Origin of the sequence: Virgisporangium aliadipatigenens, from assembly GCF_016863615.1 — a bacterium.
Taxonomy (GTDB): Bacteria; Actinomycetota; Actinomycetes; order Mycobacteriales; family Micromonosporaceae; genus Virgisporangium; species Virgisporangium aliadipatigenens.
Window position 1 is genome coordinate 57,672 of the sequence record NZ_BOPF01000035.1, and the last position, 57,671, is coordinate 115,342.

The 57,671-nt window shown below is 71.3% G+C and carries 48 protein-coding genes and 2 pseudogenes (2 of these 50 cut by a window edge); 29 read left to right on the forward strand and 21 right to left on the reverse strand.

Annotation, left to right across the window (positions count from 1 at the left end):
- From Val02_RS36080 to Val02_RS36095, 4 genes are all read left to right on the forward strand, one after another.
- Positions 1-553 carry the 3' portion of a hypothetical protein gene (locus tag Val02_RS36080; RefSeq protein WP_203903794.1) on the forward strand. It extends 89 nt beyond the left edge of the window, so 553 of the gene's 642 nt are visible here — the last part of the coding sequence; the start codon falls outside the window, past its left edge; its stop codon occupies positions 551-553.
- A gap of 465 nt (positions 554-1,018) precedes the next feature.
- Positions 1,019-2,656: a tannase/feruloyl esterase family alpha/beta hydrolase gene (locus tag Val02_RS36085; protein WP_203903795.1), complete on the forward strand. Its 1,638-nt coding sequence runs from the start codon at positions 1,019-1,021 to the stop codon at positions 2,654-2,656.
- A 204-nt stretch (positions 2,657-2,860) separates the two neighbouring features.
- On the forward strand, positions 2,861-3,688 hold the full coding sequence (locus tag Val02_RS47785) for a LuxR C-terminal-related transcriptional regulator (RefSeq protein WP_239153601.1): 828 nt from the start codon (positions 2,861-2,863) through the stop codon (positions 3,686-3,688).
- Between the two features lie 119 nt (positions 3,689-3,807).
- On the forward strand, positions 3,808-5,508 hold the full coding sequence (locus tag Val02_RS36095) for an AMP-binding protein (RefSeq protein WP_203903796.1): 1,701 nt from the start codon (positions 3,808-3,810) through the stop codon (positions 5,506-5,508).
- A gap of 399 nt (positions 5,509-5,907) precedes the next feature.
- Here the strand turns inward: Val02_RS36095 and Val02_RS36100 are convergent, their stop codons facing one another.
- Complete coding sequence (locus tag Val02_RS36100; RefSeq protein WP_203903797.1) at positions 5,908-6,849, reverse strand: AraC family transcriptional regulator; 942 nt, start codon at positions 6,847-6,849, stop codon at positions 5,908-5,910.
- 131 nt (positions 6,850-6,980) lie between these two features.
- Here Val02_RS36100 and Val02_RS36105 point away from each other — a divergent pair, with 131 nt between their 5' ends.
- From Val02_RS36105 to Val02_RS36145, 9 genes are all read left to right on the forward strand, one after another.
- Positions 6,981-8,258 (forward strand): FAD-dependent monooxygenase, encoded by a 1,278-nt coding sequence (locus Val02_RS36105; protein WP_203903798.1) that lies wholly within the window; start codon positions 6,981-6,983, stop codon positions 8,256-8,258.
- Positions 8,259-8,310: 52 nt separating this feature from the next.
- Positions 8,311-9,789, forward strand: coding sequence for a 4-hydroxyphenylacetate 3-hydroxylase family protein (locus Val02_RS36110; protein WP_203903799.1), 1,479 nt, complete (start codon positions 8,311-8,313; stop codon positions 9,787-9,789).
- Positions 9,786-11,252 carry an MFS transporter gene (locus tag Val02_RS36115; RefSeq protein ID WP_203903800.1) on the forward strand — a complete coding sequence of 489 codons (1,467 nt, stop codon included), beginning with the start codon at positions 9,786-9,788 and terminating at the stop codon, positions 11,250-11,252. Before Val02_RS36110 ends, Val02_RS36115 begins: the two co-directional genes overlap by 4 nt.
- Positions 11,249-12,169: an SDR family oxidoreductase gene (locus Val02_RS36120; protein ID WP_203903801.1), complete on the forward strand. Its 921-nt coding sequence runs from the start codon at positions 11,249-11,251 to the stop codon at positions 12,167-12,169. The genes Val02_RS36115 and Val02_RS36120 overlap by 4 nt, the downstream gene beginning before the upstream one ends.
- Before the next feature lie 48 nt (positions 12,170-12,217).
- Complete coding sequence (locus Val02_RS36125; protein WP_203903802.1) at positions 12,218-13,885, forward strand: polyketide synthase; 1,668 nt, start codon at positions 12,218-12,220, stop codon at positions 13,883-13,885.
- A gap of 144 nt (positions 13,886-14,029) precedes the next feature.
- Entirely contained in the window at positions 14,030-15,166 is a 1,137-nt protein-coding gene (locus tag Val02_RS36130; RefSeq protein ID WP_203903803.1) for a monodechloroaminopyrrolnitrin synthase PrnB family protein, read from the forward strand.
- Positions 15,163-16,440 carry a flavin-dependent oxidoreductase gene (locus tag Val02_RS36135; protein WP_203903804.1) on the forward strand — a complete coding sequence of 426 codons (1,278 nt, stop codon included), beginning with the start codon at positions 15,163-15,165 and terminating at the stop codon, positions 16,438-16,440. Before Val02_RS36130 ends, Val02_RS36135 begins: the two co-directional genes overlap by 4 nt.
- Positions 16,437-17,072: a DsbA family oxidoreductase gene (locus Val02_RS36140; RefSeq protein ID WP_203903805.1), complete on the forward strand. Its 636-nt coding sequence runs from the start codon at positions 16,437-16,439 to the stop codon at positions 17,070-17,072. The genes Val02_RS36135 and Val02_RS36140 overlap by 4 nt, the downstream gene beginning before the upstream one ends.
- Positions 17,069-18,643 (forward strand): FAD-binding oxidoreductase, encoded by a 1,575-nt coding sequence (locus tag Val02_RS36145; protein ID WP_203903806.1) that lies wholly within the window; start codon positions 17,069-17,071, stop codon positions 18,641-18,643. Before Val02_RS36140 ends, Val02_RS36145 begins: the two co-directional genes overlap by 4 nt.
- Positions 18,644-19,065: 422 nt before the next feature.
- On the opposite strand, the gene Val02_RS36150 is transcribed toward Val02_RS36145, so the two are convergent.
- The 12 genes from Val02_RS36150 to Val02_RS36205 all read right to left on the reverse strand — a co-directional run bounded on the left by Val02_RS36150 (position 19,066) and on the right by Val02_RS36205 (position 30,900).
- Complete coding sequence (locus Val02_RS36150) at positions 19,066-19,641, reverse strand: TetR/AcrR family transcriptional regulator (RefSeq protein WP_203903807.1); 576 nt, start codon at positions 19,639-19,641, stop codon at positions 19,066-19,068.
- Positions 19,638-20,204, reverse strand: coding sequence for a TetR/AcrR family transcriptional regulator (locus Val02_RS36155; protein ID WP_275415644.1), 567 nt, complete (start codon positions 20,202-20,204; stop codon positions 19,638-19,640). The genes Val02_RS36150 and Val02_RS36155 overlap by 4 nt, the downstream gene beginning before the upstream one ends.
- Complete coding sequence (locus tag Val02_RS36160) at positions 20,204-21,880, reverse strand: purine-cytosine permease family protein (RefSeq protein ID WP_203903809.1); 1,677 nt, start codon at positions 21,878-21,880, stop codon at positions 20,204-20,206. Before Val02_RS36160 ends, Val02_RS36155 begins: the two co-directional genes overlap by 1 nt.
- An 88-nt stretch (positions 21,881-21,968) precedes the next feature.
- Positions 21,969-22,652 carry an ATP-binding cassette domain-containing protein gene (locus Val02_RS36165; protein ID WP_203903810.1) on the reverse strand — a complete coding sequence of 228 codons (684 nt, stop codon included), beginning with the start codon at positions 22,650-22,652 and terminating at the stop codon, positions 21,969-21,971.
- A 1-nt stretch (position 22,653) separates the two neighbouring features.
- The gene (urtD, locus tag Val02_RS36170) at positions 22,654-23,520 is read right to left on the reverse strand and encodes an urea ABC transporter ATP-binding protein UrtD (protein WP_239153602.1); all 867 of its coding nucleotides are present in this window, start codon (positions 23,518-23,520) and stop codon (positions 22,654-22,656) included.
- Positions 23,517-24,611: an urea ABC transporter permease subunit UrtC gene (gene urtC / locus Val02_RS47790; RefSeq protein WP_239153603.1), complete on the reverse strand. Its 1,095-nt coding sequence runs from the start codon at positions 24,609-24,611 to the stop codon at positions 23,517-23,519. Before urtC ends, urtD begins: the two co-directional genes overlap by 4 nt.
- Positions 24,608-25,492, reverse strand: coding sequence for an urea ABC transporter permease subunit UrtB (urtB, locus tag Val02_RS36175; RefSeq protein WP_203903812.1), 885 nt, complete (start codon positions 25,490-25,492; stop codon positions 24,608-24,610). The genes urtC and urtB overlap by 4 nt, the downstream gene beginning before the upstream one ends.
- Positions 25,493-25,571: 79 nt before the next feature.
- Entirely contained in the window at positions 25,572-26,867 is a 1,296-nt protein-coding gene (urtA, locus tag Val02_RS36180; protein WP_203903813.1) for an urea ABC transporter substrate-binding protein, read from the reverse strand.
- 1,094 nt (positions 26,868-27,961) lie between these two features.
- On the reverse strand, positions 27,962-28,900 hold the full coding sequence (locus Val02_RS36190; protein WP_239153604.1) for a GlxA family transcriptional regulator: 939 nt from the start codon (positions 28,898-28,900) through the stop codon (positions 27,962-27,964).
- A gap of 46 nt (positions 28,901-28,946) precedes the next feature.
- Positions 28,947-30,086 carry an epoxide hydrolase family protein gene (locus Val02_RS36195; protein ID WP_203903814.1) on the reverse strand — a complete coding sequence of 380 codons (1,140 nt, stop codon included), beginning with the start codon at positions 30,084-30,086 and terminating at the stop codon, positions 28,947-28,949.
- Between the two features lie 176 nt (positions 30,087-30,262).
- Positions 30,263-30,514 carry a hypothetical protein gene (locus tag Val02_RS48750; RefSeq protein ID WP_373318000.1) on the reverse strand — a complete coding sequence of 84 codons (252 nt, stop codon included), beginning with the start codon at positions 30,512-30,514 and terminating at the stop codon, positions 30,263-30,265.
- Between the two features lie 50 nt (positions 30,515-30,564).
- Entirely contained in the window at positions 30,565-30,900 is a 336-nt protein-coding gene (locus Val02_RS36205) for a hypothetical protein (RefSeq protein ID WP_203903815.1), read from the reverse strand.
- Between the two features lie 259 nt (positions 30,901-31,159).
- On the opposite strand from Val02_RS36205, the gene Val02_RS36210 reads away from it, so the two are divergent.
- On the forward strand, positions 31,160-32,764 hold the full coding sequence (locus Val02_RS36210) for a methyl-accepting chemotaxis protein (RefSeq protein ID WP_203903816.1): 1,605 nt from the start codon (positions 31,160-31,162) through the stop codon (positions 32,762-32,764).
- 11 nt (positions 32,765-32,775) lie between these two features.
- Entirely contained in the window at positions 32,776-33,819 is a 1,044-nt protein-coding gene (locus Val02_RS36215) for a BMP family lipoprotein (RefSeq protein WP_203903817.1), read from the forward strand.
- 389 nt (positions 33,820-34,208) lie between these two features.
- Here the strand turns inward: Val02_RS36215 and Val02_RS36220 are convergent, their stop codons facing one another.
- Positions 34,209-34,871, reverse strand: a complete 663-nt coding sequence (locus Val02_RS36220) for a response regulator (RefSeq protein ID WP_203903818.1) — start codon at positions 34,869-34,871, stop codon at positions 34,209-34,211.
- Positions 34,868-36,181: a sensor histidine kinase gene (locus tag Val02_RS36225; RefSeq protein WP_203903819.1), complete on the reverse strand. Its 1,314-nt coding sequence runs from the start codon at positions 36,179-36,181 to the stop codon at positions 34,868-34,870. The genes Val02_RS36220 and Val02_RS36225 overlap by 4 nt, the downstream gene beginning before the upstream one ends.
- A 114-nt stretch (positions 36,182-36,295) precedes the next feature.
- On the opposite strand from Val02_RS36225, the gene Val02_RS36230 reads away from it, so the two are divergent.
- The 6 genes and pseudogenes from Val02_RS36230 (at position 36,296) to Val02_RS36250 (ending at position 43,097) form a co-directional block, all read left to right on the forward strand.
- On the forward strand, positions 36,296-37,894 hold the full coding sequence (locus Val02_RS36230) for an alpha/beta fold hydrolase (RefSeq protein WP_203903820.1): 1,599 nt from the start codon (positions 36,296-36,298) through the stop codon (positions 37,892-37,894).
- A 198-nt stretch (positions 37,895-38,092) separates the two neighbouring features.
- On the forward strand, positions 38,093-38,506 hold the full coding sequence (locus Val02_RS36235; RefSeq protein WP_203903821.1) for a hypothetical protein: 414 nt from the start codon (positions 38,093-38,095) through the stop codon (positions 38,504-38,506).
- Between the two features lie 202 nt (positions 38,507-38,708).
- Positions 38,709-41,300: a tetratricopeptide repeat protein gene (locus tag Val02_RS36240; RefSeq protein ID WP_203903822.1), complete on the forward strand. Its 2,592-nt coding sequence runs from the start codon at positions 38,709-38,711 to the stop codon at positions 41,298-41,300.
- 150 nt (positions 41,301-41,450) lie between these two features.
- Positions 41,451-41,572 (forward strand): annotated as a pseudogene (locus Val02_RS47795) (transposase); the annotation flags it as partial.
- Positions 41,573-41,678: 106 nt separating this feature from the next.
- On the forward strand, positions 41,679-42,170 hold the full coding sequence (locus Val02_RS36245) for a hypothetical protein (RefSeq protein WP_203903823.1): 492 nt from the start codon (positions 41,679-41,681) through the stop codon (positions 42,168-42,170).
- Positions 42,171-42,284: 114 nt separating this feature from the next.
- Positions 42,285-43,097: a tetratricopeptide repeat protein gene (locus Val02_RS36250; RefSeq protein WP_203903824.1), complete on the forward strand. Its 813-nt coding sequence runs from the start codon at positions 42,285-42,287 to the stop codon at positions 43,095-43,097.
- Positions 43,098-43,338: 241 nt separating this feature from the next.
- On the opposite strand, the gene Val02_RS36255 is transcribed toward Val02_RS36250, so the two are convergent.
- Complete coding sequence (locus Val02_RS36255) at positions 43,339-43,908, reverse strand: RNA polymerase sigma factor (protein WP_239153605.1); 570 nt, start codon at positions 43,906-43,908, stop codon at positions 43,339-43,341.
- 54 nt (positions 43,909-43,962) lie between these two features.
- On the opposite strand from Val02_RS36255, the gene Val02_RS36260 reads away from it, so the two are divergent.
- A complete protein-coding gene (locus Val02_RS36260) occupies positions 43,963-45,381 on the forward strand; it encodes a serine/threonine-protein kinase (RefSeq protein WP_203903826.1) in 1,419 nt (472 codons plus the stop codon).
- Between the two features lie 11 nt (positions 45,382-45,392).
- Here the strand turns inward: Val02_RS36260 and Val02_RS36265 are convergent, their stop codons facing one another.
- Positions 45,393-45,947 carry a hypothetical protein gene (locus Val02_RS36265; RefSeq protein ID WP_203903827.1) on the reverse strand — a complete coding sequence of 185 codons (555 nt, stop codon included), beginning with the start codon at positions 45,945-45,947 and terminating at the stop codon, positions 45,393-45,395.
- A gap of 180 nt (positions 45,948-46,127) precedes the next feature.
- Here Val02_RS36265 and Val02_RS36270 point away from each other — a divergent pair, with 180 nt between their 5' ends.
- The 3 genes from Val02_RS36270 (at position 46,128) to Val02_RS36280 (ending at position 47,356) form a co-directional block, all read left to right on the forward strand.
- Positions 46,128-46,616 (forward strand): hypothetical protein, encoded by a 489-nt coding sequence (locus Val02_RS36270; RefSeq protein WP_203903828.1) that lies wholly within the window; start codon positions 46,128-46,130, stop codon positions 46,614-46,616.
- A gap of 143 nt (positions 46,617-46,759) precedes the next feature.
- Positions 46,760-46,885, forward strand: coding sequence for a hypothetical protein (locus tag Val02_RS48355; protein WP_275415643.1), 126 nt, complete (start codon positions 46,760-46,762; stop codon positions 46,883-46,885).
- A gap of 198 nt (positions 46,886-47,083) precedes the next feature.
- Positions 47,084-47,356, forward strand: coding sequence for a DUF2795 domain-containing protein (locus Val02_RS36280; RefSeq protein ID WP_203903829.1), 273 nt, complete (start codon positions 47,084-47,086; stop codon positions 47,354-47,356).
- A gap of 172 nt (positions 47,357-47,528) precedes the next feature.
- On the opposite strand, the gene Val02_RS36285 is transcribed toward Val02_RS36280, so the two are convergent.
- The gene (locus tag Val02_RS36285) at positions 47,529-47,993 is read right to left on the reverse strand and encodes a MarR family winged helix-turn-helix transcriptional regulator (protein ID WP_239153606.1); all 465 of its coding nucleotides are present in this window, start codon (positions 47,991-47,993) and stop codon (positions 47,529-47,531) included.
- A gap of 79 nt (positions 47,994-48,072) precedes the next feature.
- Here Val02_RS36285 and Val02_RS36290 point away from each other — a divergent pair, with 79 nt between their 5' ends.
- From Val02_RS36290 to Val02_RS36305, 4 genes are all read left to right on the forward strand, one after another.
- Positions 48,073-49,104, forward strand: a complete 1,032-nt coding sequence (locus Val02_RS36290; RefSeq protein WP_203903830.1) for an LLM class flavin-dependent oxidoreductase — start codon at positions 48,073-48,075, stop codon at positions 49,102-49,104.
- A 3-nt stretch (positions 49,105-49,107) separates the two neighbouring features.
- Positions 49,108-49,785, forward strand: coding sequence for an NADPH-dependent F420 reductase (locus tag Val02_RS36295; protein WP_203903831.1), 678 nt, complete (start codon positions 49,108-49,110; stop codon positions 49,783-49,785).
- A gap of 180 nt (positions 49,786-49,965) precedes the next feature.
- Positions 49,966-50,298, forward strand: a complete 333-nt coding sequence (locus Val02_RS36300) for a PadR family transcriptional regulator (RefSeq protein ID WP_203903832.1) — start codon at positions 49,966-49,968, stop codon at positions 50,296-50,298.
- A complete protein-coding gene (locus tag Val02_RS36305) occupies positions 50,295-52,289 on the forward strand; it encodes a hypothetical protein (RefSeq protein WP_203903833.1) in 1,995 nt (664 codons plus the stop codon). Before Val02_RS36300 ends, Val02_RS36305 begins: the two co-directional genes overlap by 4 nt.
- Positions 52,290-52,499: 210 nt before the next feature.
- Here Val02_RS36305 and Val02_RS36310 read toward each other — a convergent pair whose 3' ends face one another.
- The 3 genes and pseudogenes from Val02_RS36310 to Val02_RS48360 all read right to left on the reverse strand — a co-directional run.
- Positions 52,500-53,975 (reverse strand): FAD-dependent monooxygenase, encoded by a 1,476-nt coding sequence (locus tag Val02_RS36310; protein WP_203903834.1) that lies wholly within the window; start codon positions 53,973-53,975, stop codon positions 52,500-52,502.
- A 138-nt stretch (positions 53,976-54,113) separates the two neighbouring features.
- Positions 54,114-57,329, reverse strand: coding sequence for an ATP-binding protein (locus Val02_RS36315; RefSeq protein ID WP_203903835.1), 3,216 nt, complete (start codon positions 57,327-57,329; stop codon positions 54,114-54,116).
- Positions 57,330-57,643: 314 nt separating this feature from the next.
- Positions 57,644-57,671 (reverse strand): annotated as a pseudogene (locus Val02_RS48360) (ROK family protein); its annotated part runs 215 nt beyond the window's last position; the annotation flags it as partial.

The following is a 57,671-nucleotide window of genomic DNA, read 5'->3' on the forward strand; positions in this document are numbered from 1 at the left end:
ACGCGGCCGGGAGGTCGACCCGTTCGTGGTCGAGGCGTTGGTGGAGCATCGCTGGGCTGACGGCGACGGGCTGCTGTGCCGGTGGTCCCCGGCCGATCTCGCAGAGGCGTTGCTCGACTGGTTCCCCCGGGCGGTGTCCGTGACGGCGTCGGAGCGGACCTTGGTGCTGCCGACGGTGGCGGTGTTCGTGGACTACCTGTTCACCGAGGACCTGGCCGACGCGCTTTGCGCCGGCCGCGAGGAGCTGCATGCGGCGCTCAGCGCGATGACCGGTGAGTTCGACGCGGCGATGGCCGACGAGTACGGCGCGCAGCGCCTGCGCGACAAGGCACTGACCCTCATGGTGGTCAACAAGACCGGCACCGACCTGACCTCGCCCCTGTCGATCGCCGGGTTCCACGCCAACCGCAAGGCCCAGCGGTTCACCTACGGCCCGGCCGATCTGGCCGCCATCGCGCGCGGCGCCGACCTCCCGGTGACCGGCGGCACGATCAGTGCCACGTACCCGGCCAACTCCATCACCCTGCTCGTGCTGCCGGCGCGCCGGCATTGAGCGGCTTGCCGAGCAGCCCGGTGAACTGTCGCTTGAAGACGGTTCGGGACATGCCCGCGACCTCGGTGAGTTGCCGCACCCGTCAGCGGGAGGCGGGGCCGGCCGCGTAGCCGGCGGGGCAGGTGGATCATGCGGTCAGCGCGTGGGCCCGCCCGGCCGCGCGGAGTTCGCGTAGGTCGGGGTCGGGTTGTAGGGGGAGGCTTCTGGGTTGGGGAGCAGGTCGCGGGCGGAGCGGATGAGGTCGGCGTTTATGAGGGTGGGTCGGCGGCCGGCACGACCTGGTCCAGCCACGCCCGCGGCGGCCACGAAAAGTTGTGGCTGACCCAGCCTGGTGCGGCCCTCATAGGCGACGGTTGATTGAGGGATCTCACCAGACCCGGACGCCAATGTCCTTGTTTGCCTTGCCGCGGGAGCGTTCGCGCTTGATCGTTTCTTGGGACGTTGCCGAAGCTGGGGGTATGAGTCGTGCCGGCTGTGTTCGCCGTGGCGGTTGCCGCACTGGCCACCATCGTCGGATTGGGAGTGCCACCGGTCGCGGCGCCCACCACGTCGTCGCCGCGACCGGTGCGTCCCTGCGCGGAACTGGCCGGTGATCTCCGGGCGCCGGGTGCGGCCGCGCACGTCACTTCGGCCACGGTAACGGCCGCGACCGGGGACGCGCCCGAGTACTGCGACGTGCGGGGATATGTCGAGGGCACCATCCAGTTCCGGCTGCAACTGCCGACGAAGACCTACGGAGGAAGGTACCTGCAGTACGGGTGTTCCGGATTCTGCGGTGAACTGACCGCACCGGTGTTCCCGGAGTGTGGCGGCATTCCCGGCCGGGACGTCGCGGTGGCCACGACCGACGACGGCCATGTCGGGCACACGACGTTCCGGTGGGTGGACGGCCGCTGGGCCGCTGACGATCAGGCCGCCAGGGACAACTGGTCGTTCCGGGCCCCGCACGCGGTCTCGGTCGTGGCCAAGCGGGTCATCGCGCGGTACTACGGTGCACCGCCACGCACGTCCTACTTCAGCGGCTGCTCGAACGGCGGCCGGGAGGCGATGCTGCTGGCGCAGCGCTACCCACACGATTTCGACGGCTTGATCGCCCGCGGGCCGGCGCACGCGGTGGGAGCCCTGCTCGGGGTGTACGAAACCTGGGTCGCCCGCTCCAACACCGGTCCCGACGGCGCCCCGATCATCACCGCGCAGAAGCTCCCCGCCCTGCACGACGCGGCGCTGGCCGCCTGCGACAGTGGCGATGGACTGGTCGACGGCCAGATCGACGACCCCCGGGCATGCCGGTTCGATCCGAGCACCATCGCCTGCCAGGGCGCCGAACTGCCCGGCTGCCTCACACCGACCCAGGTCGAGGCGGCCCGCCGGCTCTACACGGGACCGACCGACGCGGCCGGCCGCCGGCTGTACCCGGGCGGTCAACCGGTCGGCTCGGAGTTGGCATGGGACGGCTGGATCATCCCCAAGCCGAGCTACGGCGGCGCGTTCAACATCATGCTCGCCGACAACTACCTGCGCTACGCCGGCTACCCGATAGGCACCCCGCACTCCTCGATCGAGGACTTCGACTTCAGCGTCGAGGAGTTTGACCGGCTAACCGCCGAGGCCGTCAAGGGCAACGCGATGAACACCGACCTGAGCGAGTTCCGTCGTGCCGGCGGCAAGCTGATCATGTGGCACGGCTGGAGCGACCAGGTCATTCCACCGGTCGGGACACTCGACTACTACCAGCGGCTGTGGCAGCGGGACGGCGGGTTGCACGCGACCCAGCAGTACGCACGAGTGTTCATGGTGCCGGGCGCATACCACTGCCTCGGCGGCGACCGCCTCAACGAGTTCGACCCGTTCCCGGCCCTCATCCGGTGGGTCGAGAAGGGTGCCGCCCCGCAGTCGATCACCGCTCAGTTCCGCGACCAGGCGGGCGCAGTGCAGCGCACCCGGCCGGTCTTCGCCTACCCCACGAGGGCCCGGTACGACGGCACCGGGAGCATCGACGACGCTCGCAACTTCGTGCCCGCACCACCCGCTCGCCCGCTGGCCGACGTCATCTCCTGGGCCGGCGACAACCAACACCATGTGCCCGGGCCCGTAGCGCCTTAGATCACTTCTCATTCGGGCGACTACTCCTGGGGTCCTCGCGATCGCCCCGGCCGGCGTACCCCGACGTGCTTGACGCTGTGGCGACGCCGAAACATACTGCCCCCGGATCGAGGTCACTGGTCACATTCTTCGCGACGAATGACAGGTGACCCCCGTCGGCGCGTCTCGCGAGCGTGAGATCGGCGGGCCGGTACACCCGAAGCGGTGGGGGTCTCATTGGACGGCAGCGTGGGCGCGGTGGTCGAGCGGGCCCTGCCCGAGGCCCTGCACAGCGTCCATCGGCTCACCGGTCTTCCGGTGGTCTTCGCAGGGCCCACCCACGCGGCGGCGACCGGCCGCCAGCTGGAGATCACCCGGCTGAGCGGAACACTCGGCACCTCCCTGAAAGGGCTGCGCGTCCCGTCCGGCCTGGGCCTGGGCGGCACCGTTATCCGAGACGCCCGGCCGTACCGGGTGGACGACTACGCCCGCGCCGACAGGATCACCCACGACTACGACGACGTGGTGGTCGGCGACGAGCGGCTCACCTCCATCTGCGCCGTCCCGGTCCTGGTCGGGGGCGTCGTGCGGGCAGTGCTCTACGGGGCGGTCCGCGACGGACAGCCGATCGGCGATCGGGCCATGCGGGCCACCGGCGTCGTCGCCGCCCGCATCGAGCGGGAGGCCGAGCGCTCCGGGCACCACGAAGGGGCGCGGCCGCTGACCCCGGCCGCGATCGACGAGCTGGCCGGCATCATCCGCCGGACCCGGGACGAGGCGCTTCGCCACCGGCTGGAACACCTCCGTCGCGAACTCAGTGCCACGTGCCCGCAGGTGCGGGCACCCGCCGTCCGCGACGGGCGCCGGCTCTCCGCCCGTGAAGGCGAAGTGCTGCGGCTGGTGGCCGTCGGGGCCAGCAACCTCGAGATCGCCGCGGAACTGCGACTGAGCCCGGAGACGGTCAAGGCGTACCTGCGCAGCGCCATGCGCAAGCTCGACGCACCCAACCGGACGGCGGCCGTCCACGCGGCGCGACTCTTCGGCGTGCTCTGACCTCCGAATCCGGATACCCCCGTACGTGGGTGTTCGGGCACGCGGGGTCCGGCGATGCTCGGCCGGTGAAACGGCGGCGTCCGGCCGACCGTGATCGTGGATCCGAGTGAGGAGACCCGATGGACGTGACAGGTGCCTACCGGACCAGCCGGGACCAACTGCTGTCATTGCGGGGCGACTATGCGCGCGCGGTCGCGGAGTTCCGGTGGCCGCAGCTCGGTGACGAGTTCAACTGGGCGGTCGACTGGTTCGACGCGATCGCCCGGGACAACGGGCGTCCGGCGCTCGTGATCGTCGAAGCGGACGACTCCGTCACCACGCGCACATACGACGAGATGTCGCGTGCCTCCGACCGGCTCGCCACCTGGCTGGCGGCCCGGGGCGTCGCCAAGGGCGACCCGGTCGTACTGATGCTCGGCAACCAGGTCGAGCTGTGGGAGTCGATGCTGGCGGTGATGAAACTCGGCGCGGTGATCCTGCCGACCACCACCGCCGTCACCGCGGCCGACCTCGCCGACCGGATCGCGCGCAGCGGCGCACGGCACGTCATCTGCAACGCCGCCGACACGGAGCGGCTGCGGACCGTGCCCGGCGCCGTCACCCGGATCAGCGTGGGACCGGCAGGCGGCTGGGCCGACCTACGCGAAGCGGCCGCACAGGACTGGGCACCGGTGGCGCACCCGCGCACGGCGGTGGACGACACCCTGCTGCTGTACTTCACCTCCGGCACGACCTCGCGGCCGAAGCTGGTCGAGCACACCCAGGTGTCGTACCCGGTCGGGCATCTGCCGACCATGTACTTCCTCGGCGTGCGGCCCGGCGACATACACCTCAACATCTCGTCGCCCGGTTGGGCCAAGCATGCCTGGTCCTGCTTCTTCGCCCCGTGGATCGCCGAGGCGACGATCTTCGTCTACAACTACGCCCGCTTCGACGCCGCCGCCCTGCTGCGCCGGCTGCGCGAACACGGCGTCAACACCTTCTGCGCGCCGCCGACCGTCTGGCGGATGCTCATCACGGCCGACCTTGGCGAACGACCGCACGGACTGCGGGAGGCAATCGGCGCCGGCGAACCGCTCAACCCGGAGGTCATCGACCGCGTCCACCGGGCCTGGGGCCTGACCATCCGCGACGGGTTCGGGCAGACCGAGACCACCGCGCAGATCGCCAACGTACCCGGAACCGCGGTCAAACCGGGGTCGATGGGCCGGCCGCTGCCCGGGGTTCCGGTGGTGCTGGTCGATCCGGTCGACGGGCAGCGGCTCACCGGACCCGGCGAAGGCGAGATCTGCCTCGACCTGGCCCGCCGACCGCTGTCGTTGATGAAGGGCTACCAGGGCGATCCCGACCGCGCCGCCGGGGTGATGGCCGGCGGCTATTACCACACCGGGGACATAGCCACCGTCGACGAGGACGGCTACATCTTCTACGTCGGGCGCACCGACGATGTCTTCAAGGCCAGCGACTACAAGATCAGCCCGTTCGAGCTGGAGTCCGTCCTGATCGAGCACCCGGCCGTCGCGGAGGCGGCCGTCGTTCCGGCGCCGGATCCGATCCGCCTGGCCGTGCCCAAGGCGTACATCGTGCTGGGACCCGGCTACGAGCCGTCGAAGGAGACCGCGCTGTCGATCCTGCGGCACGCCCGCGAACAGCTGAACCCGTACCAGCGGGTGCGCCGTATCGAGTTCGCCGCGTTGCCCAAGACCCTGTCGGGCAAGATCCGCCGCGTCGAGTTGCGGGCCCGCGAAAGCGATCGGGGAGACGCCGCGGACCGGCCCGGCGAATGGCGCGACGACCACTTCCCCGAACTGCGCGCCTGAACACACCGGCACGCGCCGCTCCGGTCGACGTCAGCTCCTGCCCACGCGACCGCGGCGGCGTCGCCGGTGTCCGGTCAGCGCGATGGCCGGTCGGTTCGCTCAGAGCCGACACGAGGTCCAGCCCACGCGCGTGCAGGAACCGCAGCAGCATCAACGCCGTATGCGCGTACGCGCGCATCGTCCCGGCACTGCGCCGCTTCAAAATCAGCTCCCGGAATCAGCTGCACAACGGCTCCACCGGCCGCATGGACCCCGACAGCAGAACCGGCATACCCGCGGCCGGCGCCGACCGCCGAGAGCTACTGACCGAGATGCCGGAAGCACCGATCTTGGTACGGCCCCCGTCGTGGACGCCTGGGCGGCACTGGGCAGCCGCGCCGTGCCTCCCGGGATCGGCCGTCACGAGGAGACGGCGGCCCGGCGGCGTTGCCGGTAGCTGCCGGGTGGCTCCCCGACCGACTTGCGGAACGCCAGGTGGAACCCGACCGTGCTCTGGTAGCCGATCAGCTCCGGGATCTCGTTCAGCGGCGTGCTGGTGTCGGTGAGGAGCCGTTCGGCCTCCCGGATCCGCCGCCGCGTCAGATGCTGTGCCGGCCCCTCGCCGATCAGCTTGCGGAACGTCTTCGCGAACGCCGAGCGTGACATGCCCGAGGTGCGGGCCAGCGAATTGAGCGTCCACGGCTCCTGGAATTCGCCGTAGATGGCGGCGAGCGCGCGGCTGATTCCCGGGTGGTGCAACGCCTGTAGGGCGGACGAGTCGTCGCTGAGGCTCTCCAGCGCGACCCGCAGCGCGAGCACGAACACCATCTCGAACGCCCGCAGTGTGACCAACTGCGTGCCGGGTCCGGCGCGTTCCGTCTCGGGCGCCAGCGACTGCAACGTCGACAGCAGCAGCGGCTCCTGCGAGAGCAGCGTCTGGTTGAGCACGATCACCGACGGCAGCGCGCGGTACAGGGGCGGCTCGCCGGCGACCCCGTACCGCAGGCTGGCGCAGATCAGCTCGGTGGCCGGCCCCTCGTCGCCGATGCGCACGGACGTGGCGGTGCCGGCCCGCCGGTGCGGCAGCAGCTCCTGCAGCGGCGTCGCCGGACAGTCGGTGCCGTCGCCGAGGGTGTGGGCGGTGCCGTAGGGGAAGACGGCGAGCGTGCCCTCCGGTACGGGCACCGGCGGCCGGCCGTCGATGGTGACGTAGCAGCCGTTGCGGAGGCTGTAGTGCATCACCGCGCACTCGTCGTCATCACCCTGCACGTTCCACGGGCCGCGGACCGTCCACCGGCTGTAGAACACGCTGCTCAGTCGCATGGGCTTAAGGAGTTCGCTCAAGGTGTCATGGCTCTGCATGGACGATCCTTAAGTGAGACGGGCGAAAGCTTTATTGATTATACCGATCTCGCGAGACAGGCTTCCAAGGCAACGTGATGGGCCGCTTACCGACGGTCCATCGTGAGGAAGAACCGACGTGCGGGGGCGCGGTGCAATACCTGATCATCGGCGGTGGCATTGCCGGTCTCACCGCCGCATTGAGCCTGCACGCGGCCGGCGTGCGCGACGTGACCGTGTTCGAGGCCGTCGACCGGATGGCGCCCGCCGGTGCCGGGGTCAACCTGCTGCCCAACGCCACGCGCGAACTGGCCGCCCTGGACCTGCATCCGGCACTCGCGCGGATCTCGGTCGCCACGTCCGAACTGCGCTACTACAACCGGCACGGCCACGTTCTGTGGCGCGAGTCGCGCGGCCGGGCGGCCGGCCACCGCTGGCCGCAGTTCTCCGTGCACCGGGGCCGGCTGCAGATGCTGCTGCTGTCCGCCGTGCGGGCCCGGCTCGGCAGCGCCGCCGTGCGCACCGGCACGCGGCTGACCGGCTTCACCACCACCGCCGCCGGGCGGGTGCGCGCCACCGTGCGCACCGTCGACGGCTCCACCGCCACCGTCGAGGCCGACGCGCTGATCGGCGCCGACGGCATCCGTTCGGCGGTGCGCGCAGTGCTCTACCCCGACGAGGGCCCACCGGTGTGGCAGCGGCAGTCCGTGTGGCGCGGCACGGTGTGGGCGCCCCCGTTCGGCGGCGGCCGTTCGATGGTCATCGGCGGGGACGACACCTGGAAGGTGATCGCCTACCCGATGCGGCCGGAGCCCGACGAGCACGGCCGGCTGTGCACCAACTGGGCCGTCGCCCGGCTGGGTGACGACCCGCGCCGAGCCGAACCGGACGGCCCTGTGCCGCCGGAGTCGCTGCTGCCGGCGGTCGGCGGCTGGGAGTTCGGGTCGCTGGACGTCGGTGCGCTGATCTCCGCCACGCCGTCGGTGTACCGCCAGCGGATGGTGGACCGTGATCCGCTGTCGCGCTGGTCGTTCGGGCCGGTGACGCTGATCGGCGACGCCGCGCACGCCATGTGCCCGATGGGCTCCAACGGCACCACCCAGTCCGTCCTCGACGCCCGTGCCCTGGCCCATGCGGTCGTCTCGCACCGGGAGCCGGTGACGGCGTTCGCCGCGTACGAGGCCGACCGGCGGGCGACCGCCACCCGGCTGCAACGCGCCGGCCGTGAACTCGGCCCCGAAATCGTCATCGCGCTGGCGCACCGCCACGCACCGGACGGCGGTGCGGCGCTGCCCCGGCAGGAGTTCGCCGAGGCGGTCCACCGCTACGCCCTGCTCGGCGGCAGCGACGTGACGGCCGCCAACGCGCCGTCGCCCTACCAGCCGCCGCGGCAACGCCGATCCTGGGCCGACGCCCTCGACGGCCGTTGAGATCCCTCCGGCACACCCCGTTCCACCAGCCTGCGAAGGAGTGCGTCACACCATGACCCGTACCGGTGAGCAGTACCTGGAGTCCCTGCGTGACGGTCGCGAGATCTGGCTCGACGGTGAGCCGGTGCACGACATCACGAGACACCGGGCCTTTCGCAACACGGCCCGCTCCATAGCCGCCCTGTACGACCTGACCCACGAGGCCGCGTCGGCGCCCGTGCTGACCGTTCCGGATACCGACAGCGGCACCGACGTCCACCGCGCCTTCGTCATCCCCACCGACCACGCCGCCCTGGTGGCGCGGCGGCGGGCCTACAAGACGTGGTCCGAGGCGAGCTTCGGCTTCCTCGGCCGTTCCCCCGACTACATGGCGTCCGGCATCGCCGGGTTCGCCGCGCTGCCCGAGGTGTTCAACGGGGAGACCTTCGACGGTCGGGAGAACGTCGCCGCCTACCACCGGCGGATGGCGCTCGGCGACCTGTACCAGGCGTTCACCATCACCAACCCGCAGATCGACCGCACCCGTTCGGCCGCCGAGCAGGAGGAGGACGACCTGGTGCTGCGGGTCGTCAAGGAGCACGACGGCGGGATCACCGTGCGCGGCGCCAAGATGATCGGCACCGCGGCCGTCTTCGGCGACGAGGTCATCGTCGGCACCATCGAACCGCTGGCGCCGCAGGACATCGCGCACGCGGTGAGCTTCTCGATCCCGCTGGACACCTCGGGCCTCAAGTTCGTGTCGCGCACCTCGTACGAGGCCGGTGCGCGCAGCGTCTTCGACAACCCGCTGTCGTCGCGCTTCGACGAGAACGACGCGTTGCTGGTCTGCGACGACGTCTTCGTGCCGTGGGAACGGGTCCTCGTCTACCGCGACGTGGAGGCGAGCCTGCGCCAGTGGTGGGCCACGCCGGCCTACAACAACTTCGTGCACCAGGCGGCGACCCGGTTCTGGACGAAACTGGAGTTCCTGGCCGGGCTGGCGATCCTCATCGCCAAGGCCAACAACACCTACCAGCTGCCGCCGGTGCAGACGCAGATCGGCCGGATCCTCGGCTGGGTCAACATCGCCCGTTCGATGCTGATCGCCGCCGAGACCGAATGCGAACCGGTCGAGGGCGGCACCGGGGTGATGATCAACAGGGAGATCGCCTCCGCGCACCGGGCGATGGCCGGTGACCTCTACCCGAAGGTGCTGGCCGAGGTGAAACTGCTGGCCGGCGGTGGACTGATCCAGTTGCCGGCCTCCGGTTACGACCTTCAGCACCCGACCCTCGGGCCGCTGCTGCGCAAGTACGTGCGCTCGCCCGAGCACCCCGCCGAACGGCGGATCAAGCTGCTGAAGCTGGCGTGGGACGCGCTCGGCTCGGAGTTCGCCTCGAGGCACGAACAGTACGAACGCTTCTACCACGGCGCGCCGCACGTCTACCTGCCCGCCATCGTCCGCGATGGCCGGCCCGACCTGTGCGAACGGCTCGCGCAGACCTGCCTCGACGGCTACCGGCTCGACGACGTCCCCTACGGCGTGGCATGACCGCGCCGGTGCCCGACCGCTGGCGGACCCTCGCCGTGCTCGCCAGCACGCAGTTCGTCCTCATCCTCGACACGGCGATCGTCAACGTTGCCGCGCCCTCCGTCGGCGAGGACCTGAGCATGTCACCGGCCGAGGTGTCCTGGGTGGCCAACGCGTACCTCATCGCGTTCGGCGGGCTGCTGCTGTTCGGCGGCAAGCTCGCCGACCATCTGGGGCGCCGCCGGGTCTTCCTGGCCGGGCTGGTGCTGCTCGCCGGCAGTTCGGCGCTCGGGTCGGTGGCGGGCGCGGCGGGCTGGCTGATCGCCGCGCGGGCGTTGCAGGGCGCCGCCGCCGCGCTGGCCGCCGCGGCGGCGCTCGCCCTGGTGCTGTCGATCTTCCCGGACGGTCCGGAACGGCATCGTGCGCTCGGCGTCTTCGCGGCCATGGCCGGCGCCGGCGGCGCTGTGGGGACCGTGCTCGGCGGCGTGCTCACGGACTGGTTCGGCTGGCGCTCCATCTTCGTCCTCAACGTGCTCGCCGGCCTGGCACTGATCGCCGCCACGGTGCGGGTGGTGCCGGCGGCGGGTGCGCGCCGCACCGGGCGCGGCTTCGACGTCGCCGGCGCCGCGACGATCACCGCCGCCCTGGCCCTCTCCGCGTACGCGCTGGTCACCGCCGGGCAGAGCGGATGGCGTTCGTCGCGGGCACTGGTCGCCGGCCTGGTCGCGGCCGTCCTGCTGCTGGTCTTCATCGCGGTCGAACGTCGTAGCGCGCAGCCCCTGGTCAGCCCGAGCGTGCTGCGCCGGCCCGCGGTACGGCTGGCCAACCTGCTCTCCGCGGCCGGGCAGGCCGTACTGTTCCCGATGTTCTTCTTCGTCAGCGTGCACCTCCAGGCGGTCGGCGGGCACGACCCGCTCGGCGGTGGGCTCGGGCTGCTGCCGCTGTCGTTGCTGGTGATCGCCGTTGCCGCAACGGCTGACCGGCTGCTGTCCAACTTCGGGCTGCGGACCGTCGCGGTGGCCGGGTTCGCGCTCGTCGCGATCGGGATGGCCTGGCTGTCGCGGCTGAGCGTCGACGGTGGCTACGTGCGTGACGTGCTCGGGCCGACCCTGGTGATCGCCGTCGGCCTGCCGCTGGTGTCGATCACCACGAACATCGCCGCCACGGCCGAGGTGCCGCCCGAGGAGACCGGGTTCGCCTCCGGGCTGATCAACACCAGTCAGCAGTTCGGCGCGGTGCTGGGGCTGGCCGTCATGGCGGCGGTGGTCGCCGCGCACGAGGCACCGGCGGTCGGCTCGGCCCGGGCTCTGTCACCGGCCGAGGCCGTGGCGCTGACCGACGGCGTCCGGGCGGCGTTCCTGCTCGGGGCCGTGGTCGCGGTGGGCGCCGCCGCGCTGTCCTGGGCGCTCCGCGTCCCCCCGACCGATCGCGCATTCGCAACCGCCGCCGTCCCGGACGGCCCTCAGGAAGGACTGAAACCATGACCGATGACAAACCAGGTGACCGGTACCTCGTACTGGGTGTGACGGGTGCCCAGGGCGGTGCCATCGCACGGGCGCTGACCCGCCGCGGTGCTCCGGTGCGCGGGTTCGCCCGCCGGAAGCCGTCGGAGCCGATCCCCGGCGTCGACCTCGTCACCGGCGACCTCGCCGACGAGGCGGCTGTGCGCGAGGCGTTCGACGGGATCACGCACGCCGCGGTCACGCTGCCGCTCGTGTACGACGAGGACCTCGTGACCGGCTACGCCCGCAACATCGCCGACGCCGCCCGCGCCGCCGGGGTGCGGATGCTGGTCTTCAACACCAACACCACCGTGCCGGCCGGCGTGACGCCCTACCCGGCGTTCGAGACCCGCCGGGCGGCCGAGGCGATCCTGCGGGCGGCCGGCGTCGACGTGGTCGTCCTGCGCCCGCCGGTCTACCTGGACAACCTGTTCACGCCCGGCCCCGGTCCGGCGGTCGTCGACCACGGCGTGCTGGCGTACCCGCTGCCGGCGGACCGGCGCGTGGCGTGGCTGTCGCACGACGACCTCGCCGCCGCCGTGGACGCGGCGCTGCACCGTCCCGACCTCGCCGGCCGGGTGCTCGACATCGGCGGCGCCGACGTGGTCACCGGTCCGGAACTCGCGGCGGCGTTCGCCCGTGCGCTCGGCCGCGACGTGCGCTACCTGCCGCTGGACGTCGAGGACTTCCAGAACGGGTTGGCGCACGCGATCGGCGCGGACGCGGCGGCCGGGGTCGCCGGGCTGTACCGCTGGGCCGGCACCGAGGACGGCCGGCACCTGTACGACCTCGACCGGACGGTGCTGCACGACGAGGTCGGGGTCGTGGCCACGCCGCTGGCCGACTGGGTCGCCGGGCGGCCGTGGCACGTGTGGTCGCAGGCCGTCGGCCAACGCTGACCGGCCACCGGCGCGGACGCTCCGCGCCGCGGCAGACGGGGGAGAGTCATGGGGGAGGACGAGCGCATGGGCGGATCGGGCCGATCGGCCGGTGAGCCGATCGCGGTCATCGGGATGGGCGTTCGCCTGCCGGGCGCGCACGGTGGGCAGCAGTTGTGGCAGCTGCTGCTCGCCGGGCGCGACGCGGTGGGCGAGGTGCCGGCGTCCCGCTTCGTCGCCGACACGGTCCACGCCGGCGGTCGGGGCGGGTTCCTCGACGACGTCGCGGGCTTCGACGCGGACTTCTTCGGCATCGCCGCCGACGAGGCCGACGCGATGGACCCGCAGCAGCGCCTGCTGCTGATGACGGCCTGGGAGGCGGTGGAGGACGCCGGGCTGCTGCCGGAACGGTTGGCCGGCAGCCGGACCGGGGTGTTCGTCGCCCTCGGGCACAGCGACTACTGGGACCTGTACGGCCCCGATCCGTCCACAGTGGACCTCGCGGTGCTCGCCGGCAGCGCCCAGCGCGGGATGGCCGCCGGACGACTGTCGTACGCGCTGGACCTGCACGGCCCCAGCCTCCTCGTCGACGGCGCCCAGGCCTCGTCGGGCGTGGCCGTACACCTTGCCGTGCGCAGCTTGCGCTGCGGCGACAGCAGCACCGCGATCGTCGGCGCGGCCAACCTGGTGCTCGCCCCGGCCGGCGCGATCGCGTTCGGCCGGGCCGGGGTGCTGGCCGCGGACGGCAGGTGCAAGTTCGCCGACGCGTCCGCCGACGGCTTCGTACGCAGCGACGGGGTGGTGTGCGTCGTGCTCAAACCACTCGCGGCGGCGCTCGCCGACGGGGACCCGGTCCGCGCGGTGTTGTGCGGCACCGCTGTCGCGCAAGACGGGCGCGACAAGCCCGGGATGTTCGCGCCGTCGGTGCGCGGGCAGGTGCGCGCGATGCGGTGGGCCTATGCGGACGCCGGCCTCGAACCGTCCACTGTGGACTATGTCGAGGCGCACGGCACCGGCACCGGCATCGACGCCGTGGAACTGGCGGCGCTGCGGGAGGTGCTCGCGCCGGGACGCGCCGGGCGGCCGTGCCTCGTCGGTTCCCTCAAGAGCAACATCGGCCACCCGGAGGCCGCGGCGGGCCTGGCGGGGCTGGCCAAGGCGGTCCTCTGCCTGGAGAACGGGCTCGTCCCGGTCAGCCTGCACCACACCCGCCCCCGGACCGACGTCGACTGGACGGCGGTGCCCCTGGTGGTGCCGACCACGCCGACGCCGCTGCCCGACACCGGCCGGCCGGCCGTCGTCGCCGTCAACGGCCAGGGCATGACCGGCACCGACGTCCACCTCGTCCTGACCGCCGCGCCGCCGACCGCATCGCCGCGGGACGACGGCGCGCGACGCACCCTGCTGCTGTCGGCCCGTTCACCGCACGGCCTGCGCGCCCTCGCCCGGTCCTGGGCCGACTTCCTCGCCTCCGACGCCGCGCGCAGTCTGACGCCGCGCGACATCTGCCACACCGCCAACCACCACCGGATCCCGCACGCCCACCGGGCGCACGTCGTCGCGCGCACCCACGACGAATTCGCCGTGCGGCTGCGCGACATCGCCGCCGGGCACACCACCGCACCGACCGTCCCCCCGCCACCGACCCCCGAACCGGGTGCCCGCCCGGTGTCCCTGCCACCCCGCCCGTGGCACACGAGCCGGCACTGGCTCGACGCGGCACCGGTCTCCCGGTAGCCGCACCCCGCAGCGTCCCGGCGTGGTCGCCGGTCGCTACCGAACACACCCCAGTCGCTCGCCAGCCGTGGCGCGCGTCGCTCTGCCCGCATGTCCGCCGGAGCCTCCACAGAGGACACCCGGCGAACGAACACGAGGAGAGAGATGCACACGACACACCTGACCGACCTGTCGACCCTGAGCCGCATCGCCAATGTGCGCGGCCTTGACCCGCTGTCGGCCGACCAGGCCTGCCAGCACCTGCGCGCGATGAACCACAATGCCGACGTGCCGGCGCTCGCCAACGCCCTGCGCGTCCTGACTCCCGGCCTCGACGAGGTGGAGACCTACTCCGTCGACGAGTGCCTGGCCGCGATGCGGGACCTCGGCATGTTCCTCGGCTCCATCAAGCGGCACGGCACCGAACCGGCCTCGGCTGTGCCGGAGGTCGTCCCGGTGTTACGCGAACTCGGGCGGCGCACGGAGATGGTGCCCCGCGACACCGTGCACCACTACACCACCTGGAACCCGGTCGGGCACCGGCAGCGCATGTACACCGGCGACCCGCAGGAGTCCGTGCTCCAGGAGTCCGTCCGGATGGTCTTCCCGGCCCTGCGCCACGGCCTGGACCTGTGCGACGAACTGTCCGACACCGCGCCGGGCGAGGACCGGTTCGCGCCACTGCTGGACGCACTGACCACCCGCCTCGGCGCGATGGTCGACTCGATCGACCTCGTGCTGCGCGAGGTGAGCCCGGTCTTCTTCGCCCGGGTCCTGCGCGCCTACTTCGAGGAGGTGACCCTCGACGGCAAGGTGCTGCTCGGCCCCGCCGCCGCGCAGGTGCCACTGTGGCTGGTCGACCAGGTCATCTGGGCCTCCGACCTGGGCAGCCCGGACTACGAGGAGTTCATCCGCGACTCGGTGCCCTACAGCCTGCCGCGCTGGCGGCACTACTACGCCCGGTGGGAGGGCCGACCCTCGGCCGTGAGCCGGCTGCTGGCCGCCTACGGGCCGTCCGGGGTCAACGAGACGCCGGTGCTGCGCCGCGGGGCCGAGTCGCTGTTCCGGCTGCTGCGTACCGTCGTGGTGTTCCGCGGCCGGCACCTCGGGATCGCCCGCCAGGCGTACCAGGCGGACCTGCGGCTGTATCCGGTCGGCAGCGGCGGCGCGAGCGTCGAACTGCTGCGCCAGATCATCGACCTGACCCGGCAGAACTCCGGACTGGTCGGCGGCGGGCGGGCGGGGCGGCCGACCGGGACGCCGGCGGTCCCGCGGCAGCGCGACGGCGGGGTGCGGGTATGAGGGTCGTCATCGCCGGGGCCGGCATCGGCGGGCTGACTCTCGCGTTGAGCCTGCACGCGGCCGGGCTGCGCGACGTGCGGCTCCTGGAGGCGGCGCCGCGGATCGACCCCCTCGGCGTCGGTCTCAACATCCTGCCCAGTGCCGTGCGCGAACTGTTCGAACTCGGCCTCGGCGACCGGCTCGTCGAGGTCTCGGTGCGCACCGGCGCGCTGTCGTACTACGACCGGCACGGCAACCTCATCTGGACCGAGCCGAGGGGCCTCGCCGCGGGCTACCGGTGGCCGCAGTTGTCCGTCCATCGTGGACTGTTGCAGTCGGTGCTGCACGACGCCGTGCGGGAACGTCTCGGCGCCGACGCCGTGCGCACCGACTGCCGGGTCCGCGACCTCACCGTCGGGACGGGTGTGCGGGTGGAGGTCGAGCATTCGTCCGCCGGCGACACCTCCACCGTCGACGCGGACGTGCTGGTCGGTGCCGACGGGATCCACTCCGCCGTGCGTGGCGTGCTGTATCCGCGGGAGAGCGAGCCGCCCTGGAACGGCCTGCTCGTGTGGCGCGGCGCGGTGCGGCGCCGGCCGTTCCTCGACGGCAACACGATGATCATCGCGGGTGACGAGCGGCGCCGGGCCGTGGTCTACCCGATGACCGGCCTCGACCCCGCCGGCACGGTACTGATGAACTGGGCGCTGGCCCGCCCGGCCGGCGAGGAGGAACGCCCGCGCCGCGCCGACTGGAACCGCCCGGTACCGCCGGAGGCGTTCCTCGACGCCTTCGCCGACCTGAGCTTCGACTGGCTCGACGTGCCGGCGCTGGTCCGCGCGTGCGGCACCGGCCTGGAGTACCCGATGGTGGACCGCGAACCGCTGCCGCGGTGGTCGTTCGGGCCGGTGACCCTGCTCGGCGACGCCGCCCACGCGATGTACCCGATGGGCTCCAACGGTGCCACCCAGTCCGTGCTCGACGCCCGGGTGCTCGCCGCCCACCTGGCCGGCGACCCGGACGTCACCCGGGCGCTGCGCGGCTACGAGCGGGAACGCCGTCCGATCACCACCGCGCTGCAGGAGGCCGGCCGGCGGATGGGTCCCGAACAGGTGATCACCCTCGCCGCACAGCGCGCACCCGACGGCTTCACGCACGTGCACGACGTCATCCCGGCCGCGGAACTGGCCGCGATCTCGCACCGGTACGCACACACCGGGGCGTTCGACGTCGAGACCGTGAACACGCGCCCGTCCTACGATGTGCGGACCGGCCGTGCGGGAGCGCGACCATGAGAATCGACGTGTTTCTCGACGTCTCCTGTCCCTGGTGCTATATCGCCAAACGGCGCATCGAGGAGGCGCTGCGCCGGATCGCCCCGTTGACGGTGGAGGTGGTGCGCCACCCGTACCAGATCGACGGCGAACAGCCGCAGCGACCGATGCCGATGCTGCGATGGCTGGCCGGAAAGTACGGCCCCGAGCGGGCCGCCCGCATGGACACCGCGGTGACCGCCTACGCCGCACGGATGGGGCTGGTGCTGCGCAACCGCGCCGGCCTCGCCGCGAATACCCTCGCCGCGCACCGGCTGCTGTGGCTGGCCGGCCGGGAGTACGGCGAGGTGGCGCAGCGGACGCTGGAGGAGTTGCTGTTCGCCGCGTACTTCACCGACGCCGCTGACGTGTCGCACGCCGGCGTGCTGACGGACCGCGCGACGCGTGCCGGCCTGGCCCCCGGGCGGGTGACGCGGTTCCTCGCCACCGGTGAGGGAACCGAGGACGTGCGGGCGTTGGTGCGGCGTTCGCGTGCCGCGGTGGCGAAGGTGCCGACCGTTGTCGTGGGCGACTCCGTGCTGGTCGAGGAGTACGACACCGAGCGGATCGCCGCAGTGGTGCGGGCGTTCGCGGAAAAGGAGACCGTCGCATGAACCCGACCCGTCGCACGCTGCTCGGCGGCCTGGCCGCCGGCGGAGCGTTGACCGTCACCGGCGCCGTGCCCGCGCAGGCGTCGCCGCCGCTGGTCGAGTCCCCGGTGGTGCGCCCCGGCGACCCGCAGTACCCGGATCTGGCCCGCGGGATCAACCAGCGCTTCGTCGGCCGCCCCGCCGAGGTCCACGTCGCCGGTGGCACCGGTGACGTGGCGGCGGCCGTCCGGCGGGCGGTACGCACCGGGCGCCGCCCCGCCGTGCGCTCCGGCGGGCACTGCTTCGAGGACTTCGTCGCCGGTCCCGACGTGGACCTCGTCGTCGACCTGTCGGGGATGGACCGGGTCACGTGGGACGCCGCGCGCGGCGCGTTCGCCGTCGAGGCCGGCGCCCGGTTGGAGAACGTCTACGAGCGGCTCTTCAAGAGCTGGGGAGTCACGATCCCGGGCGGCTCCTGCCCGACCGTGGGCGTCGGCGGTCACTTCGCCGGTGGCGGCTACGGACCGCTGAACCGGATGTTCGGGCTGACCGTCGACCACCTCGATGCCGTGGAGGTGGTGGTGGCCGGCCCGGACGGCGACGTGCGGACGGTGCGCGCCACCCGGGCCGCCGGCGACCCCGCGAACGACCTGTGGTGGGCGCACACCGGTGGTGGCGGCGGAAACTTCGGGGTGGTCACGAGGTACTGGCTGCGCACCCCGGGCACACCGGCCGTGCCACGGCACGCGCTGCCGACCCCGCCGAGCGAGGTGCTGGTCGCCACCGTCATCTGGCCATGGCCGGCGCTGGACCGGGACGCGTTCGTCCGGCTGTTGCGCAACTACGGCGGCTGGTACGCCGCGCACAACGCTCCCGGCGGGCCGGGGACCGAGGTGTACAGCCACTTGGCGACGTTCCACGCCTCGGGCGGGGCGGTCGCGCTCAACGTGCAGGTCGCCGCCGGGGCCGGTGCGGACGCGACGCTCGACGGATTCCTGCGCGCGGTCGGCGAAGGCGTCCCCGCGTTCACCGTCACCGAACGCCGCCGGCTGCCGTGGCTGCTCGCCACCCGGTGGAGCGGTTTCGCGGACCGGCCGTCCGGGCGGCGGATCAAGGGTAAGTCGGCGGTGCACCGCGCCGCGTTGACCGACGGGCAGGCACAGGCCCTGCACCGCGCGCTGACCCGTCCCGACTATCAGCATCCCGGCAGCGGCGTGCTGATCGCGCCCCACGGCGGCCGGGTGAACGCCGTCGCGTCCGACGCCACGGCCGATCCGCACCGTGACGGTGTGCTGATGCTGCTGTACGTCAGCGAATGGACCGACGCGGCGCAGGACGCCACGCACATCGCGTTCCTGCGGAACCTGTATCGCGACGTCTACGCCGAGTCCGGCGGGGTGCCTGTCTCCGGCGGCGCCCTCATCAACTACGCCGACGTCGACCTGCGCGACCCCGCGTGGAACACCTCCGGCGTGGCCTGGCACGAGCTGTACTACCGCGCCAACTATCCACGGTTGCAGCGGGCGAAACGGCGGTGGGATCCGACCGGGACGTTCCGCCACGCGCTCGGCGTCGACAGCGGCGGGCCGCGGTGACCGTTCTCGGGGAAGTCCTCGACGGAGTACGGGCGGACCTGGCCCGGCGGCAGGAGACCGTGCCGCACGCGACGCTGGAGGAACGGGCGGCACGGCAGCCGGCGGCGCACGACGATGGCCGAGGCGCTCAACGGCACGTTCAAGGCCGAACCGATCCACCGCGGTGGGCCGTGGAAAACGAGGGCCCAGACCAGATCGCGATCTACGAGTGGATCTCCTGGTACAACAACGCTTGGACTCACACCTCGATCGGTGCCATGCCACCGATCGAGTACGAGCACAGGTACTACGCTCACACCATCACCCCGGCGTCGATCGGCGCCACATACCCGGGGAACATCAAAATCGGCAGGGTCGAGTTCGTGGAGGAGTCGCGGCCGGCTCGGTGGTTGCGCCGTAACGCGCTGAGGCCGGCGTGGTGCCTACGGGGCGACTCGGTCGCGGATGCTGTCGAGCACCGCCTCCGCCGCCCACGCGGCTGCGTCGGCGATGTCACGCCGGTCCATGCCGAACTCGCGGTGAAACGTCACCCAGGTCGCGGCGGAGTCGAGGTGCGAAAGCGCCACGATGACCGCTCTGCGCTGCGCCGCGTCGAGGGATGGCACCTCGGCATCCAGCAGCCGTTCGAGGTGCACCCGGCCGAGCGACGGCGCCGCGCCGCTCACGCCGCGCATTGCCGCCTCGGCGACGACGTGCGCGAGCTCCGGTCGCGCGTCGTACCGCTGCATCGCGTCACGGATCGCGAGGGGAATGTCGAAGATCGAGTGCGACTCCTCGCGGACGAACACCGTCGCCTCGATCCACCTTGCAGTCGCCAGCAGCAGATCGACCCGCGTGGGGTAGTTGCGGAAGACCGTGCGCTCGGCGATTCCGGCCCGGCGCGCGATGAGCCGGAACGACACGTCGTCGCTGCCTACTTCCTCGATCAGTTCGGCGTAGGCGGCGAGGATCGCCGCTTGCGTGCCGCCCAACGCCGGGACGGCCGTCGACCCGGTCACGGCTGCGCCGTCGTCGCGTCGGGCAGCCTCGCGAGCACGGTGTCGGTGGCGCGGTCGAACGCGTCGCAGATTTCGCCGGCGTCGAGGTCGAACCCCGTACGCAGCCGCGCCCAGAACATCGCCGACGAGAAGTAGCGCAGGGATGCGGCGACCCGCCGCCGATCCCGTCGGTTGAGAGTCGGCGCCGTCACGTCGAGCATCGCTTCGATCGCCCGCGTGATGTAGGCCGGCTCGGCGTCGAGCGTCGGCGATATCGCGGACGCCCGTGCACCGACGTACGCATAGGCGGGCGACGCGTCGTAGGCGCGGAAGCGCTCGTGCACGGCGGCGCGGAAATCGGACACGGTCACGAATGGCGGGAGCGGGAAGCAGGTCTGCTCGATCCAGTCCGAGAGTGCGGCGAGCAGGTGCGCGCGTGTGGGGTACTGGCGGTAGATCGTGCGCTCCGAGATACCGACCTCGTCGGCGAGGGCACGATAGGAGATGTCGTCGAACGTCTGCTCGCGCAGCAGCACCGCGGCGCTCGCGAGAATAGCGGTCGCGGTGTCGACCGACTCCGCCATCACGTCCCCCTCCCTCGAGAGGCCGCCCGGTGCGGCGGCCTGGTGGCTTCCGGCGGGAGCACGTAGCGATCGGAATCGTCGAGTGTGAGCGCCAGTGACGAGACGTACTGCACCTCGCCGTGCGGCCCCCGCTCGGCCGAGGCCAGCATATCCGGCCGCTCGAACGTATACCCGGTGACATGGCAGCGGAGCCGCTCGCCGGAGGGGTTGCCGTCGTCGTCGAACAGCGGGGAGTCGATGCCGTCAGAGCGGCGGCGAAGGTAGTAACGCCCCCGCGTGGCGAGGGCCGTGACCGGCGTGGCGACGAACGCGACGCCGATCGCGATGAGCACCGAGAACGGCTTGACGGCGGCGCCGAGCAGCCCGGCGAACGCGAGCAGCGACAGCACCGATGCGAGCCCCACCGACACGAGCCCCACCGGGTTCCAGTCGTGCAACATGCCGCGACGGAACTCGGGGAAGCGCGGCGAGATGTGCAGCACCCACTTGTTGATCGCGATATCGGTGGCGATCGTCACGAGCCACGCCATGACGACGTTCGCGTAGAGGCTCAGCACGAAGGAGAGGAGGGTGAAGACGTCCAGCATCATGAGCGCGTATGCGATCACGAGGTTGAACAGTACGAAGATCGTGCGACCCGGGTAGTGCTTGGCCAGTCGGGTGAAGACGTTCGACCACGCGAGCGAGCCCGAGTACGCGTTCGTCACGTTGATCTTCACCTGTGCGACCACGATGAGCCCGAGGGCGAGGATGATCGCGAGCCAGTTGGGGACAAGGGCCTGGTACATCCCGACGAACTGCTTGACCGGTTCGGTCGCCTGGTGCCCGAGAGCGGGTTCGACCTTCACGAGGAGGTAGACGGCGAGAAACACCCCGATCACCTGTTTGGTGCCGCTGAAAATGACCCAACCCGGGCCGGAGAACGCGAACGATGTCCACCACGAGCGGGCGTTCGACGGCGTGCGCGGCGGCATGGCGCGGATGTAGTCGATCTGCTCCGCCAGCTGCGGGGTGAGGGCGAAGCACACGGCCGCGCTCGAGACGACGGCGCCGAAGCTGACCGAGCCGTCGGATTTCCCGGTGAACGACGTGAAGGCGCGCACCGCCTCGTGGTCGGAGACGAGGACCCACAGCAGCGGCAGTAGGGCGAGGGCGAGCCACAGGGGCGTGGTCCAGAAGTGCAGGCGCTCCAGCGCGCGCATGCCGTAGATGACGATCGGGATCACGACGACGGTCGAGATGAGATAGCCGAGCCACAGCGGCATCTTTGTCGCCACCTGCAAACCCTGCGCCATGATGGCGCCCTCCAGGGCGAAGAAGATGCACGTGAAGCCCGCGAAGACCACGGTCGTGATCATCGAGCCGTAGTAGCCGAATCCGGAGCCACGGGCGATGAGGTCGAGGTCGAGGTTGTAGCGGGCGGCGTAGTAGGCGACGGGCACGCCGACGATGACGATGACGACCGACGCGAACAGGATGCCGAGCACCGCGTTGGCGGTGCCGTGGTCGATGCCGACGCTCGCGCCGATCGAGAAATCGGCGAGGAACGCGATGGACCCGAGGGCGGTCGCTCCCACGGAGGCCGCGCTCCAGCGGCGGAAAGTACGCGGCACATAGCGGAAGGCGTAGTCCTCGAGGCTGTCCTCCGCGGCAGCGCGCGCGTTGTCCGTCGACACAGTGGCATCCCCTAAGGCACCTGGGGTGGGCATCCTCCCGGTCCGGTGTTACGACCCTGTTGCGGGCGGGGAAGCCGGTTGTATCGGCTCAGATCGCCATGGCGGCTCGCACGGTGGAGACGGCTGCCGAGCCCCCCTGGTCGGTGTGTGTGACGAAGCCCGAGGCGAGCACGACGTAATGCTCGGCAGCATCGAGGGCGAAGCCGATGTGCTGCTCGACGAGCAACACGTTGATGCCCTCGCCGGCCAGTTGCACGATGGTGTGCTCGATCTCGGCGACGATCGTGGGCTGGATGCCCTCGGTCGGCTCGTCGAGGATGAGCAACTTCGGCTCGGTGATGAGGGCGCGGGCGATGGCGAGCTGCTGGCGCTGCCCGCCCGAGAGCAGGCCCGCCTTCCGGGCCGCGAACTGCTCCAGTGCGGGGAAGCGAGCCAGCTGCGCGTCGATAAGGGCCTTTCCACGCCGGCGACCGTCGGCGACGAGCTGCAGATTCTCCAGCGTGGTGAGCTGGCTGAACGCCTGTTGACCCTGCGGCACGTACGCCATGCCGCGAGCGACCCGCTTGTTGGGGGCGAGCGAGGCGATGTCCTCGCCGTCGAAGAACACGCGGCCCTTCGTCGGCTTGATGAGCCCGATCGCGACACGCAGCAGCGTCGTCTTGCCGGCGCCGTTGTGGCCGAGCACGGCCACGACCTTTCCTGCCGGCACCGTTACCCCGTGCAGCACCCGCGTGCGCCCGTAGCCGGCCTCGATGTCGTTGAGTTCGAGCATGTCAGTCCTCCTGCTGCTGCGTCCCGGCCGCAGTCTGCGGCGAGCCTGCGAGTCCGACCGCTGACACTGCGGGCGAGCTTGCGAGTCCGACCGCTGACACATCGGGCACGACCGACATGGCGGCCGTGGTCGCGGCTCCCGCGGTGCCCAGGTAGACCTCCTGCACCCTGGGGTCGGCCTGCACCTCGGCCACCGTGCCGTGCGAGAGCACCTTGCCCTGGTGCAGCACCGTCACGCGCGTGGCGAAGCGGCGCATGAAGTCCATGTCGTGCTCGACCACCAGCACGATGCGCTTCGCCGCGACCCGCTGCAGGAGTTCGCCGGTCGCGGTGCGCTCGTCCTGGCTCATGCCGGCGACGGGCTCGTCGAGCAGCAGCACCTTCGCGTCCTGCACGAGCAGCATCGCGATCTCCAGCCACTGCTTCTGGCCGTGCGACAGGATGCCGGCCGGCGTGGCCAGTTCGTCGGCGAGTCCGGTCTCCTCGAGCGCCTGCACGATCGAGGGGTCGACGTCCCGCCGGGTCCGTAGCAGCGCGGCCCAGTGGCGGTGGCGTCCCGCGGCGATGTCGAGGTTCTGCAGTACCGAGAGTTCGTTGAAGACGCTCGCGGTCTGGAAGGTGCGGCCGACCCCGAGCCGGACGATCTTGTGCACCGGCCTGCCGAGCAGCTCCTGCTCGCCGAGCCTCGCCGAACCGGTGGCCGCAGCGAGCCCCGTGATGGCGTCGATGCAGGTCGTCTTGCCGGCGCCGTTCGGGCCGATGAGGAACCGGACCTCGCCGGGGTGCGCGTCGAAGGAGACGCCGCCGACCGCGACGAAGCCCGAGAACTCGACGTGGAGATCGGTGACGACGAGCGATGCATCGGTCACGACTTCGCCTCCTCGAGCTGCAGGGTGGCGGTTGCGGCTGCCGGCTGTTCGCCGGGGCTCCGGCGCGCTGCCGTGAACCTGGCGAGCACCGACGACAATCCGTTCGGCAGGAAGAGGATGACGACGATGAACAACGCGCCGATGATGTAGGTCCAGCCGTCGGGCCAGGTGGAGCCGAGGCTCGACTGCCCCCATCCGACCGCCATCGCGCCGAGCGCGGGGCCGAAGAGCGAGGCGCGGCCACCGAAGGCAACGCCCGCGATCATGAGGATCGAGGCGGCAGCGCCGATTTCGGCCGGGGTGATGATGCCGACGATGGGTACGAACATCGCGCCGCCGATGCTTGCCATCAGCGCCGCGCCGACGAAGGCGACGAGCTTGACGTTGGCCGGGTCGTAGCCGAGGAAGCGCACGCGCTCCTCGGCGTCCCGGGTGGCGACGAGGAGTTCACCGAAGCGGCTGCGGTAGAGCTGCCGAACCACGAGCAGGCACACGACCAGCAGCGCGGCCGTGATGAGGTACACCAGCTTCCGGTTCGCCGGGTCGTCGAGCACGAAACCGAAGAAGTACTTGAAGTCGCTGAGCCCCGTGTCGCCGCCGGTCTCGCGGATCGTGGAGCTGATCAGGGTGGCGAGCGCGACAGCCAGCGCCTGCGTCAGGATCGCGAAGTACGCGCCCTTCACGCGGCGCTTGAACAGCGCGTAGCCGAGGAGGCCCGCCACGATCACCGGGAGCAGCACGATCGCCAGCAGGGTGAACGCCGCGCTGCGGAACGGCTCCCAGAACGCCGGGAGCGGCGCGAGCGGGTCGTAGAGCACCATGAACCCCGGGACCCCGTCACCGGCGGTTTCCAGCGTGAGGTGCATGGCCATCGAGTAGGCACCGAGGGCGAAGAACACCCCCTGCCCCATCACGAGCATCCCGCCTCGGCCCCACGCCAGGCCGATGCCGACGGCGGCCATCGCCCAGCAGCAGTACTTGCCGAGGTTGCCGAGCCAGTGATCGGTGAGCAACAGGGGAGCGACCCCGAGGAGCAGGAGGGCGAACGCCCCGATGCCGAAGAGGGAGAGCCGTGGCCTCAACTTGGTCATACCAGACTCCTGGTTCGCACCGTGAACAGGCCCTGCGGGCGCAGTTGCAGGAAGACGATCACGAGGATGAAGGCAAGCACCTGCGCGAGGCTGCCGGTCGTCCAGTAGGCGAAGTACGACAGGACGACGCCCACTGCCCACGCGGCGACGACGGTGCCCTTGAGCTGGCCGATGCCGCCGGCGGCGACGACGAGAAAGGCCGGGATGATGTACTGCGTGCCCATCTGGGAGTTCGTTCCGCCGATGAGCGAGGCGGCCACTCCGGCGATCCCGGCCAGCCCCGACCCCACGAAGAAGGTCAGGCGGTCGACGGTTCGGGTGGAGATCCCCGTGACCTCGGCGAGGTCCCGGTTCTGCACGGTCGCCCGGATGCGGCGGCCGAACGCGGTGGACTTGAGCCAGACCGAAAGCGCCGCGACGCAGACGGTCGCGAGCAGGATGGTGAACACCTGCCGCAGCGGCCAGTCGTAGCCGAAGACGGTCACCTGCCCGTTGAGCCACCCCGGCTTCTCCACCGGGACACCCTGGGACGGAAAGATCTGTAGTGCCGCCTGCTGCAGGATCAGGCCGACACCGACCGTGACGAGCAGGGTGTCGAGCGGCCTGTGGTACATCCATCGGATGATGCTGACCTCCAGCAGGAGGCCGAACAGTCCCGCGACGACGAACGCAACCGGCAGTGCGACGGGGATCGACAGGTCGCTGGAGCCGATGACCTGCTGGACCAGGTAGGCGGTGAAGGCGCCGATCATGAGGAACTCGCCGTGGGCCATGTTGATCACGCCCATCTGACCGAAGGTGAGCGAGAGGCCGAGCGCGGCGAGCAGGAGCAGCGCGCCCTGTGCGCTGCCGTTCAGCAGGGGTGAGATCAGAGCGTCCACGTGCTCTCGCTCTCTGTGCGGGGGCGGGGTTGCCTGCCGCGTGCGACACGCAACCCCGCGTCCGGGTAGGGATGGGCGGTCAGCCCGCGGCTTTCACGAGCTGGTCGCGGATGTTCGCCGGGAACCAGTCGTAGCCCTTGAGGAACGGGTCGGGCTTGATGAACGTGCCGGAGGACCAGACGATGTCGAACTGGTTGCTGGCGTTGATCCGGCCGATGTTGCCCGGCTTGGAGATGTGGTGGTTTTCGCCGTCGAGCGTGACGGTGCCCTCCGGTGCGGCGAACGTGATGGTGTTCTTCTTCGCCGCGGCGTTCACCGCGTCGACGTCGAACGAGCCGGCCGCCTCGACCAGAGCCTTGTACAGGTACAGCGAGATGTAGGCGGCCTCCATCGGATCGGAGGTGACGCCGCTGCTCTTCGGGTAGGCCTTCCAGCTGTCGATGAACTTCTGGTTGGTGTCGGTCTTGAGCGACTGGAAGTAGTTCCACGATGCGTAGTGGCCGGTCACCTCGTGGCCCATGGCCGGCGCCTCCTCCTCGGCGATGGACACCGAGATGATCGGCGTCGTCGCCGCGGTGAGGCCGGCGTCGTAGTAGGCCTTGATGAAGCCGACGTTCGACGAGCCGTTGATGGTGTTGAAGATGAAGTCGGGCTTGGCCGCCTTGATCTTCGCCACCTGGGTGGTCCAGTCGTCCTTGTCCAGCGGCACGTACTCCTCACCGACGATCTCGATGCCGAGCTTCGCGGCGTAGAGCTTGATGATCGCGTTCGCGGTGCGCGGGAAGACGTAGTCGCTGCCGGCGAGGAAGAGCTTCTTCACCCCCTTGGAGGCGAGGAAGTCCATCGCCGGGATGATCTGCTGGTTGGTGGTCGCACCGGTGTAGTAGATGTTCGGCGACGCCTCGAGGCCCTCGTACTGCACCGGGTAGAAGAAGAGGCCGTTGTGCTTCTCGACGACCGGCTTGACGGCCTTACGGGAGGACGAGGTCCAGCCGCCGAAGATCGCGCCGACGCAGTCCTGGGTGAGTAGCTTCTCGGTCTTCTCCGCGAAGGTGGGCCAGTCGGTGGCGCCGTCTTCCTGAACGTACTGGATCTTCTTTCCGAGGATGCCGCCGGCGGCGTTGATCTCATCGGCGGCCATGTGCAGCACGTTGGAGACGGTCTTCTCAGAGATCGCCATGCCGCCGGTGAGTGAGTTGAGGAAGCCGAGCTTGACGGTGCTGCCGGAGGTGTCGACACAGCTGCGTGCGCTCGACTTGCCGCCGCCCGTGTCGTCGCCTACGCGGGCGCCGCAGCCGGCGAGCACGAGGGCGACGGTCGTCGCGAAGGCGCCCGTGGCCACAAGCGTGCGCAGCCGCTTGCTGGTGGTGGACATATTGGAACTCCGTTCCTGGGAAGGAAGCGTGCCGCCGGGGTCGCGGCACAACGGATGGTGTGGATGTCATGTCCCGGGCCGACCCGCCGACGTTGCGAGCGCCCCAGCCCGGCGTCGCCAGCGATGGGTAACCGGTTGCTGCAGGTGAGAGCAGATTGATAGCGGGTCATTACTCTGACATTTCTCGACTATTCCAACTCTGTAACCGCCGCTTCAAAATGAGGGGCAAAAGGCCTTGGAAAACGCATAAAATGGTTGAAAGGCTATGTCACAACGCTGTCATGCCTAAGGGTGGCCCGACGAACGTGGCACAGTTCTGACATCTGGGGAGGCCGGTGCGCTCCGCTCCTCCGAGGTCGAGAGGATGTTGCGCACCGGTCGCGCGTGCCGGGGCGGAGCGGTTCGTGGCGGTGCCGTTGTCGACGGCGCCGACGTTGCGCCGGTGCGACCGGAATTCGCTGACGTGGCGATGCGGGCTGCCGCGGCGCACGCGGCCGGGTGTGCGGTGTATTTCCCCGTGGTGCCGCACCGGCAGGGCCGGGCACGGTAGAGGCCGTTACGGCGTCGAGCGATCGGTCGGGTCGTCGTGGGCGACGGTGCGCCGGTGCCGGCGGGCGGTCCGGTCGGGCCGCTGCACGCCGCCCGACCGGTGTGGCGGGGCGGCGTGCTGACGCTGTCGGTGGCGAGGTGTTCGGTGCGTTGCCGGATCAGCGTGCGGAGCTGTTCGACATCGGCGGCACCCTTCCGGGCGTCGTGTCCGTCCACAGTGGACAGTACTGCCCCTTGAGCCGGATGCCGACACCTGGCGCTGGTGACCAGCGGCGCCACCCGGACGGTGCTGAACACCACGGCGCAGACGCCCAGGAACAGCGCGCAGGTGGCCAGCAGCTTCCAGTAGTGGCGCACCCGCACCGGTATCCGGTGAACCAGTCGACTGCGAGGCTCGGCCATCACAGGTCTGTCTGGTCGTAGCCGGTCAGGACGGTCACCCGTTGGCCGCCGGTGCGCTCGCCCAGAGCCGAGATGAGCTGACCCGGTTCATGGCCCTTCTTGAGCTTGACGGTGTACATCAGCTCGCTCAGCGCACCGGCGCTTCACGTACGCGCGAAGCGACGCCGGTAGTCCAGTGGGCTCACCCCCATGTGGCGCTTGAACAGCGCGCGCATGTTGGCGCCCGTGCCCAGCCCGGAGCTCTGCGCGACGGTGTCCATGCCCTCGAGCCCCTGCTCGATCAGGCGGCACGCCAGGCTCACGCGTTCGACGGTGAGCCAGGCCAGCGGGGTGGTGCCGACATCGGCGCGGAACCGCCGGTGCAGGCTGCCGACGCTCATCCGGCCCTGCCGGGCCAGATCGGCCACCGTGATCGCCTCGTCCAGGCGTTGCTGGGCCCACGCCATCACCGTGGTCAGGGACCGGTCCTCGACCGAGGGGATCGGGCGCTCCACGAACTGACGCTGGCCGCCATCGCGGTAGGCCGCGAAGACGAGCCGGCGGCTGATGTGGTTCGCGACCTCGGCACCGTGGTCGCGCCGGACGATGTGCAGCCCGAGATCCAGCGCTGCGGCGCTGCCGGCCGAGGTCAGCACCTCACCGTCGTCGACGAACAGAACATCCGGCTCCAACTTCACGGCCGGGAAGCGCTCCTGGAACTCCGGCGCCAAGGCCCAGTGGGTCGTGGCCCGGCGGCCGTCGAGCAGACCGGCCTCGGCCAGCGTGAACGCACCTGTACACAGACCCACCAGGCGAGCGCCGCGGGCGTGCGCGCGGCGCAGGGCCCCGAGCATCGCCGGCCGGGCCGGCGTCTCGACGTCCGGCCGGTTGGGCACGATCACCGTGTCAGCCTCGTCGATGTCGTCGAGGTTGCCGACCGCGGCGATGCTGAACAACGCGTCGCGCATCGGGGTCGAGGCGCGCGGGGCGACCACGCGCAGGTCGTACAGGTGGAAACCGACCTCGGGCCGGAGCGGGCCGCCGAAGATCTCACACGCACAGCCGACCTCGAAGGGGTTGGACTGCTCGTCGACGACGAGCACGACCCGATGTAAGGATCCTTGCGGCAGCCGCCGCGTCGCAGGAGGTTCATAGCGGGCCGGTGAATGTGCGTATCCTCGCTGCGATGAGCTGTGGTGCTTCTGCGGTGACGAAGTGGCCGCACCGGCCGAGTTCGGCCCAGGTTCGGATGTTCGTGAACAGCCGCTCGGCCAGGGCGCGGGGTGCGTGTTCGATGAGCTGGGTGGTCAGGGTGACGCCGACCGGACACGTGACCCGGTCAGTCGTCCGGAAGGGCACACCGTTGCGGTCCCGGCCGTGGAAGTCGCGATTGGCACCGGCGACACATCCGGTGACCCAGTACAGGGTCAGGGTGTCGAGGAGCGTCCTGGTCAACGGTCCGTCCCAGTCCCACTCCGCACCGGGGGCAAGCGTCCAGTTGTGCCACTTCTCGAACAGCCAGGCGGCCAGCCCGGCCGGGCTGTCGGTCAGGCCGTAGGCGAGGGTGTGCGGACGCGTGCCCAGGATCGCCAGGTAGCCGCCTTCGTCAGCCTCCCACTCATCGCCGTAGGCCAGGTACGCCCGCTCCGGCTCGGTCAGTTCCTCTGCCAGCCGGGCCACCGACGGAATCCCTGGCTCAGTGGTGTGGTAGCCGAGGATCCGTTCCGGCGCGAGTAGCACCATCCTCGCTGCCGAGCCGGCCGCGACATCGTAGCCGTGCACCCAGACCTGTTCCAGGTTCAGCCCGTCGAGCAGTCGCAACAGCAGCACGGCAGTGTCGTAGCTCGACGGCCCGGGGATGCCCGGCGGATCCGACAGCCCATAACCCGGCAGAGACACGGCCACCGCGTCATAGGCGGCTCCGCCGTCACGCGGGAAGGCCAGCAATTCGGCCAGGTCGATCATCTCCAGGAACGAGCTCGGCCAGCCATGCAGGAGCAGGATCGTACCCGCGGGATTCTCGGCACCGACCCGCATGGCGTGCAGGACGTGAGATCCGCAGTCGACCCGAATGTGCTCATGTCGCGCCAGCCGGGCCTCCGTGGCGCGCCAGTCATGCGTGTGCCACAGTGCGGTCAGCCGTTGCAGGTCGGCCAGGCCGGTGCCGTACCGCCACCCGGCGTCGGCGGCATCCGTCGGCCATCGGGTGGCGGCCAGCCGCGCCCGCAGCTCAGCGAGATCCTCGTCCGGCACCCGGATCTGGAATCGTCCCGGTGGCGGCAGGTCCATCAGTCACACTCCAAGCACCACTCGCTGTCTGTCGGAGCAGTTTCGCACTTGCCTCCGAAATCATGTGAGTCGATCCGGTCGCGGGCCGGGTCGGGCGCGATCTTGCCGCGCGGCGGCCGCCGAATGATCCGCCGGGCTAGGTCCTGTCTCGTGGATCACGCCGGCCTGCGGCGGACTCAGACGCCGCCCGGCCGCACGCCGGTCACACCCGGATACGACACCGGTATCCGGGCGCGCCCGGCGCACACCCAGCCGACCCCTGAGCCTCGCCTCGGCTCGACGTGATCCACGAGACAGGCCCTAGTCGTCAGCCCCGCCGCGACCAGACGCGCCAGCCGGCGAAACTGAGCCGGCCGCAGCCCGCTGAACGGGTAGATCCACTCCGGATGCGACGCCGAGGGCACCTGCACCACATCATCGTTGAGCATCGTTGCAGCGCGAAGATCACCGGACCATGAGACAGAGCCCGGCCACGCCGCTACCTGTCGTAGCCGCACACGTCGTGCAGCCAGTAGTCGAGATACCCCTCCACGGCCGCCCGGTCGGCGAGATCGAGTGCCAGCCACTCACGTGCCGCCCGTCGCATTTCGGCCCTCGCCTGCTGCCCTTCCTCCGGCTTCAACTCCACCCGGTCGGTGAGGAAGCCCCAGATCAGTTGCATGCCTACAGCCAGTTCACCCGCAGTGCGTCCCGCGTGACCCCACAGCTCCAACCCCGCCTCGTACGGGTCCTCGGCAGTCACAAGCCGCTCCGCCAATGCGGTCACCTGCGTGAGATGCTCCGCCTCCGCGTCATCCCACGCGCGTCCGGTCATGAACGGACCATCGCATCTCACACCCACTCGCGTGCCGATTACGAGCCCTCGTTCAGGTGAAGCCGGTACAACCTCGCCGCCGACTGCACACCCGTCGCGCTGAACGCGCGCGGCATCGGCACGATGAGCGTCGACCGCGGTCGAGCGTTCCGGCGCCACTTCATCGGTATGTGTCCCCGCTCATAGTCGTCCGGTCTTATCTCGCGTGGAACCGGTCCGATGTGCATATCGGCGGGACACACGACGGGGGCGGGCGGTTATGCGGCGGGTCAGAATCGGGGCACGGCTGGCGGGTGCCTTCGTCACCGTCCTCGGGCTACTGGTGCTCGTGGCCGGCGTCGCCTTCACGGCGATCCGCGACCAGCGCCAGACGGCCGCGCAGGTGCGCGGGCTGCAGATCCTCACCACCCAGACGGCGGAGGCCAGGTTCTACGCCACCAGCCTGAACGGCTGGCAGAGCGCGTACATCTACGACATCCACCGGCTGGGCGCCGCGCGTGCCCTCGGCGGCGGCTCGGTCAACCTCAAGGGCTGGCAACAGGAGCGCGAACGGTTCGAGGCATTCCTGCCGACCGTGCGCACCGGCGACATGACCGGGCCGGAGCGGCGCCTGTTCGAGCAGGTGCGCGCCGAGTTCAACGCCTACTTCGCGCTGAACGACAAGGTGAACCAGGCGTTCGCGCCGGGCACCTCCCAGGCGCTGTGGGCCGGTGACCAGCTCGCCATGTACGACAGCTGGAACAGCTACTACCGGATCATGCGGACGATCCAGCAGTTGAGCGGCTCGATCGACCATCGTGGCCGGGCGGCCGTCATCGCCTCCGCACGCAACGGGGAGCTGTCCGAACGCGCCGTCCTCGCCGGCACGCTGCTGGCGCTGCTGCTCGGCGTCGCACTGGCCGCCATCGTCACGCGCAGCATCGTCCGGCCCGTCGCGGCGGCCCGGGACGCCCTGCGCCGCGTCGCGCAACGCGACCTCGACGTGCAGCTGCCCACCGCGGGCAACGACGAGCCGGCGCAGATGGCGCTCGCGCTGGAGGACGCCCTGGGCGCGATCCGCGCGGTCGTGGTCGACGTCGCCGCGCAGGCCGACGTGCTCGCCCGCACCTCGGGTGAACTGGACGAGGTCGCCGGCACCTTCGCGGCGAGCGCGGTCGAGACCTCCGCGCAGGCCGGCACGGTCGCCGAGGCATCCCAGGAGGTCAGCCGCAACGTGCGGACCGTCGCGGCCGGCACCGAGGAGATGGGACAGGCGCTGCGCCAGGTCGCCCGCAACGCCTCGGACGCCTCACGGGTGGCCGCCGAGGCGGTCGGCGCCGTGGAGGCGGCCGGCGCCACCGTGAACAGCCTGGGCGTCTCCTCGGCGAAGATCGGCGACGTCGTGCAGCTCATCACGTCGATCGCGGCGCAGACCAACCTGCTCGCGCTCAACGCCACCATCGAGGCCGCCCGCGCCGGTGAGCAGGGCAAGGGCTTCGCGGTCGTTGCCGGCGAGGTCAAGGAGCTGGCCCAGGAGACCGCCCGCGCCACCGAGGACATCGGCCGCCTGGTGCAGGCCATCCAGGACGACGGCGGGCAGGCGGTGGACGCCATCGGCCGGTTCCGGGATCTCATCACCCGGATGAACGACTACCAGGCCATCGTCGTCGAGGCGGTCGAGGCGCAGACGGCGACCTCCGACGAGGTGAACCTGAACGTGGCCGGGGCCGCGGCCGGAGCCGGGCAGATCGCCGACAACATCGGCGCGGTCGCCGCCTCGGCGTCGCGGGCGAGCGCGGACGTCACCCGCTCCCGGCAGGCCGCCGCCGAGCTCGCCCGGATGTCGCGACAACTGCGCGAAGCCGTCGGTCAGTTCCGGTACTGAGAGGGAACGTCATGCGCTTGAGAAGGACGGCCGCCGCCGTCGCCACCGCGCTGGTGCTGGCCGGCTGCGGCACCGCCACGAACGACTCCCTCGCCGGCCCGGTCAGCGCCGGCCTCGGTACCGAGGAGATACGCGTCGGGCTCGCCTTCGACTCGGGCGGCCGCGGCGACAAGAGCTTCAACGACGCCGCCGCGGCGGGGCTCGACCTCGCCGTGAACGAACTGGGCGTCGCCGCCACCGAGGCCGCCCCGAAGGCGGACACCGACCCCGAACGCACCGAGGTGCTGCGCGCGCTGGCCAAGGCGGGCAACAACCCGGTGATCGCGGTCGGCTTCCTGTACGGCTCCGCGCTGAGGACGGTGGCCGCGGAGTTCCCGAAGACCACTTTCGCGATCGTTGACGACGACTCGTTCGCGGCGCCGAACGTCGTCTCCCTGGTCTTCGCCGAGGAGCAGGGCTCCTACCTGGTCGGGGTCGCCGCGGCGCTGCGTTCGCGCACCGATCGGATCGGGTTCATCGGCGGTGTGCGCAATCCGCTGCTGCAGAAGTTCGAGGCGGGGTTCGCGGCCGGGGCGCGGCGGGTCAAGCCGGGCATCGTGGTCGACGTCAACTACCTGAGCGTGCCGCCGGACTTCAGCGGGTTCGGCGTGCCGGACCGGGCCCGCGGCGTGGCCGCCGGCATGCTGGCCGCCGGGGTGGACATCGTCTACGCGGCGGCCGGGGGCTCCGGTGCCGGTGCGCTGCAGGCGGTGGCCGCGGTCGACGGGGCCGCGTTCGTCGGCGTCGACTCCGACCAGTACCTGAGCGTGGACGCCGCCGTGCGGCCGGTGGTGCTGACCTCGATGATCAAGCGCGTGGACAACGCGGTGTTCCAGGAGATCCAGGGCTTCATCAAGGGCGATCGCGCCGGCGGGGTGAAGCGGTTCGACCTCAAGATAGACGGGGTGGGGTACGCCGGGTCCAACGAGACGGCCATCGTGCCGCTGCGGGCCCAGCTGGAGGCGGCGCGCCAGCAGTTGATCGACGGCACGGTCGTCGCGCCGGCGACGCCTTGATAGGACTGTCGGTAGCGGGCGTTCAACGACTCGATCGCGTTCGTACCCGGTATGAAAGGCGGAAGGTCGCCCGGGTGGTGGTGTCGAACCCGGTGAAGACGTGTGGTTGCCGACGAGCGCACCCACGGGCTGAGGCGGCAGGTGAGCCGGCGGGCGCATCTGGTGCGGCAGCGGACGCGGATCAAAAACCCGGTCCATGCGGTCCTGGCCCGCAACCTCGCAAACAACGACGCGCCTGTCGGGATCGGTGGGATACGGGACGCCGCCGGCGATCCCGCACGTGATCGCGCACTCCATGTCCGGACAGCTGTGGAACAGGTCGACGCAGACCGCGTTCACGAAACCGTCCACGCCAACTGGATGGCGGCCAGCCCACACCCGCTACCTGCTCAGCCGGAGCCGGCCCGCACCAACCCGCACTCGTATGCGAACACCACCGCCTGCACCCGGTCCCGCACGCCGAGCTTGGCCAGCACCCGGCTGACGTACGTCTTGACCGTGCCCTCCGACAGGTACAGCCGGCCGGCGATCTCACTGTTGGACAGGCCCCTGGCGACGAGGCCGAGCACCTCGCGTTCGCGCCCGGTCAGAGTGTCCAGCACGGCGGTGTCGGCGACCGCCGAACCGGTGTCGGCGTAGCGTTCCAGCAGCCGGCGCGTGACGCTCGGCGCCACCACGGCGTCCCCGCGCGCGACGACCCGGATGGCTGAGAGCAGGTCCGCGGCGAGCGTGTCCTTGAGCAGAAAGCCGCTGGCACCGGCCTGCACGGCGGCGAAGACGTACTCGTCGAGGTCGAACGTCGTCAGGATCAGGACCCGGGTCTGGCGTACCGCGTTCTCGGCGCAGATGCGTCGGGTCGCGTCGACCCCGTCGAGCCCGGGCATCCGCACGTCCATCAGCACCACGTCGGGACGTAGGTCGAGCGCGAGCCGCACCGCCTGGGCGCCGTCGCCTGCCTCCCCGACGACCCGCATGTCGTCCGCGTTCTCCAGGATCATGCGGAACCCGGTGCGGACCAGGACCTGGTCGTCGGCCAGGAGCAGGTCGATCATCGGGGGCCGCCGCGCAGCGGAAGCACCGCCCGGATCCCGAAACCGCTCGCGCGCCGCCCGGCCTCGAACGAGCCGCCGAGGAGCCGGATCCGCTCCCGCATGCCGCGCAACCCGTTACCGCCGCCCGGATCGGCGCCGAGCCGGATCACTTCCGTCCCGTCGTCGGTCACCGCTATCTCCACGCTCTCGTCCGTATAGGAGAGAACGACCTCCGCCCGCGCGTCGGCGCCGCCGTGCTTCATCGTGTTGGTCAACGCCTCCTGAACGATGCGGTACACCGAAAGGTCCACAGTGGACGGTAACGGCACCGGATCACCGGTTACGTGCAGCCGCACCGGCGTGCCCGCCTCGCGCACTTGGTCGAGCAGCGCGGGCAACGCGGCCAGCCCCGGCTGCGGGCGCCAGGCGTCGTCGACCTGGTCCACCGTGGCGAGCACGCGACGCATGTCGGTCAGCGAGTCGCGTCCCGTCTTGACGATCGCCTCGAGCGCGGTGCGGGTCGCTTCGGGCCGCTTCTCCAGCGCGGCGGCGGCGCCCTGGGCCTGGATCACCATCACCGACAGGCCGTGCGCCACCACGTCGTGCAGCTCGCGGCTGAGCCGGCTGCGTTCGGCCGCCACGGCCAGGGCCGCCTGCTGGTCCGCCTGGCGTTCGAGGTCGGCGGCATGGGCGTGCAGTTCGTCCAGGTGCGCCCGCCGGCTGCGCGCACCGGACCCGATGGCCCACGAGGCGATGAGGGTGATGATGAGCGCCGGCAGGTCGTTCCACTCGATGCCCGAGATGTTGCGGACCGCTTTGTCGACCATCGGCTTCGGCAGGTCCGGGCGCGGCGCTTCCGGGGACGGGCGATACAGGTCGGGGCGATCCACGTCGTACCGTTCCGCCTTCGTGGACCCGTCGATCCGGCTCGCGGCGAACCCGCTGGAGGCGGTGGCAAGGGTCAGCAGCACGGCGAGCGCCGCGCCGGATACCCGCCACGAGTACCGCACGGCGACGGTAGCGAGCAGGATCGGCGCGCTCAGGTCGATGGCGGTCAGCTCCACGCGCAGCGCCAGATGGATCACGACGGTCAAGGTGCACAGCACGAGCATCGGCAGCGGCCACCGGCGACGCGCCGCGATGCCGACCGTGGCCACCGTTGTCGCGATCCACCACAGCGACGGCCCGCCGGCCTGCGCGACGTCCTTCGGCTGGCCGGTCCAAGCGATCACCATTAGACACAGCAACAGCACCCCCGCCGCCAGCCCCACGTCCTGGACGGCGGGCCGAGCGGCGACGGCGCGCACGCCGCGGGTCAGTTCTCCGGTCATATCGACCGCAGCATACGGACGCGGCGGCGTACGGAGGATCCGTCGCAGGTCAATTGTTCTGTTACCTCCGGGGACGGACGCGGCCGACGCCGGCCCACCCGCACGGTGAAATCCATGGATACCTTCGATACCCGCACGATCGGCCGCCGGGCCGGTGCCGTGCTGGCCGCGACCCTCCTCGCGGGCGCCGCGCTGGCCGTCGCCGCGCCACCGGCCTCCGCCGGGCAACAGGTGCCCCCGGTCGCCTGGCAGAGCTGTCCGGCGTACTCCGAGGAGACGCTGCGGATGATGGCACCGCAGGAGAGGCAGGCCCAGCTCCGGGAACTGTTGGGCCGGCTGCAATGCGGCACCGTCAGTGTTCCGCTGGACTACCGCATACCCCACGGGCAGCAGATCACCGTGGCGCTGACCCGGCTCAAGGCGCGCGACCAGGCACACCGGCTGGGCAGCATGGCGCTGAACCCGGGTGGCCCCGGCGGCAGCGGCTACCTGATGCCGGTCGACGTGCTGATGCGCGGCGACTCGACCGCCGGGCTCAACGAGCACTACGACCTGATCGGCTTCGATCCGCGAGGCGTCGGCTACAGCACCAAGGTGAACTGCGCACCGGGCGAGCGCGTCGAGGCGCCCGCGCCCGGGCCGTTGACCGAGGCGGCCGCACGCCGCATCTACGACGCACAGGTCGCCGAGCTGCGCGCCTGCGGGCGTTCCGATCCGGCGTTCCTCGGCCGGCTTACGACCGCCAACGTGGCGCGGGACCTGGACCGGATCAGGGCCGGGCTCGGCGAGTCCCGGCTGCACTTCCTGGGGATCTCGTGGGGCACCTGGCTCGGCGTCGTCTACCGCACGCTCTTCCCGCAGCAGGTCGGCCGCATGTTCCTGGACAGCGTCGCCATTCCGCGCTTCGACATCCCGGCCTTCGAGAAGGGTCGCCTCGAAGCGGGTGAACGCAATGCCGCCGTGCGGCTGACCGCATGGCTGGCCGCCAACAACGACACCTACGGGCTGGGCGCCACCGCCGATGAGGTACGGGCGACGATCATCGCGCTGCGCGCCTCGTACGACGCGAACCCGCGCCGGTTCACCGATCTGGAGGAGCCGATCGACGGCCGGTTCATCGCGACGGCCGCCGCCCAGAGCGCGCCGGTGTGGCCGCTCGTGGGCCAGATCCTCAAGGAGCTGCGCGAGGCGACCGGGCCGACCGCACCGCCGACCGTCAAGGAGGTGCTCGGCGACGACGGGCCGGGTCAGGCACCGCCGGCCGACGCCCCGGAACGCCAGAACCGGACCATGAACAAGGCCGCGTTCTGCAACGAGGATCCGAGCCGCGCCGACTTCGACACCGCATGGGCCACGTACCAGCGCAACCTCGCGCAGAACCCGTTGACCGGACGGACCCTGCGGTTCTCGGCCGGCTGCGCCGGCTGGCCGCTGCCGGTGCAGGCGTTCCGGATCAAGCCGGGCGGCGGCTCGCTCGTACTGTCCGGGCACCGCTGGGAGACGCCGTCGCCGTACGAGTGGACGCTGCAGACGCGAACCATCGTCGGGGGCCGGGTGTACACAGTGGACGATGATGTGCACGGCTCCGCGCTGCGGGAGTGCACGGGAGACATCATCGGCTTCTTCGACACCGGCCGCATCGACGGTGGCTGTACGGGTGTACCGGTTCCGTCAGGGCCGGTGGCCGTGGCGAGGACGTTCGACGCCGTCTGATGTCCGGGCGACCGCCGGGGTGGGTGCATCCCGCTCCGGCGGTCCCGCGCAGGGACACTGTCCCGATGAAGCTCGCCGATGCCACCTGGCGGTCACTATCCTTCACCGGTTGTCGCGCATCCTAAATCGTTCGGAATTCGCCGCGGCTCCCCACGTTGCCCACACGATCGTCGTAGGACATCGAGAGGGGAGAGTGTCTTGAGCAAGCTCATGCGGGTCATGGTGGCCGTGACCGCGCTCGCCGGCATCATGCTGGTAGGGCAACCGGCCGGCGCCGCCGCGGCGGCCCAGCGGTCGTGCTCGGTGGCGCCGAGCAACAAATGGGGATGTAGCACCGGGTCCATGTGGCTCGCCGCCGGCGCCAATCCGCACGCCGCCACGCTGAACATCTACTCGCCGGGCACGCCCAACCCGCCCGGGGACGAGGCGGATCCGCCCAGCTCATTCCTCATCATCCGCAATGTGGACACCGGCGCTGAGGTTCTCCGCGACTACCGGTACCGCAGCGCCGAGCACGTCGTCTGGCTGATCATCGGTCAGTCCGGGAACTACCGGGCCGAACTCCACTGCCCATATGGCTGCGCGGGAGCCACGCTCTACTTCGACAGCTGACCTGTATCGACGAGTGAGCGCCCGGCCTCGCCCGAGAGGGTCGGCCGGGCGACGTCGTGCACGGCGTTGCCCGCGTGTCGGGCCACGCTGATGGTGCTGGGTCTGAACCGGCAGGGCCGCGCACGAAGCTTTGAGATCCATACCGGCAACTGTCTGATGGGCGACCTCCGGCCGCGGTGATGGCCCGCTAGTGTCCGACCCGATGTTGAACGTCGGGGGATCCGGTGAGCACGACGGGCACAGCGTTCATGGGCTGCCGGATCCGGCTCAGGCAGGAGATCTGGACCAGCTCACTGAGCTGCTGCGCTTCCTGAAGATCTGGGCCGGTGACCCGTCCTACGAGACGATCAAGGATCGGGTCAACGAGTCGTGGACGGCGGCCGGGCGGCCGGCCGGCGAACTGGTGAGCAAATCCACCGTCGCCTACTGCTTCCAGCCGAACCGGCGTCGCCTCAACACCGACCTGGTGATCGCGGTGGTTCACGCGCTGCACCCCGACGTCGGGTACGTGACGGCGTGGCGTCAGGCGTTGCGGGTAATCGGCGGGGAGATCGCGGCAGTGTCCCGGGTCCGGGTCCAGGACAGCCTGCCGCAGGATTTGGCCGGTTTCACCGGACGCGCCCGCGAACTCGACCGGCTCCGCCACGCGGCACACGGCGGAGAGGCGGTGGTGATCTCGGCGATCGAGGGGATGGCCGGGGTCGGCAAGACCCAACTCGCCGTGCACGCCGGACACCTGCTCCACCGGGAGCAACCGTTCGAGCGGGTGTTGTTCGTCAACCTGCGCGGCTTCGATCCCGACCCGACCCAACCGCCGGCCGACCCGGCTGCGGTTCTGGAAGGGTTCCTGCGCCTGCTCGGGATGCCCGGCCAGCAGATACCGCACACCCTCGACGCGCGTGCCGCCGCCTACCGCGACCGTCTCGCTGGCATCCGCGCCTTGGTGGTGCTGGACAACGCCGCCACTGTCGAGCAGGTCCGCCCGCTGCTGCCGGCCACACCGGGCTGTCTGACCCTGGTCACCAGCCGGCGCAGCCTGGCCGACCTGCACCCGGCCACTCACCTGTCCGTAGACGTGTTCACCCCCGCCGAGGCCCTGGCCTTCCTGGCTCAGGCCGTAAGCGACGTTCCCGTCGGTCAAGATCCGCACGCCGCGGCCCGGATCGCCCAGCGCTGCGGCTACCTGCCCCTGGCCCTGAGCCTGATCGCCGGGCACATCCGCAACACACCCGGCTGGACGCTGACCGACCACGCCGACCGGCTCGACGAACGCCATCACGACCGACGCCTGGACACCGGCGTCGAACTCGCGGTGAATCTGTCCTACCGGCATCTGCCCACGCAGCGGCGACGACTGCTCCGACTGGCGGCACTGCATCCCGGGCAGGACTTCGACGCCTATGCCGCCGCGGCCCTCGCCGACACCGACCTGCCCACCGCCCAGGAGCATCTGCGCCACTTGAACCGCGACCACCTCCTGCAGCAGAGCACACCCGGCCGGTACACCTTCCACGACCTGGTCCACGCCTACGCCGCCATCCGGGCCACCGACGAGGATCGCCCACCCGAGCGCCGCGCCGCACTGACCCGCCTGTTCGACCACTACCTCGCCACCGCCGGCACCGCCATGAACGCTCTGCACCCCGGCGAAGCCCACCGCCGGCCCGCGATCCCGCCGGCCCGCACCGCCGCCCCGGATCTCACCGCCCCGGACACAGCCCGGAAATGGTTGGACACCGAACGGCCCACCCTGATTGCGGTCGCCGTCCACACCGCTGTCAACGGATGGCCCACCCACACCACCCGACTCGCCCGCACGCTGCACCGATACCTCGAAGGCGGCCACCACGCGGACGCCGTGACCGTGCACAGTCACGCCCACCACGCCGCACGCCACAACGGCGATCCGACCGGACAAGCCCACGCCCTGACCGATCTCGGCGCCGCCCACTATCGGCAGGGCCGATACAGGCCGGCCGTCGAGCACTATCAGCAGGCCCTGGACCTGTTCCGGCAGGCCGGCGACGCAGCCGGCCAGGCCCGCATCATGAACAACCTCGGCCTCGCCACGGTGCAGCTGGGTCACTACGGTACGGCCACCGGCCAATACACGCAGGCCGTGGCCCTGTTCCGGCAGATCGGCGACCGGACCGGCGAAGCCAGTGCGCTGAACAACCTCGGCTACGTCGAGGGGCGGCTGGGCCGCCACCGGTCGGCCGTCGAGTACTACGAGCAGGCCCTGGCCCTGTTCCGGCAGGCCGATGACCGGGCCGGCGAAGCCGGCATGCTGATCAGCCTCGGCGAGGTCGAAGTACGGTCGGGCCGGTACGAGCCGGCCGGCAAACACCTGCGGCAGGCCCTGACCCTGCAGCGCCAACTCGGCAACCACACGGGCGAAGCCTGGGCGCTGGACAGCCTCGGCATTCTCTTCACCCGCCTCGGCCAGCCCGACCGGGCCACCGAACACCACCAGCAGGCCCTGACCCGCTTCCGCGACACCGGGAATCGGTACGGCGAAGCCTGGGCGCTCAACGGCCTCGGCGAAGCCGCCTACACCGCCGGCCGCCACACCGCCGCCATCACTCACCACACCGCCGCCCACACCATCGCCGTCGACACCAGCGACCGCGAGCAGCAGGCCCGTGCCCACACCGGACTCGGCCACGCCCACCACACCCTCGGCAACCGCGCCCCCGCCCGCGAGCACTACCAGCACGCCCTCGCCCTTTACACCGACCTCGGACTGCCCGAGGCTGACCAGGTTCGGGTCCACCTCTCCGCCCTTCGTAGCTGAGCCGCAACGGCCTGGCAGTACCGCGGTAGCCGTGACCGTCGGCGAGCAGCCGCAGCACCTCCAACTCGCGGGCGCCGAGCACGTTCACCGCAACATCGATCACCCGATAGCTCCGTCCCGTCATCGCCGGTCCAGCACCGGAGGTCCGTCCTGACCGACGCGCAATGGGCGACCCTCGCCCCGCTACTGCCTGCGCAGTCGGGCAGAGGCCGGCCGCCGAAATGGACAGGCGGCACCTCATCGACGGGGCCCGATGGCGGATCCGGATCGGTGAGTTCCGTGTGCACGACCAGGACGGCGAGATAACCGATCACGTGTAGCTCTCGAAGACCTGCATCTGTCGCTGCCGACCGTCTCCGTGTGCCGTGCAGGGAGTGGGTGTCGACGCTGGCCCGCATCAATAACCGGCTGCGGGAACGGGTCCGCCAGCTCGTCGAAGGCCGCGGCCCCGCAACCGAGCGCCGCGCTGCCGCCCCGCCATGCGGGCTTCTCCGGCTCGCCGGCGGATGCCGGCACGTCGACTCGGATTTGCGGCTCGGGCACGAAACACTGGCGAAAAGTGCAGTGATCGGTGGCTCGGCCGCGGCGCCCCCGCGCACCTGCGGAAGGATCTGGCCGGTGGACGACGCTCTCCTGGCAAAGTTCCGTTCGTATCGGCGTGGTTTCCATCGACTCAGCGATGACGCCCACGGCATCACGTACCACCACAGTGGCGCTCCGCTCATGATGTACAACGGCGTGCTGCGGAACGCGGGCGGCACGACGATCGACGCCGCATTCTCCGCCGCCCGGACAGCCCGCCGAGGACCGGCGACGAGCTCTTGGCGGACGGTGCCACAGCGGGCCAACACTCTCGGTCATGATGCCTGAGCTGGGCAGTAATGCTGTCCCGGCCCGGCCAGAAACCCCCCAACCACTTCGCCCGGGGCCGCACGCGCACATATCGGCGTCCTCGTCGCGTGGCCGCGAGTTCAGGGAGGATCAATGAGTTTCGCGAACGACGTGCGTGCGGCGTTTCGACGCGGCGACAACGAAGGCGTGTCCCGGTCGGCGAACGCGGAGGTGCGACGGGCCCGCGCCGCCGGTGATCCGGCCGGTGAGGTCGAGGCGCTCTATGCACTGGCCCGCGTCGCCATCCGCGGCGGTGAGCTGCTTCGCGCGCAGGAACTGGCGACGGCGGCGCTGGCGGTCGCGACGCGTGCCGGGGACCGGCGGCTGGAAGAGCGACCGCGTCACGTGCTCGCGGCCGTGGCCCGGCTTAGTGGTGATTACGCCCGCGCTCGCGATCTGTATCTCGCCAGCATCGCGCTGAACGAGACGCTGGGACAGCGGGAGACGGTCAACGCCGAGTACCACAACCTCGCGTTCATGGAACTACATCTGGGAAATATTGACCGGGCACGGGAACTGTTCGCGGACAGTCGGGCGCGAGTGTTCCGGGAGGGATACCGGTCGTTCGTTCCGTATCTGGGTGTGGCCGCCGCCGCGTTGGCCTCGGCCGAGCACGACCATCCGCGGGCCGCTCGAATGGTGGGTTTCACGGCGCGCGCTTTCAACGCCATGGGACAGGTTCCGGACCCCGACGACGCGCTCGAACTGTCCCACGTGCGCAACGCCGCCGTCGCGGCGCTGGGCGAGACCCGCTTCGACTCCGAGTACGCCCGGGGCGCGGCGATGTCGGCGGAGCAGGCCGTCGGACCACGTGAATCGCATCTCGCGGACACCCGAAGGGCGGTCGCGGAGCGTTCACGCGAAGATCGGGAAGGCGACGGGGGCGCGGGTCGGGAAGGCCTGTGACGGTGTTGTCGCCGGGTCCGTAGACCGCTGGGCGACCTTGCCGAAGAGGCCGAACACGTTTGGTATGCCGAGACTGGACGCCCGACGATCCCGGTGCTGCGCCCCGAAGGACGGGTCACCGTCGTCGACGACGGCGCGATCATCCAGGAAAGCTGCGACGGGCAAGGTTCAACTCTGCTCGGAAGTCGGTCACCAGTGCTTCCGCGAGGGCGTTCCAGGCGGCCGGTCGGCTATGGCACCGTCAGGTCGAGTGGAGCGATGCCCGCACGCGCTGGCGGGCGGCGTGGATACGCGATTTCAGCGTGCCGTTCGGGATGCCGAGGTGGTGCGCGATTTCCTCGTAGTCGAGCTGGCACACATCGCGCAGGAGGAGCGGGGTGACCAGTTCAGGTCGTTCGGCGCTCAACTCTTCCAGTGCCTCCATGAAGTCCAACCGTGAGCCCACGATCACGCTGGTGGTGCGCGGGTCGGCGATATCGATCTGCGGGGGATGGCCGGGTTGCTCCATCGATCGCCGCTTCAACGACCGGTACGTCTGTCGGGCGCAGTTGGCGACGACCACGTACAGCCACGTCGTGAACTTCGACCGGCCGCCGAAGGTGTGGATCTGGGTCGCGACCTGTAGCAGGGTGTCCTGGCACGCTTCCTCTGCGTCCTGCAGGCAGGGCAGCAGGCGCAGGCAGCGATGCAACACCTGGGGACGGATTCGGCGAAGCAGGACGTCCAGGGCGGCTCGGTCGCCCGCCGCGGCGTGCCGCGCCACGTCGTCGATGCTGGCTTCGTCGCCCGCGAAGGTCGGATCGTATGGCACCAGGTCACCGCACCCTCCGGTCCGGGGACCTTTCGAACGTTGATAATGGCGACCGTGCCACATCCCGAGCAGATCGGCCGGTACCGCATCGTACAGCGGGTCGGCACCGGCGCGTTCGCGACCGTCTGGCTCGGCGCTGATGACACCTTGGACGCGCAGGTGGCGATCAAGGTGCTCGCCGACAACTGGGCGCACCATCCGGACGTCCGTGCGCGGTTCATGCAGGAGGCCCGCATCATGCGCCGGGCCGATTCGCCGCGGATAGCCAGGATCCTCGATATCGACGAGCTACCGGACGGGCGTCCGTACCTGGTCATGCCGTACGCCCCCGGCGGCACTCTTGCCGACCGGCTGGCCGACGGGCCGCTGCCGGTGCAGCAGGCGTTGGCGGTCGGCGCCGAGATCGCCGAGGCGGTCGCCGACCTGCACCGGATCGGCGTGCTGCACCGCGACCTCAAGCCGTCCAACGTCCTGTTCGACCGGGTCGCGGGCGAGGACCGCGTCGTGGTTACCGATCTGGGGCTCGCGAAGTCGCTTGCACACGCGTCGGGCTTCACCGTGGTGGCCGGCACACCGGCCTACATGTCGCCCGAGCAGGCCCAGTTGGGTGGCGCCCTGGATGAGCGCTCAGACGTGTACGCGATCGGCGCGATCCTGTTCCACATGCTGACCGGAGAGGTTCCGCCGGCACGGACCGGCAACGGCCGGCCGCAGCGGCCCTCCCGCTTCCGGCCCGGCATCCCGGCCGCCGTCGACAACGTCGTCGTACGGGCCGGGCAGGCCGATCCGGACAGCCGCTGGCCGTCGGCGGCGGCGCTCGCCGAAGCGCTGCGTGCGCTGAAGGAATCCGATTCGCCGTCTCCGCGCCGCCGGTCGCGCCGTGCCTGGGTGATGGCCGTGGCGGCCGGCTTGGTGCTGGCGGGGACCGCCGGGGGTGGAGTCGTGTTCTGGCAGAACCACGGCACGACGGTGCGGGTCAGTGATGCGACGGGTGGCCTGTCCGTCGCGGTACCGGCCGCTTGGGCCGGCCAGCTACGAGACGCCGGGTGGGATCCCGCGGTGATCGGTCTGCCTGCCGGCCATGCGCCGGGACTTGTTGTGTCGTCCCGCCTGTCGGCCTGGTCCGACCCGCGTAGTGCGGTGCCGGGCGTGTTCGTCGGGGCGAGTCGCTCGCTGGCCGGTGGCACAGTGGCCCCCACCCTGCCCGAGCATCCGGAGTGCGCCAGGGAGCCGGACCGCACCGTGACGGTGGCCGGAGTGCCGGCGCGGGTCCGTCGTTGGGTCCGCTGCGGCGGCACGGCAACCGCGTTCGACGAGGTGACGTTCGAGCCGGCGCAGCGCGGGTTCGGCGTATACGTGCAGCTACGCCAGGTCGATGCTAAGGACCGCACCGATGCGGTCCTGGGCAGCCTGCGCATCGCCGATTCGTTGGCGCCGCAGGCCGCCGCGCCGGCCGTGCATATACAGCCCTAGTCGTTCGTGGACTACGTCGCAGACGTGATACCGGCATTCGAGATGCGAAAGCCCTTACCCCCGGCGACGACGCAGGTGACGCCCGTGCTGGCCGAGTCGCAGCGGAACGGGCCGACGGCGACCGCCTTGCCGTATTCGAGGGTGACCGTGCTCTCGCCCGAGTTTCCGAGGCACTGATCACCGTTGCAAACCTGGTACGCGCCGGTGGCATCCATGGACACCGAACCGGCGGGCTTCTCCGTCTGGCAGTGTGCGTGGGTCAAGCCTTGGAACTGGTAGTACACCTCGCAGACGATATTTTTCGACGGCGACTGGAAATGGCCGCCGGAAGCCGGCATCGGCACGATTTCCGCGCCGTTCCCCGCATTCCCGCCGCCGATGGATGCGTTGGAACCGGGCTGGGAACTGCCGCTCGTAGTGGGAGCGCCGGGTGAGGCGCTGACCGGGGTGCTGGCCGCCGGCGAGGCACCGGCCGGGGCCGCCCGGCCCGACTCGTGCGCCACCGACGAGCAGGCGGTGAGCAGCAGAAGGCAGCTCGCCGCACCGGTCAACCAGGTCCTGCGCATGGGTTTCTCCTCAGCGTTGCTTCTTTGTTGGTCGACATGTGTGATGCTCCGCCACCGGGGTCAGTTCGTGAATTCAGGTAACGAAATGGTAACGGTCGGCGCGGGCGCTCCCGACGTGAATCGGCCTCGGCCGCTGAAGGGAATCGCACCCCGATACTGAGCAGATACGTGGAGTGCGCGATGGAGTTTCCCGAACTGGTCGCGTTCCTGCGCGCCGAGCTCGACCGGCGCGCGGACGGGTTCCTTTTCGCGGACTTCCCGCCGGGACTGCCGCCGCAGCAGATTCCCGCCGACCTGCCAGCGGGGCTCCGCGCCGCGTTCGAGGTGACGAACGGCGCCACCGCTGGTGTCCTCACCATGATCAAGGTATCCGGGCTGGAGAAGGCGCAGTCGGTGTACCGGGACGTCGCCGAGTTTGTCGATGAACCGTCCCGGTGGCTGACGGTGGGCGCGCAACTACGAACCCGTGGTGCAGAACCGCGACACCGGCGCGCTGTGGTGGTTCCCGACACCGGCGTCGCGTGGTACGAAAGCGACCGCTTCGAAGAGCTGGCTCCCGACGTGGCCACCTTGTTCACCGACATTGTGTTTACCGAGCGCTACCTGGAGCTGGCCCCCGAGCCCGGCGAGTGGTACGACCTCCTCGGTGACTTGGGCCTGCGTACCTGAGGGAACGCGACCATCACGGTCACCCACGATGAACTCCTTGCCCGCTGGGGCACCGATGGGCTCGTCCACTTTCCGCTGGACCGCTTCGACGACGTGCTGGGCACTCTGGGCGCGCCGCGTTCCCGCCCGAGGGCGCCATAGCGGTGGACGTGCCGCTGCCGGGTGCGCGGGCCCGCGCCGAACGGGCGGCGGAACTGCGGCGGCAACTGACTACTGCGGACGCCGCCGCCGAGCCCGAGCCGTGGTGGTCGCTGGCGTTCCGGCAGTAGACATTGCTCACGCCACGGCGTCGGCAGCACGTTCGACCTCGACGCCGCGATGCCGCGGTCGAGGACCGAGCTGTTCGGGCTCGCAGGCGCACCGGCGTGGCATGGTGGACGCGCTGCGCACCGTGTCCGAGGAAGCCCGTCGTCGACCGTGGCGGGTGCCGCATGTTCGGGGCCACCGTCGCTGGGTAGCTGCGCGTCATGACCACTGTTGACGAAGTACTGCGGTACCTCGACGGGCTGGACTATCCGGCGACCAGGGACGAGATCGTCCAGGAGGCCGAGCGCGAGGGCGCGCCGAACGAGGTGCTCAAGGCGTTGCGCGGCATGCCGCCTGTCGACTACCGCAACAAGGACGAGGTGGTCCGCTCGGCGAAGACGGACATCGCCCAGGAGACTCCGGCCGAGAAGGCCGCCAAGGCACGGGACAAGAAGCACCAGCGGGTGGCGGAATACCTGCGCGATACGACCTGACGCAGCAGATCGGATGCGCACTGAGTCCAAGGCGTCAGGGGTGATCGCCGCGTTCCCTTGACCGGATCCGTCTGCAGCATTCGCGACGGGTACATCGGCAGCCGTGGTCCGGCTCGCGCCGAGGCCGCACCGCGACCGTGTCCATGCGGTGTGGTGGTCGGGTCGCGGGTCGTCAGTCGGTCCGCGTGAGCCGGTTGCGTAGGGCGGCGGCGATTTCGGCGGCCGCGGCGATTTGATGCGGCGTGAGGGCGTCGACGAAGACCTCTTTCACGGCGCTCAGGTGTGGGACGGTCGCAGCCTGGAAGGCGTCGCGGCCGGCCGGTTCCAGGACGATCTCGGCGCCCCGGCTGTCGGTCGCGCACTCGTCGCGGCGGACCAGGTGGCGTCGTTGCATGCGTCCGAGATGGTGCGACAGGCGGCTGCGTTCCCAGCCGATCTGTTCGGCGAGTTCAGTGGGGCGGAGCCTGGTGTCCTCGGCCTCGCTCAGTGCGAGCAGTACGGCGTAGTCGCCGAAGGACAGACCGGCGTCGTGGTGCAGGCGGCTGGCGAGCACGGCGCGCAGCAGTTCGGTGGTCTCGATGAACTCACGCCAGGCCCGTAGCTCGTCGCGGGTCGGCAGCTTTCGGGATCTCGGCATAACCGCCCACCCTCCAGTGTTTGACATGTCAATCATATGGTTCATAGTTGACCCGTCAACGTTCACGGAAGGCAGCACGATGACCGACCTGCTTCTGGGCCTCGACACCTTCGGCGACGTGCCGGTCGACGACGGCGGTACGCCCCTGTCGCACGCCGGGGCGATCCGCCAGGTTCTCGACGAGGCGGTCCTCGCCGACGAACTGGGCGTTGACGTGATCGCGCTCGGTGAGCACCACCGCCCGGAGTATTCGATCTCCACCCCGGAGACCGTGCTGGCCGGGATCGCCACCCGCACCAGCCGCATCAAACTCGCCTCCGGCGTCACCGTGCTCAGCTCCGACGATCCGGTGCGCGTCTTCCAGCGCTTCGCGACCGTCGACGCGCTGTCCAACGGCCGTGCCGAAGTGATCCTGGGCCGCGGATCGTTCACCGAATCGTTCCCGCTGTTCGGCTACGACCTGAGCGACTACGACACCCTCTTCGAGGAGAAACTCGAGCTGTTCGTCCAACTGCTCGACGAAGGGCCGGTCACCTGGGAGGGCACCACCCGGGCCGCGCTGCACGGGGCCGACGTGTTCCCGAAGACCGAGTCCGGGCGGCTGCCCGCCTGGGTCGGCGTTGGCGGCTCCCCGCAGTCGGTCGTGCGAACCGCCCGCCACGGACTGCCGCTCATGCTGGCCATCATCGGCGGCGACCCCGCGCGGTTCGCCCCGTACGTGGACCTCTACCGGCGCGCCGCCGACCAACTCGGGACCACCGCGCTGCCGGTCGGCATGCACTCGCCCGGTTTCATCGCCGACACCGACGAAGAGGCGAAGGAACTGCACTACCCGGCGTACAAGATCCAGATGGACCGGATCGGTGCTCTGCGCGGATGGCCCCCGATGCGCCGGGCGAGCTACGAGGCAGAGGTCGCCGAAGGCTCCCTGTACGTCGGTTCACCGACGACCGTGGCACGCAAGATCGCCGCTGCGGCGAAGACGCTCGACGTCGGCCGCTTCGACCTCATCTACACCGCCGGACCGCAGCGGGCCGACGCCCGCACCCGCGCCGTAGAACTGTTCGGCTCCAAGGTGGCACCCATGGTGCGCGACATGATGGCGAGCTGAGCGATGCGAACCGTCGGCATCCTCGGCGGCGGCAAGGTCGGCACCGTCCTGGCACGACTAGGCGTCGCCGCCGGCTATGACGTCCTGGTGGCCGGCTCGGGCGACCCGTCGAAGATCGCCCTCATCGTCGGCGTCCTTGCCCCTGGCGCCACCGCGGTGACGGCGGTCGAGGCCGTCGAACGGGCCGACATCGTGATCCTGGCCCTCCCGCTGGGCAAGTACCGCACCGTGCCCGCCGAGGCGCTGCGCGGCAAACTCGTCATCGACGCGATGAACTACTGGTGGGAGGTCGACGGGATCCGTGCGGACCTGACCGACCCGAGTACCTCCTCCAGCGAGATCGTGCAGGCGTTCCTGCCCGGGGCGCGGGTCGTCAAAGCGTTCAACCACATGGGTTACCACGACCTTGAGGCCGAAGCCCGAGGCCCGGGAACGGCCGGACGTAAGGCGATCGCCATCGCCGGAGACGACGCCGAGGACGTCGAAGCGGTTGCTGCATTCGTCGACGCGCTCGGCTTCGACCCTGTCGTCGCCGGGCCGCTCGCCGCGGGTGTGCGCATGCAACCCGGAACGGAAATGTTCGGCGCGAACACCGACGCCGCGCAAGTCCGCGCAATGCTCGACCGCTTCTCCACCGCCGAGCCCGGCCCGGGCGGGCCGCATGTGGCTCCTGGGCGATGACCTACGTCGAGGTCGAGTACAGACGGCTGCCCCGTCGTGGGATCCAACGCGCGGGCGCGGGCAGGGACCGGCGCACGGCGAGGTGATCGGCCCACGGGGGCGACTGTCGGCGCGCCGTGCTGAAATCAGCTCAATGAGCAGCGCTTTCAGCCGATTGGGGACCCTATGTAGAATGGCTACATGCCATCCGACATCAGGGTCACGGTTCCCGTGGCGAAGGTGCTCGCCGCGTTCCTCACCGAGCCCGTCGAGCCCCGCTACGGGCTCGACCTCATGCAGGTCACCGGCCACCCCAGTGGCACTCTCTACCCGATTCTCAAGCGGCTCCAGCGGGCCGGCTGGCTCAGCGCCGAGTGGGAGGCGCTCGACGCCGCCGCGGCCGGCCGTCCACCCCGCCGGTACTACCTGCTCACCCCGCACGGCGTCGCGGCGGCCCGCCGGGAGATCGCCGGGCTCAACCGTTCGCTGTCGCCGGGCACCGGCCTCGACGTCGCCCGGCCGGAGCCGGCATGAACACCGTCGACTCCCTCGTCGCCGCCCTGCTGCGCCTGGCCGCCCGCCGCTGGCCGGCCGACCTGCGCGACGAGGTCGCCCATGAGTGGTGGGCCGAGGTCACCGCGATGCGCACCGACCCGGCGACCGGGAGAGTGCGCTCGGCCGTCCGGGCCCTCCGGTTCGCCGTCAGCCTGCTCGCGTCCCCTCCCGTGGAGGACGAGCACGGCGTCCCGCGGGGCTGGCGGGAGACCGTTCCCGGAGTCGGCGCCGTGGCCCGCGCCGTGACGTTGGTGGTGGTCGCCACCGCGTCCGCCTACTACCTGGCCCAACTGGCCGTGTCGCTGGTCGCGGCGCCGTTCGGCGCCGTCGGCGGGGGCGAGCTTCGCTTCGCCGCCGTCGGGTGGCTGACCCTGCCGGCCGGCCTGGCGGTGGGGTGGCTGGTGGGCCGGCTGGCACCGCCGCGCGGGCCCGACGGCACCCGGCTCGGCCCCGGCGGCACGATCGCGGTGGCCCTCGCCGGTGGTGCGCTGGTCCACTGCTGGTCGGCCCTACGCGCCGTGTCGAGCGGCCTCTTCACCGACCCGCTCCCGGTGGTCGCCGGCGTCGGTCTCTCGCTCCTGATCTGGGCGCCCGTCGTGGCCGGCACCATGCGCGCAGTCGACCGGCGCGTGACGACCGGGCGGGAACGGCTCGCGGTCGGCGACGCCGCGACGGGGATCACCGCCGCTGTGTACCTGGGCACCGTCGCGGCGACCCTCCCGCCGACCCTGGCCGCCGGCGACAGCCCCTTCTCCGCGCTGGCCTGGGCGCCCCGGGTGCTGTTCGGGCTCGACGCGTTCGCCGACCCGCGGATCAGCGCCGACGTGCACAACGCCGCCGCGGGCGCGCCGCCGCTGCTGCTGGCCCTGTCGGCCGTGGTGGTCGCGTTCGGCCACGGCACCCGGCGGGCCGTGCCGCACCGCGCCCGGAGGCCGGTCGTGGTGCCCGACGGCGCGGGCGTCGCGCTGCCGGCCTTGGTACGCGCGGCGGCACTGCTCCTCGTGCTGCTCGGGGTCGGCGCGTGGGCCTGGACTCTCGGCGTGCTCACCCCCGACATGGCGCACGTGATGGAGCGCGGCGCACCCGTGCCCGGCGGCGACAACGAGTTGTACATGTGGACCGACGAGTTGCGCTGGGCCGCCATCGCCGTCACCGCGCTCGCCCTGCTGGTCGCCGCCGCCGCGGCCCCGGCCGCCCCCGTCGGCGCGGTTGTGGTCATCGCGGCGCTGTTGGGCGTCGACGCGGCCGTGTACCGAATGCACCGGGCCGTCGACCCACGTCCGCTGCTGGCCGTCGGGCTGCTCGTGGTGCTCGTCGGGTGGCTGCTGGCCGGGGCCGGACGTTCCCGGGTCGACCCCGCGGTGACGCGCCGCCGGCTGCGGGTGGTAGCCGTCACCGCGGCGGTGGGCGGGCCGCTGCTCGCCATCCAGGGAACCCCCGTGGAGAACCACCCCTACCTGTTGCCCAGTGTCGGCTGGACGCAGGCGGCGGCGATGGCCGGATTCGCCGCGCTGGCGGTCGTCGCCGCACTCGCCGCCCGGCCCCGCCCGGCGCCCGGATACGTGGCGGTGGCGGCCCTGATGGTGCCGGTGACGGTGCTCGGCGGGCTCGGCGTCGCGAGCGGGTCGGGCCTCGACGTGACCGGCTGGGGGGTGATCCTCAGCGGCCCGATGCTGCTGCTGGTGCTGGGCCTCGCGCTGCCGCGCCCGCGCCGCCGCGCGGCTCTGTGGTGGGGGCTCGGCGCCGTGGCGGCCCTGCCTGCCTCGATCGTCGTTCTGGTGGTGGGGCTGGTCGTCAGCAGTGTGGTCAGCAGCGCGCTATGGGGGCTCACCGGCACCGGCGGGTGGGCCGACGGGCTGCCCGCGGTGCCGGGCGGCGTGCTGGCGGCGCTGCTCGTCGCGACGCTCGCCACCCGGCTCGGCCCGCCGGCCTCGCCGGCGCTGGCCCCGCCGGACCCCGTGCCGGCCTGATGCGGGGCGGCCCCGGTCCACAGTGGACCGGGGCCGCCGCTGGTGCGGGGCCGGGGGCGGTGCGTCGTACTCCTCGGACGACTCCAGCGCCAACGCCGACGGAACCACGTCCAACTCGGTTGGCACCAGCACCGGCAACGGCAACCACTCCCGGGCCGCCGGTGGTCGGCACGGCCGCCGTGGCCGAGCAGCCCATCCGCGCCGCACTGACTATCGGACCCCGGCGGTGAACCACCGGTTCATCGCTTCGGTGAACGACGGCACGTCACCGCCGGCCCACGCGACGATGCCGTCCGGCCGGATCAGCACGGCGTCGAAGCCCAGGTCGTCCTCGGCCGGGCCGCTGACGTACCGGACGCGGTCGTGCCAGGTTGTGGCCGCGTCCCGCAGGGAACCGGCGAAATCGAGGATCACGCCCTTCCCGTCCGCCATGAGTTCGGCCAGCGAGGTGCCGTCGGCCAGCCGGAAGGCCGGCGCGTTGCGGCCGACGAGCGGCTGGTCACTGCCGAGGTCGTAGCGCATGGACAGCCCGGAGAGCCGGTCGTAGATGTAGGTCGCCACGTCCGGGGTCCGGATCAGCTCCCGGATCACCCCCTGAACCGCCTGCGCGAGCGGGCCCGGCTGCATGATCGCCACCTGGGCGCGGGTCCAGTCGAGCACCTGCGCGGCGATCGGGTGCCGTTCCTCGGTGTACGTGTCCAGCAGTCCGGCCGGCGCCTGCCCGTGGATCGTCGCGGCCAGCTTCCAGCCGAGGTTCAGGGCGTCGCCGATGCCGAGGTTGAGCCCCTGCCCGCCGAGCGGGGGGTGGATGTGCGCGGCGTCTCCGGCCAGCAACACCCGCCCGCGCCGGTACGTCGTCGCCTGCCGCGCCCGGTCGGTGAACGTGGACGCCGCCCGGACGCCGGTCAGCGTCACGTCGGTGCCGGTCACCCGGCGCAGCACCTCCTGCAGGTGCTCGAGCGTCAACTCCTGGGAGCGGTCGAAGGCTCCGCCGTCGAAGTCGTTCATACCGACGTGTCCCTCATATTGGGTCCGCAGGTACATGCCCCAGGGCGTCAGATGGAACCCAAAGCGCACCTTCTGCGGGTCGTCCATGGTGACGTGCGTTGTGTAGCCGGTGAAGGTCGGATCGGTGCCCTCGAAATCGATACCCGCCGCGACGCGTACGGTGCTGCGCCCGCCGTCGCAGCCGACGACCCAGCGGGCCACGTACTCGTCCGCGCCGGCCCGGACCACGACGTGGTCGTCGTGCGGCTCGAGGCCGGAGACCTCGACACCGCGGCGGACGGTGGCCCCGAGCTTGGCGGCACGCTCGCCCAGCACCGACTCGACCGCCGCGAGACTGGTGACGACGCGTTCCGGGGCCGAACTGGGCAGCTGGAAGGGCAGCCTGCCGACGTCGATGGCGTCAGGGTCGACCAGGATGCCCGCGAAGTGAAGCGTGCGCGGCAGGACCACCTTCTCGCCGGAGCCCGACGCGGTAAGGATGTCGGCCAGCAATCCCCGGCGGTAGAACACCTCGGCCGACAGGTCCCACAGCGTCCGCATCCCCAGCGGCAACGACTTCGACGGGGCGTCCGGATCCGGTTCCCGCTCCAGCACCTGGACGCTGCAACCGGCCCCGGCCAGCTCTCCGGCAAGGAACAGGCCGACCGGCCCGCCACCAACGATCAGCACGTCATCCACGACACAGATCCCCTCATTCGTACGGCGGATCCAGACTCGCGTCAACGCCTGTCACGGGACGCACGCGGCGCTCGCGCGGGACCGTGCCCCGGGCCGGGCCCGGTGAGCGGCGTGTGCGTGTCGTGTGAGAGGTGCGGGCTACGACCCCGGGTCGCCGAGCCGGCTCACGGTGTCCCGGTCCAGCGCCCGACCTTCCGCGTACGCCTCCGCGAACTCCTCCCGGCCCAGCTCGGCCCGCACCTGACCGGCGAGTTCGCGGATCAGCGGATCGGTGTCGTCGTCGGTTCCACGCAGCCCGGCGGCCGCGCCGAGCAGAACCGCCGACTCCTCCGGCCGTCCGCGCGCGGCGGCCAGCTCCGCCGCGTGCACCGTCACCGCCGACAGCAGCGGCAGGTCCCCGCTCCGCCGGGCCGCCGCGAAGGCCCCGCTCAACGCCGTCGCCGCACCGGCACCGTCGCCCAGGCGCAGGCACAGGCCGGCCCGGGCACATCCGGCCAGCGCGCGCACCATGTCACCGGGGGGCGCCGTCACGCCGGAGCGTCCCGGCGGCACTGTGTCGAGCAGTTCCGCGGCCCGGGACAGCTCGCCGCGCCGGACCCGGATGCCCGCCTCGCGCACGTCGAGCACGGCCAGCGTCCAGCTCGAGGCCACCCGCGCGGCTCGGGCCCGGGCCGCCTCGATGGTCGCGATGGCCCGGTCGGTGTCGCCACTGCGCAGATGCAGCTCGATCCACCGCAGGTCGACGTTCATCCGGTCGCCCAGCGTCGGCGATCCGAACCTCGCAGCCAGTGACCGGGACTCGCGCAGGTCGGCCAGTGCGCCGTCGAGGTCGTCGTACAGACGCAGCTGCGCCCGCAGCGACAACGCGCAGGCCTGGCTCCACCGGTCGCCCGCCCGCCGGAAGCAGTCCAGGGCCGCCTCCACGTCGCTGCGCATCTGACCGATCCGGCTGACGTTCTCGAGGAACTGTGCGCGTAGCAGGTAGGCGTAGCCGCACAGCCATACGTCGTCGCCGGCGGTCAGCTCGTCGACGACCTCCGTCACCGCCTTCTCGTCGAGGAGGAAGGCCAGCGGCAGCAGAACCAGCGCGGCTTGCGGGCCCGGCACCGCCGGTCCGGCGAGCAGCCGTTCGCTCAGCTCTCGGATCGCCCGGTGGTCCTCGCCGGCCGGCACGCTCGGCGGCCGTGACCAGATGCCGGCCTGGCTGAACAGGTGGACAACGCGGGCGCGGTCGGGGGCCGGCCCGCCCGGCGTCGCCAGCGCCTCGCCCAGCCAGTACGTGGCGTCGGAGCGCCGGCCGGACATCTGCCAGTACCAGCTCAGCGCCAGAGCCAGCCCGACCGCGCCGGTGCTGTCGCCGGTCGCGCAGAGGTGGCGCAGGGCGGCCTGCAGGTTGTCGTACTCGGCCCCGATGACCTCCATGGCCGCCAGCTGACCGGGGCCGCGCAGGCCCGCGTCCTGGCCGGCGACCAGCTCGGTGAAATGGCCGGCGGCCCGGTCCCGGACGGCGGCGAGGTCGCCGCCGGCCGCGAGGCGTCCGGCGCCGTACTCGCGGATGGTGTCCAGCATGCGATAACGGCCCGGTGCCGGTCCCAGCTGCAGCAATGACCGCTCGACGAGGCCCGCGAGCAGGTCGGGGACGGCACCGGCGGGTATCGACGAGCCGGCGCACACCGCCGTGGCCGAGGCACGGGTGACGCCGCCGGGCAGCACCGAGATCCGCTCGGCCAGCGTGCGCTCGTCCTGGGTCAGCAGGTCCCAGCTCCACGCGATGACCGCGCTCAGCGAGCGATGCCGGGGCAGCGCGGTGCGGTTGCCGGTGGTGAGCAACCGGAACCGGTCGGTCAGCCCGTCGGCCAGTTCCGGCAGGGAGAGGGTACGCAGCCGCGCGGCGGCCAGTTCGAGCGCCAGCGGCATCCCGTCCAGGTCGCACACCACCCGCCTGATGTCCGGCCAGGTGGCCGGTTCGACGTCGAATCCCGGCCGTACCGCGGCCGCGCGCTCGGTGAACAGGCGCACCGACGGCACCGCCCGGGCCCGGCCCAGGTCGAGGTCACCGGTCGGCAGCGCGAGCGGACCCAGCGGCACCAGGGCCTCTCCGTCGACCGCCAGCGGTTCGCGGCTCGTCGCCACCACCCGCAGCCCGGAGCAGCGGGTCAGCAGGGCCGTGAGCAGGTGGGAGGCGGCATCGGCGAGGTGCTCGCAGTTGTCGACGACCAGCAGGATCTCCCGGCCGCCGAGCTGGTCGACGAGGACGTCGACGTCGCCGGCACCGCGATCCTCACGGCGGTCGAGCAGGTTCCCGGACCGCGATCCGATACCCGCGAGCACCGCCGCGCCGATCTTGGCCGGTTCGGTGATCGAGGCGAGATCGATCAGCCACGCACCGTCGTGGAAGTCCCGCTGGTGGCGGCGGGCGGCCTCGACGGCGAGGCGGGTCTTGCCGGCGCCACCGGGACCGAGCACGGTGATCAGGCGGCCGGTCCGCAGGCGTGCGGCGATCCGGGCGAGCTCGTCGTCGCGGCCGATGAAACTGGTCAGCGGCGCCGGCAGGTTGCCCGGTCCGAGCCGCTCGGCCGGAGTGGCCGCCACCGGGGCGGACGGCTGCGCGCGGAGCAGTCCCAGGTGACGGTCACGCAGCAGGGAACCGGGGTCGGCGCCCAACGCCTCGGCCAGGGTGCCGCGGAAGCGCTCGTACACGGCCAAGGCCTCGGCCGTGCGGCCCTGGGCGGCGAACGCGTCCATGAGCAGCGCGACCGCCCGCTCGTGGACCGGCTGCCCGGCCAGCAGGGCGGTCAGGCGGGCGGCAGCCGCGTCGGCGTGCCCGACCGCGATCTCGGCCTCGGCCAGATCGGTGACGGCGTCCACCGACGCATGGGCCAGCCGGGCCGACACCGCCGGGGCCACCGCGGCCAGCAGCGCCGGCTCGGCACCGGGACGGAGCCCGGGCAGCGTGAGCGCCGCACCCAGCGCGTCCACCGCGGCCCGCGGGTCGCCGGCGTGCAGGGACTCGCGGCCGGCGGCGGCCTGCTGTTCGAACCGCAGCACGTCGACGTCGACGTCCCGGACGGCCAGCCGGTACCCGTCGGCCACCTGCGTGACCGCGTCGGTCGAGCCGAGGACCTTCCGCAGCCGCCACACCAGCGTCTGCAGAGCGTGCACGGGCTCGGCCGGGGGTTCGGCGCCCCAGATCGCTTCGGCCAGGACGCCCGCGCCGACGGTCCGACCGCCGGCCAGCGCCAGCCGGGCGGCCAGGCGCCGCAACCGCGTACCGGGAACGCTCACGGCCTCGCCACCACGGGAGACCGCGAACCCGCCCAGAAGGTCGACGCGCAGCCGCGCAGCCTCGTCCATCCCTCGATCATTCCGCGCGACCGCCCGCGTCCCCCAACCGAGCGCCCCGGTTGCCGGAAACCACTAGTCGACGAACAGCGGAGCGGCGGCGCGCCGCAATGTGGATCCAGCCAGGCCGCCAGGTTGCCCTCGAGCGCGCGTCACCGGGCAATGAGTGCCCGGCCATCACGGCGGATCGACGCGGGTCAGTCGCGGCGGGGCGCCACCGGGGCGCTCAGGCCGGCCGTGAAGAGCCGGTGGTCGACCTCGTTCAGGGCGAAGCGCAGTGCGCCCAGCGCCACGCTGTCCGCCCCGAGGGTCGACGCGCGCACGTCCGGCACCCGCAGGCAGAGCTTCTCCAGC

Bases quoted from the DNA above. Each gene is read 5' to 3' on its own strand.
- urtA (WP_203903813.1), bottom strand. From the start codon at position 26,867: ATGTCCACCACCAGCAAGCGGCTGCGCACGCTTGTGGCCACGGGCGCC.
- Val02_RS36135 (WP_203903804.1), top strand. From the start codon at position 15,163: ATGAGGGTCGTCATCGCCGGGGCCGGCATCGGCGGGCTGACTCTCGCG.
- Val02_RS36230 (WP_203903820.1), top strand. From the start codon at position 36,296: ATGGATACCTTCGATACCCGCACGATCGGCCGCCGGGCCGGTGCCGTG.
- Val02_RS36265 (WP_203903827.1), bottom strand. From the start codon at position 45,947: ATGCGCAGGACCTGGTTGACCGGTGCGGCGAGCTGCCTTCTGCTGCTC.
- Val02_RS36220 (WP_203903818.1), bottom strand. From the start codon at position 34,871: ATGATCGACCTGCTCCTGGCCGACGACCAGGTCCTGGTCCGCACCGGG.
- Val02_RS36205 (WP_203903815.1), bottom strand. From the start codon at position 30,900: ATGACCGGACGCGCGTGGGATGACGCGGAGGCGGAGCATCTCACGCAG.
- Val02_RS36115 (WP_203903800.1), top strand. From the start codon at position 9,786: ATGACCGCGCCGGTGCCCGACCGCTGGCGGACCCTCGCCGTGCTCGCC.
- Val02_RS36100 (WP_203903797.1), bottom strand. From the start codon at position 6,849: ATGCAGAGCCATGACACCTTGAGCGAACTCCTTAAGCCCATGCGACTG.
- Val02_RS36305 (WP_203903833.1), top strand. From the start codon at position 50,295: ATGAACACCGTCGACTCCCTCGTCGCCGCCCTGCTGCGCCTGGCCGCC.
- Val02_RS36195 (WP_203903814.1), bottom strand. From the start codon at position 30,086: ATGGACCTGCCGCCACCGGGACGATTCCAGATCCGGGTGCCGGACGAG.
- urtC (WP_239153603.1), bottom strand. From the start codon at position 24,611: ATGACCAAGTTGAGGCCACGGCTCTCCCTCTTCGGCATCGGGGCGTTC.
- Val02_RS36120 (WP_203903801.1), top strand. From the start codon at position 11,249: ATGACCGATGACAAACCAGGTGACCGGTACCTCGTACTGGGTGTGACG.
- Val02_RS36110 (WP_203903799.1), top strand. From the start codon at position 8,311: ATGACCCGTACCGGTGAGCAGTACCTGGAGTCCCTGCGTGACGGTCGC.
- Val02_RS36165 (WP_203903810.1), bottom strand. From the start codon at position 22,652: ATGCTCGAACTCAACGACATCGAGGCCGGCTACGGGCGCACGCGGGTG.
- Val02_RS36145 (WP_203903806.1), top strand. From the start codon at position 17,069: ATGAACCCGACCCGTCGCACGCTGCTCGGCGGCCTGGCCGCCGGCGGA.
- Val02_RS36095 (WP_203903796.1), top strand. From the start codon at position 3,808: ATGGACGTGACAGGTGCCTACCGGACCAGCCGGGACCAACTGCTGTCA.
- Val02_RS36285 (WP_239153606.1), bottom strand. From the start codon at position 47,993: ATGCCGAGATCCCGAAAGCTGCCGACCCGCGACGAGCTACGGGCCTGG.
- Val02_RS36280 (WP_203903829.1), top strand. From the start codon at position 47,084: ATGACCACTGTTGACGAAGTACTGCGGTACCTCGACGGGCTGGACTAT.
- Val02_RS36130 (WP_203903803.1), top strand. From the start codon at position 14,030: ATGCACACGACACACCTGACCGACCTGTCGACCCTGAGCCGCATCGCC.
- Val02_RS36315 (WP_203903835.1), bottom strand. From the start codon at position 57,329: ATGGACGAGGCTGCGCGGCTGCGCGTCGACCTTCTGGGCGGGTTCGCG.
- Val02_RS36250 (WP_203903824.1), top strand. From the start codon at position 42,285: ATGAGTTTCGCGAACGACGTGCGTGCGGCGTTTCGACGCGGCGACAAC.
- Val02_RS48750 (WP_373318000.1), bottom strand. From the start codon at position 30,514: ATGCTCAACGATGATGTGGTGCAGGTGCCCTCGGCGTCGCATCCGGAG.
- Val02_RS36300 (WP_203903832.1), top strand. From the start codon at position 49,966: ATGCCATCCGACATCAGGGTCACGGTTCCCGTGGCGAAGGTGCTCGCC.
- Val02_RS36240 (WP_203903822.1), top strand. From the start codon at position 38,709: ATGTTGAACGTCGGGGGATCCGGTGAGCACGACGGGCACAGCGTTCAT.
- Val02_RS36270 (WP_203903828.1), top strand. From the start codon at position 46,128: ATGGAGTTTCCCGAACTGGTCGCGTTCCTGCGCGCCGAGCTCGACCGG.
- Val02_RS36290 (WP_203903830.1), top strand. From the start codon at position 48,073: ATGACCGACCTGCTTCTGGGCCTCGACACCTTCGGCGACGTGCCGGTC.
- Val02_RS36210 (WP_203903816.1), top strand. From the start codon at position 31,160: ATGCGGCGGGTCAGAATCGGGGCACGGCTGGCGGGTGCCTTCGTCACC.
- Val02_RS36140 (WP_203903805.1), top strand. From the start codon at position 16,437: ATGAGAATCGACGTGTTTCTCGACGTCTCCTGTCCCTGGTGCTATATC.
- Val02_RS36155 (WP_275415644.1), bottom strand. From the start codon at position 20,204: ATGGCGGAGTCGGTCGACACCGCGACCGCTATTCTCGCGAGCGCCGCG.
- Val02_RS36125 (WP_203903802.1), top strand. From the start codon at position 12,218: ATGGGGGAGGACGAGCGCATGGGCGGATCGGGCCGATCGGCCGGTGAG.
- Val02_RS36295 (WP_203903831.1), top strand. From the start codon at position 49,108: ATGCGAACCGTCGGCATCCTCGGCGGCGGCAAGGTCGGCACCGTCCTG.
- Val02_RS36215 (WP_203903817.1), top strand. From the start codon at position 32,776: ATGCGCTTGAGAAGGACGGCCGCCGCCGTCGCCACCGCGCTGGTGCTG.
- Val02_RS36225 (WP_203903819.1), bottom strand. From the start codon at position 36,181: ATGACCGGAGAACTGACCCGCGGCGTGCGCGCCGTCGCCGCTCGGCCC.